Source organism: Pseudovibrio sp. Ad37, assembly GCF_001623075.1.
Taxonomy (GTDB): domain Bacteria; phylum Pseudomonadota; class Alphaproteobacteria; order Rhizobiales; family Stappiaceae; genus Pseudovibrio.
Map to the genome: position 1 here is coordinate 1 of NZ_LMCF01000087.1, position 56,616 is coordinate 56,616.

At 52.4% G+C, this 56,616-nt stretch carries 58 protein-coding genes (1 of these 58 only partly in view); 29 read left to right on the top strand and 29 right to left on the bottom strand.

All coding sequences use genetic code 11. The features are described from left to right. Nucleotides 1–174: integrase core domain-containing protein (locus PsAD37_RS14070; RefSeq protein WP_153039754.1), on the top strand; the 174-nt coding region annotated here is incomplete at its 5' end. Between the two features lie 133 nt (nt 175–307). Further along, nucleotides 308–1,966: a hypothetical protein gene (locus tag PsAD37_RS14075; protein WP_063296690.1), complete on the top strand. Its 1,659-nt coding sequence runs from the start codon at nt 308–310 to the stop codon at nt 1,964–1,966. Here PsAD37_RS14075 and PsAD37_RS14080 read toward each other — a convergent pair. Next, nucleotides 1,944–2,537 (bottom strand): TetR/AcrR family transcriptional regulator, encoded by a 594-nt coding sequence (locus PsAD37_RS14080; protein WP_057460857.1) that lies wholly within the window; start codon nt 2,535–2,537, stop codon nt 1,944–1,946. The two genes, PsAD37_RS14075 and PsAD37_RS14080, sit on opposite strands and share 23 nt — an antisense overlap. 168 nt (nt 2,538–2,705) lie before the next feature. Between PsAD37_RS14080 and PsAD37_RS14085 the strand changes: the two genes are divergently transcribed. The 4 genes from PsAD37_RS14085 (at nt 2,706) to PsAD37_RS14100 (ending at nt 4,849) form a co-directional block, all read left to right on the top strand. After that, nucleotides 2,706–3,068 (top strand): hypothetical protein, encoded by a 363-nt coding sequence (locus PsAD37_RS14085; RefSeq protein ID WP_063287485.1) that lies wholly within the window; start codon nt 2,706–2,708, stop codon nt 3,066–3,068. Beyond that, nucleotides 3,065–3,970, top strand: coding sequence for a phytanoyl-CoA dioxygenase family protein (locus PsAD37_RS14090; RefSeq protein WP_063296691.1), 906 nt, complete (start codon nt 3,065–3,067; stop codon nt 3,968–3,970). Before PsAD37_RS14085 ends, PsAD37_RS14090 begins: the two co-directional genes overlap by 4 nt. Before the next feature lie 4 nt (nt 3,971–3,974). Further along, a complete protein-coding gene (locus PsAD37_RS14095; RefSeq protein WP_063296692.1) occupies nt 3,975–4,307 on the top strand; it encodes a DUF962 domain-containing protein in 333 nt (110 codons plus the stop codon). A 167-nt stretch (nt 4,308–4,474) separates the two neighbouring features. Continuing rightward, complete coding sequence (locus tag PsAD37_RS14100; protein WP_063296693.1) at nt 4,475–4,849, top strand: hypothetical protein; 375 nt, start codon at nt 4,475–4,477, stop codon at nt 4,847–4,849. An 88-nt stretch (nt 4,850–4,937) separates the two neighbouring features. Here the strand turns inward: PsAD37_RS14100 and PsAD37_RS14105 are convergent, their stop codons facing one another. Next, nucleotides 4,938–6,446 (bottom strand): malonyl-CoA synthase, encoded by a 1,509-nt coding sequence (locus tag PsAD37_RS14105; RefSeq protein WP_063296694.1) that lies wholly within the window; start codon nt 6,444–6,446, stop codon nt 4,938–4,940. Between the two features lie 203 nt (nt 6,447–6,649). Here PsAD37_RS14105 and PsAD37_RS14110 point away from each other — a divergent pair, with 203 nt between their 5' ends. Next, complete coding sequence (locus PsAD37_RS14110) at nt 6,650–7,390, top strand: trans-aconitate 2-methyltransferase (RefSeq protein ID WP_063296695.1); 741 nt, start codon at nt 6,650–6,652, stop codon at nt 7,388–7,390. A gap of 2 nt (nt 7,391–7,392) precedes the next feature. Here PsAD37_RS14110 and PsAD37_RS14115 read toward each other — a convergent pair whose 3' ends face one another. The 4 genes from PsAD37_RS14115 to PsAD37_RS14130 all read right to left on the bottom strand — a co-directional run bounded on the left by PsAD37_RS14115 (nt 7,393) and on the right by PsAD37_RS14130 (nt 10,008). Next, on the bottom strand, nt 7,393–8,007 hold the full coding sequence (locus PsAD37_RS14115; RefSeq protein ID WP_063296696.1) for a LysE family translocator: 615 nt from the start codon (nt 8,005–8,007) through the stop codon (nt 7,393–7,395). 84 nt (nt 8,008–8,091) lie between these two features. After that, complete coding sequence (gene sigJ / locus PsAD37_RS14120) at nt 8,092–8,967, bottom strand: RNA polymerase sigma factor SigJ (protein ID WP_208991873.1); 876 nt, start codon at nt 8,965–8,967, stop codon at nt 8,092–8,094. Continuing rightward, nucleotides 8,967–9,398: a carboxymuconolactone decarboxylase family protein gene (locus tag PsAD37_RS14125; protein ID WP_063296697.1), complete on the bottom strand. Its 432-nt coding sequence runs from the start codon at nt 9,396–9,398 to the stop codon at nt 8,967–8,969. Before PsAD37_RS14125 ends, sigJ begins: the two co-directional genes overlap by 1 nt. 106 nt (nt 9,399–9,504) lie before the next feature. Further along, nucleotides 9,505–10,008 (bottom strand): GNAT family N-acetyltransferase, encoded by a 504-nt coding sequence (locus PsAD37_RS14130; protein ID WP_084407799.1) that lies wholly within the window; start codon nt 10,006–10,008, stop codon nt 9,505–9,507. Nucleotides 10,009–10,277: 269 nt separating this feature from the next. Between PsAD37_RS14130 and yghU the strand changes: the two genes are divergently transcribed. After that, nucleotides 10,278–11,144, top strand: a complete 867-nt coding sequence (yghU, locus tag PsAD37_RS14135) for a glutathione-dependent disulfide-bond oxidoreductase (protein WP_063293552.1) — start codon at nt 10,278–10,280, stop codon at nt 11,142–11,144. A 212-nt stretch (nt 11,145–11,356) separates the two neighbouring features. On the opposite strand, the gene PsAD37_RS14140 is transcribed toward yghU, so the two are convergent. Further along, on the bottom strand, nt 11,357–11,659 hold the full coding sequence (locus PsAD37_RS14140) for a hypothetical protein (RefSeq protein WP_063296699.1): 303 nt from the start codon (nt 11,657–11,659) through the stop codon (nt 11,357–11,359). 746 nt (nt 11,660–12,405) lie between these two features. Between PsAD37_RS14140 and PsAD37_RS14150 the strand changes: the two genes are divergently transcribed. Both PsAD37_RS14150 and PsAD37_RS14155 read left to right on the top strand, forming a co-directional pair. Then, entirely contained in the window at nt 12,406–13,941 is a 1,536-nt protein-coding gene (locus PsAD37_RS14150; protein ID WP_063296701.1) for a YjjI family glycine radical enzyme, read from the top strand. After that, nucleotides 13,913–14,779 carry a YjjW family glycine radical enzyme activase gene (locus tag PsAD37_RS14155; RefSeq protein ID WP_063296702.1) on the top strand — a complete coding sequence of 289 codons (867 nt, stop codon included), beginning with the start codon at nt 13,913–13,915 and terminating at the stop codon, nt 14,777–14,779. Before PsAD37_RS14150 ends, PsAD37_RS14155 begins: the two co-directional genes overlap by 29 nt. Here PsAD37_RS14155 and PsAD37_RS14160 read toward each other — a convergent pair. Further along, a complete protein-coding gene (locus PsAD37_RS14160) occupies nt 14,776–15,684 on the bottom strand; it encodes an AraC family transcriptional regulator (RefSeq protein ID WP_153039755.1) in 909 nt (302 codons plus the stop codon). The genes PsAD37_RS14155 and PsAD37_RS14160 overlap by 4 nt on opposite strands. 125 nt (nt 15,685–15,809) lie before the next feature. On the opposite strand from PsAD37_RS14160, the gene PsAD37_RS14165 reads away from it, so the two are divergent. Together PsAD37_RS14165 and PsAD37_RS14170 are read left to right on the top strand one after the other, a co-directional pair. Continuing rightward, nucleotides 15,810–16,637, top strand: a complete 828-nt coding sequence (locus PsAD37_RS14165) for a cysteine hydrolase (RefSeq protein WP_063296704.1) — start codon at nt 15,810–15,812, stop codon at nt 16,635–16,637. Between the two features lie 110 nt (nt 16,638–16,747). Next, nucleotides 16,748–17,230: a hypothetical protein gene (locus PsAD37_RS14170; protein ID WP_063296705.1), complete on the top strand. Its 483-nt coding sequence runs from the start codon at nt 16,748–16,750 to the stop codon at nt 17,228–17,230. A gap of 37 nt (nt 17,231–17,267) precedes the next feature. Here PsAD37_RS14170 and PsAD37_RS14175 read toward each other — a convergent pair whose 3' ends face one another. The 9 genes from PsAD37_RS14175 to PsAD37_RS14215 all read right to left on the bottom strand — a co-directional run bounded on the left by PsAD37_RS14175 (nt 17,268) and on the right by PsAD37_RS14215 (nt 25,705). After that, a complete protein-coding gene (locus PsAD37_RS14175; RefSeq protein ID WP_063296706.1) occupies nt 17,268–18,023 on the bottom strand; it encodes an SDR family oxidoreductase in 756 nt (251 codons plus the stop codon). A gap of 102 nt (nt 18,024–18,125) precedes the next feature. After that, nucleotides 18,126–18,605: a type III secretion system chaperone gene (locus PsAD37_RS14180; RefSeq protein ID WP_063296707.1), complete on the bottom strand. Its 480-nt coding sequence runs from the start codon at nt 18,603–18,605 to the stop codon at nt 18,126–18,128. 165 nt (nt 18,606–18,770) lie between these two features. After that, nucleotides 18,771–19,409: a hypothetical protein gene (locus PsAD37_RS14185; RefSeq protein ID WP_063296708.1), complete on the bottom strand. Its 639-nt coding sequence runs from the start codon at nt 19,407–19,409 to the stop codon at nt 18,771–18,773. Between the two features lie 96 nt (nt 19,410–19,505). Continuing rightward, complete coding sequence (locus PsAD37_RS14190) at nt 19,506–20,348, bottom strand: ABC transporter permease (protein ID WP_063296709.1); 843 nt, start codon at nt 20,346–20,348, stop codon at nt 19,506–19,508. After that, a complete protein-coding gene (locus PsAD37_RS14195; protein ID WP_208991874.1) occupies nt 20,348–21,250 on the bottom strand; it encodes an ABC transporter permease in 903 nt (300 codons plus the stop codon). Before PsAD37_RS14195 ends, PsAD37_RS14190 begins: the two co-directional genes overlap by 1 nt. A 71-nt stretch (nt 21,251–21,321) precedes the next feature. Continuing rightward, nucleotides 21,322–22,689: an ABC transporter substrate-binding protein gene (locus PsAD37_RS14200; RefSeq protein ID WP_063296710.1), complete on the bottom strand. Its 1,368-nt coding sequence runs from the start codon at nt 22,687–22,689 to the stop codon at nt 21,322–21,324. A gap of 31 nt (nt 22,690–22,720) precedes the next feature. Next, nucleotides 22,721–23,767 (bottom strand): ABC transporter ATP-binding protein, encoded by a 1,047-nt coding sequence (locus tag PsAD37_RS14205; RefSeq protein WP_063296711.1) that lies wholly within the window; start codon nt 23,765–23,767, stop codon nt 22,721–22,723. A gap of 376 nt (nt 23,768–24,143) precedes the next feature. Beyond that, nucleotides 24,144–24,959, bottom strand: a complete 816-nt coding sequence (locus PsAD37_RS14210) for a hypothetical protein (protein WP_208991875.1) — start codon at nt 24,957–24,959, stop codon at nt 24,144–24,146. A 263-nt stretch (nt 24,960–25,222) separates the two neighbouring features. Next, entirely contained in the window at nt 25,223–25,705 is a 483-nt protein-coding gene (locus PsAD37_RS14215; RefSeq protein WP_063296713.1) for a lysozyme inhibitor LprI family protein, read from the bottom strand. A gap of 742 nt (nt 25,706–26,447) precedes the next feature. Here PsAD37_RS14215 and PsAD37_RS14225 point away from each other — a divergent pair. The 3 genes from PsAD37_RS14225 to PsAD37_RS14235 all read left to right on the top strand — a co-directional run bounded on the left by PsAD37_RS14225 (nt 26,448) and on the right by PsAD37_RS14235 (nt 32,208). After that, nucleotides 26,448–28,148 (top strand): Na/Pi cotransporter family protein, encoded by a 1,701-nt coding sequence (locus PsAD37_RS14225; RefSeq protein ID WP_063296715.1) that lies wholly within the window; start codon nt 26,448–26,450, stop codon nt 28,146–28,148. A 99-nt stretch (nt 28,149–28,247) separates the two neighbouring features. Beyond that, nucleotides 28,248–30,554 carry a nitric-oxide reductase large subunit gene (locus PsAD37_RS14230; protein WP_063296716.1) on the top strand — a complete coding sequence of 769 codons (2,307 nt, stop codon included), beginning with the start codon at nt 28,248–28,250 and terminating at the stop codon, nt 30,552–30,554. 241 nt (nt 30,555–30,795) lie between these two features. Beyond that, nucleotides 30,796–32,208 carry an MATE family efflux transporter gene (locus PsAD37_RS14235; protein WP_063296717.1) on the top strand — a complete coding sequence of 471 codons (1,413 nt, stop codon included), beginning with the start codon at nt 30,796–30,798 and terminating at the stop codon, nt 32,206–32,208. Between the two features lie 9 nt (nt 32,209–32,217). Here the strand turns inward: PsAD37_RS14235 and PsAD37_RS14240 are convergent, their stop codons facing one another. Continuing rightward, nucleotides 32,218–33,057 carry a helix-turn-helix domain-containing protein gene (locus PsAD37_RS14240; RefSeq protein ID WP_063287741.1) on the bottom strand — a complete coding sequence of 280 codons (840 nt, stop codon included), beginning with the start codon at nt 33,055–33,057 and terminating at the stop codon, nt 32,218–32,220. Nucleotides 33,058–33,183: 126 nt separating this feature from the next. Between PsAD37_RS14240 and PsAD37_RS14245 the strand changes: the two genes are divergently transcribed. After that, a complete protein-coding gene (locus tag PsAD37_RS14245) occupies nt 33,184–33,420 on the top strand; it encodes a DUF2061 domain-containing protein (protein WP_063296718.1) in 237 nt (78 codons plus the stop codon). A 15-nt stretch (nt 33,421–33,435) separates the two neighbouring features. Here PsAD37_RS14245 and PsAD37_RS14250 read toward each other — a convergent pair whose 3' ends face one another. From PsAD37_RS14250 to PsAD37_RS14260, 3 genes are all read right to left on the bottom strand, one after another. Beyond that, nucleotides 33,436–33,846 (bottom strand): NUDIX domain-containing protein, encoded by a 411-nt coding sequence (locus PsAD37_RS14250; protein WP_063296719.1) that lies wholly within the window; start codon nt 33,844–33,846, stop codon nt 33,436–33,438. 130 nt (nt 33,847–33,976) lie between these two features. After that, nucleotides 33,977–34,522 carry a peptide chain release factor-like protein gene (locus PsAD37_RS14255; protein WP_206600075.1) on the bottom strand — a complete coding sequence of 182 codons (546 nt, stop codon included), beginning with the start codon at nt 34,520–34,522 and terminating at the stop codon, nt 33,977–33,979. After that, nucleotides 34,500–35,657, bottom strand: coding sequence for an RNA ligase RtcB family protein (locus PsAD37_RS14260; protein WP_084407802.1), 1,158 nt, complete (start codon nt 35,655–35,657; stop codon nt 34,500–34,502). The genes PsAD37_RS14255 and PsAD37_RS14260 overlap by 23 nt, the downstream gene beginning before the upstream one ends. A gap of 287 nt (nt 35,658–35,944) precedes the next feature. Here PsAD37_RS14260 and PsAD37_RS14270 point away from each other — a divergent pair, with 287 nt between their 5' ends. Both PsAD37_RS14270 and PsAD37_RS28760 read left to right on the top strand, forming a co-directional pair. After that, nucleotides 35,945–36,799: an NAD-dependent epimerase/dehydratase family protein gene (locus tag PsAD37_RS14270; RefSeq protein WP_208991876.1), complete on the top strand. Its 855-nt coding sequence runs from the start codon at nt 35,945–35,947 to the stop codon at nt 36,797–36,799. A gap of 9 nt (nt 36,800–36,808) precedes the next feature. Next, on the top strand, nt 36,809–36,979 hold the full coding sequence (locus PsAD37_RS28760) for a hypothetical protein (protein ID WP_208991877.1): 171 nt from the start codon (nt 36,809–36,811) through the stop codon (nt 36,977–36,979). Between the two features lie 15 nt (nt 36,980–36,994). Here the strand turns inward: PsAD37_RS28760 and PsAD37_RS14275 are convergent, their stop codons facing one another. Next, a complete protein-coding gene (locus tag PsAD37_RS14275; protein ID WP_063296721.1) occupies nt 36,995–38,110 on the bottom strand; it encodes an NAD(P)/FAD-dependent oxidoreductase in 1,116 nt (371 codons plus the stop codon). A gap of 123 nt (nt 38,111–38,233) precedes the next feature. Here PsAD37_RS14275 and PsAD37_RS14280 point away from each other — a divergent pair, with 123 nt between their 5' ends. From PsAD37_RS14280 to PsAD37_RS14315, 8 genes are all read left to right on the top strand, one after another. Next, a complete protein-coding gene (locus PsAD37_RS14280; protein WP_063296722.1) occupies nt 38,234–38,677 on the top strand; it encodes a MarR family winged helix-turn-helix transcriptional regulator in 444 nt (147 codons plus the stop codon). A gap of 92 nt (nt 38,678–38,769) precedes the next feature. Continuing rightward, on the top strand, nt 38,770–39,159 hold the full coding sequence (locus PsAD37_RS14285; protein WP_153039756.1) for a hypothetical protein: 390 nt from the start codon (nt 38,770–38,772) through the stop codon (nt 39,157–39,159). A gap of 396 nt (nt 39,160–39,555) precedes the next feature. Continuing rightward, nucleotides 39,556–41,058: an NCS1 family transporter gene (locus tag PsAD37_RS14290; protein WP_084407804.1), complete on the top strand. Its 1,503-nt coding sequence runs from the start codon at nt 39,556–39,558 to the stop codon at nt 41,056–41,058. Nucleotides 41,059–41,169: 111 nt separating this feature from the next. Next, nucleotides 41,170–41,700: a GNAT family N-acetyltransferase gene (locus tag PsAD37_RS14295; protein ID WP_063296724.1), complete on the top strand. Its 531-nt coding sequence runs from the start codon at nt 41,170–41,172 to the stop codon at nt 41,698–41,700. A 104-nt stretch (nt 41,701–41,804) separates the two neighbouring features. Beyond that, a complete protein-coding gene (locus PsAD37_RS14300) occupies nt 41,805–42,320 on the top strand; it encodes a YgjV family protein (protein WP_063296725.1) in 516 nt (171 codons plus the stop codon). 130 nt (nt 42,321–42,450) lie between these two features. Beyond that, nucleotides 42,451–43,572, top strand: a complete 1,122-nt coding sequence (locus PsAD37_RS14305; protein ID WP_084407817.1) for a type III polyketide synthase — start codon at nt 42,451–42,453, stop codon at nt 43,570–43,572. Further along, complete coding sequence (locus PsAD37_RS14310) at nt 43,565–44,065, top strand: isoprenylcysteine carboxyl methyltransferase family protein (protein WP_063296727.1); 501 nt, start codon at nt 43,565–43,567, stop codon at nt 44,063–44,065. The genes PsAD37_RS14305 and PsAD37_RS14310 overlap by 8 nt, the downstream gene beginning before the upstream one ends. A gap of 136 nt (nt 44,066–44,201) precedes the next feature. Beyond that, nucleotides 44,202–45,719: an aldehyde dehydrogenase (NADP(+)) gene (locus PsAD37_RS14315; RefSeq protein WP_063296728.1), complete on the top strand. Its 1,518-nt coding sequence runs from the start codon at nt 44,202–44,204 to the stop codon at nt 45,717–45,719. 189 nt (nt 45,720–45,908) lie between these two features. Here the strand turns inward: PsAD37_RS14315 and PsAD37_RS14320 are convergent, their stop codons facing one another. The 7 genes from PsAD37_RS14320 to PsAD37_RS14350 are packed head-to-tail and all read right to left on the bottom strand — an operon-like array spanning nt 45,909 to nt 53,968. Continuing rightward, complete coding sequence (locus PsAD37_RS14320; RefSeq protein WP_057461079.1) at nt 45,909–47,012, bottom strand: ABC transporter ATP-binding protein; 1,104 nt, start codon at nt 47,010–47,012, stop codon at nt 45,909–45,911. A 10-nt stretch (nt 47,013–47,022) separates the two neighbouring features. Then, nucleotides 47,023–47,892: an endonuclease/exonuclease/phosphatase family protein gene (locus tag PsAD37_RS14325; RefSeq protein WP_063296729.1), complete on the bottom strand. Its 870-nt coding sequence runs from the start codon at nt 47,890–47,892 to the stop codon at nt 47,023–47,025. Beyond that, entirely contained in the window at nt 47,879–48,913 is a 1,035-nt protein-coding gene (locus PsAD37_RS14330) for a LacI family DNA-binding transcriptional regulator (RefSeq protein WP_063296730.1), read from the bottom strand. Before PsAD37_RS14330 ends, PsAD37_RS14325 begins: the two co-directional genes overlap by 14 nt. An 11-nt stretch (nt 48,914–48,924) precedes the next feature. Further along, nucleotides 48,925–51,021: an alpha-amylase family protein gene (locus PsAD37_RS14335; protein WP_063296731.1), complete on the bottom strand. Its 2,097-nt coding sequence runs from the start codon at nt 51,019–51,021 to the stop codon at nt 48,925–48,927. 3 nt (nt 51,022–51,024) lie between these two features. Further along, a complete protein-coding gene (locus PsAD37_RS14340) occupies nt 51,025–51,846 on the bottom strand; it encodes a carbohydrate ABC transporter permease (protein WP_057461075.1) in 822 nt (273 codons plus the stop codon). Continuing rightward, nucleotides 51,843–52,796, bottom strand: a complete 954-nt coding sequence (locus PsAD37_RS14345) for a carbohydrate ABC transporter permease (protein ID WP_063296732.1) — start codon at nt 52,794–52,796, stop codon at nt 51,843–51,845. Before PsAD37_RS14345 ends, PsAD37_RS14340 begins: the two co-directional genes overlap by 4 nt. Continuing rightward, nucleotides 52,793–53,968, bottom strand: coding sequence for an ABC transporter substrate-binding protein (locus PsAD37_RS14350; protein ID WP_063296733.1), 1,176 nt, complete (start codon nt 53,966–53,968; stop codon nt 52,793–52,795). Before PsAD37_RS14350 ends, PsAD37_RS14345 begins: the two co-directional genes overlap by 4 nt. 404 nt (nt 53,969–54,372) lie before the next feature. Between PsAD37_RS14350 and PsAD37_RS28360 the strand changes: the two genes are divergently transcribed. From PsAD37_RS28360 to PsAD37_RS14365, 3 genes are all read left to right on the top strand, one after another. Next, nucleotides 54,373–54,621 (top strand): hypothetical protein, encoded by a 249-nt coding sequence (locus tag PsAD37_RS28360; protein WP_063296734.1) that lies wholly within the window; start codon nt 54,373–54,375, stop codon nt 54,619–54,621. 356 nt (nt 54,622–54,977) lie between these two features. Next, nucleotides 54,978–56,342 carry a homogentisate 1,2-dioxygenase gene (gene hmgA, locus PsAD37_RS14360; protein ID WP_063296735.1) on the top strand — a complete coding sequence of 455 codons (1,365 nt, stop codon included), beginning with the start codon at nt 54,978–54,980 and terminating at the stop codon, nt 56,340–56,342. Nucleotides 56,343–56,455: 113 nt separating this feature from the next. After that, nucleotides 56,456–56,616: the 5' end (the start) of a Fic family protein gene (locus tag PsAD37_RS14365; RefSeq protein ID WP_063296736.1), read on the top strand. Its footprint extends 1,366 nt past the window's final position; only the first 161 of its 1,527 coding nucleotides appear in the window; it begins with the start codon at nt 56,456–56,458; its stop codon lies beyond the right edge, outside the window.

Genomic DNA, 56,616 nt, shown 5'->3' on the forward strand with positions numbered 1-56,616 from the left:
ATGCGAGACGAATTGTTGAATGGTGAGACCTTTTACTCGTTGCGTGAAGCCCAAATAATCATCGAAAGGTGGAGGATACACTACAATACCAAACGCCCCCATAGTGCGCTGAACTTCCGCCCACCGGATCCTGAAGTAATCATTCCAGTAGACCAAAGGCCAGTCATGCACTAACTTTCAAACCGGACCACTCAAGTGGGGCTGATCAAACGACGCATTTCAGGTCATCTCCCTTAAGATTGCTCAGTATTTTGGTCTTATAGGTAAGCAAGAACCAAAAATATGTGCATTCGATTGGAGCATCTCGATGCCGAAGTCAGACCTCACCCCCGAGCAGGAAAAATGGACTGAGAAGGTCCTTAAGCACTTGAATTTAAAGAATGTGGATGAGGTGCAACTGGAGGAGATGCAGTCGGATACTACTGAACACAGCAATCGTCCCAATGAAGTGAATCCAGGACGGCCAGCAGCGCGGCGATCACGCGTGCTGGTTTCCAAAGACAGCCCGGCTGCACATCAGCAGCAGGCAGCGCAAGCGGCAGAACAGTTCAAGGCCGAGATCACTCAGCTCTCCAACAGGTATCAAACACTGGCCACGAACGCCCAGAAGCTGGATGCGCAGGCTCGCAAACAGCTCGTGACAAAAGAGCATATTGAAGCCTTCAAGGTGCAAGTCGAAAAGATCAGCAACACCTTCAAACAGTTTAACAAGAACTTTTCTGGCCAACAGCGGCCTGATGCCGGAACCATAAGCCTACTCAAAACATTGCTGGATAAAGTTCAGTATCATATCGGTGAAGGAAAGAAGGTTCTGCAGCAGGGATGCAAGCATGCGGATGCGATGATTGCCAAGGAGATGCCTGCTGTTGAGGCCTACCAAAACACCGTTGAAGACACTTACAAGCACCGCGATGAGTTAACGCAATGGGGCGTTGATACGGCTGACTTCGACAAGGCTCACCGCATCGCAAATCTGCCACTCCTGCGCATGCAAAAGGCGATTGCAGATCACAGCTATCCGGGCCTGAAGTTCATGTTGGGTAAGATTGCAGGCAAGAAGGAAGCCTTCGTCAAAGCCTATGATGACGCCAAGGAGCAGATTGATAGGAACCGGGAGGATGCACAACAGCGGTTGGACAAAACCCTTGCCGATGCCACCGCCTTAAACAAACGCTCATCAGAACTGGAACACACTCCCGATAAGCTTACACAGTTTACAGCTTCTTTTGAGAAGGTTGCTGCTGCGACGCCAAAAGGACAGCAGGCTTTAGGCCGTGATGATTATCAGGGTGCGACAGCCATTTTGCACGACAACGAAGGCGCCCTGTTTCAGATGCAACAACTATGGTTTAGCAATGCGAGTGCGGCAGATGACCAAACGGATGAGCCCATCGAAAAAGGAAAACCAATTCCAACGCACAAAAAGATACAAAACCTGCGCCGTGCATTGGAACAAGCCTATGAACGGCTTCCCTTCATCAAGGCCAGCTTGCCGAATGCCCATCAGTATGAAGCTGAATGCAAATCACTGAAGACATTGCTTACTTCAGCCCAATCAGATCTGATTTCTGGCAAGGTTGAAGATGCCGAAGAAAAGGTTCTGCCACTCCGGAAAATCCGCTTCCAGCTTTACAGCCTGACCCATAAGGCAAAAGAACAGGTTGAGTGGGTTGAAAGACAACTTGTTCAACTGCAAGGCGATGCCAAATCCTGGCTTGATCGCCACAAAGACCTTAAGCTCATAAGCCAGTCAGACGAAGACGCCAAACAAAGCTTTAATGCCTATGAAAAAGAAGCGGAGAACGTGAAAAGCCACTTCGATAACGCGGCAAGCCATATTGAAAACGGCAAAGCGATTCAGGCTCAAAAATCAGTCGATGAAGGCATGCACAGCCTTAAACGGCTGATTGCCCATGCTTCAGATATTGAACTGGATCCGCATTTTAAGGCTGCAACAGCTTTCTGATACTCTTCGCCAACGCTTGTTTCGTTTCCGCGCTGTCCGCATTGTCCGTCATCAGCCAGCGGGTCAGCAGCCTGTGCGCCATTCCCATAATCGCCTGCCCCAACAATTCGGCAGATGTCTCATCCCAGACTAAACCTTCGCTCTGGCCATGTGCTATTGTACGGGTGGTTTCATCATGCAATGCGACGTGTGTGAACTGGGTTTGCCCTAACCAATAAGCTTGCGGGATGTTCAGAAATACAATGCGCGCTATGCTTGGATTGGCGAAATAAAACTCGCACCAGATATCCAGGAAAACGAGGCATTTATCGACCGTGTTATCAGCAGCACGCGCTGCTTGCATCGCTTCTGCATAGAGGTTTTCGAGATCCCCTTTGATGCAGGCATAGAGCATCTCTTCTTTATTGCCAAAGTACTTGTAGACTGTTTGCGGACTCACCCGCGCCTGCTGGCAGATCTGCCGTATCCCCACATCCTGATACATCCCGGAGGAGAAAATCTCCAGAATGGTTCTGCGAAGTGTTTCAAGTGCTTCCGGCTTTATTGTTCTGCGGTCTACATCCACGGTCATTCCGATTGGCTCCCCCAATTTCCACCATTGTATCCGTTTTTTTAGTGTCTCCTAGCCGCCTTGTTTGAACATGTACCGAAAAACACTCCAGATTTGATCAAGATCAATTAACTTGACACACCAACAAAACTCGGTAACGCTGTGTCCATATATTCAAGAGGGAGAACTTTGGGGGAGTTTCAAACTTATCTGCCAATTTATGCAGTGGTTCTCGCCGTTATACTCATTGTCGGCGAAACACTCATTTTGATAAAAACCGATAAATATTGGCCGCTATCTATCGATGACTATCTTGCATGCGGCTTACTCATCTTTTCTGCTTTAATTTTTGAAAGCGCAGTGGGTGTCGCTCTTATGCTTTGTGCCTGGGCATTCATGTCTGGCAATCTTTACGCAATGCTGTTTACACGGCTCGACCCACAAACGGGAACACGCGAACGCATACCTGCTCTTTCAATTTTACTTGGCGCAGCCTCAATCGGTCTTGTTGCAACCTTCGCAACGCTCATTTCAAGGATGGTTTCAGCATGACACTGATAGATACCGCCAACTCAATAGATACAGGAACCTACCAGAAGGATGGCTTCCTGTGTCCAATCAAAGTGCTCGAAAAAGACGATCCCATCCGTATGCGCGCAGAACTTGAAGCTATTGAGAAGCTTCAGGGACATCCCATGGACAAAGCACAGTGCAACAAGTCGTACCTTCTGTATGACTGGGCAGATGAACTCGTCCATCATCCCGTTATTCTTGATGCAGTCGAGCAGCTGATCGGTCCGGATATCCTGTGTCTGATGACCAACCTGTTCACCAAGGAAGCAGGCAGCAAATCCTATGTTTCCATGCATCAGGACGCTGCTTACTGGGGGGTGGATGCCGATGATGTGGTCACCGCATGGGTCGCATTAAGTCCGGCCACGGCTCAATCAGGCGTCATGAAGGTGGAGCCGGGCAGTCACAAAACCATCCGCACGCAAGTCAACACCTACGCTAAAGACAACCTCCTCACCCGCGGACAGGAAATCCCGGAGGAAGAGCTGGAACCGGAAAACCAGATCTATATGGAACTGAAGCCCGGTGAAATGTCGCTACATCATTTCAAATTGGTGCATGGGTCTGATGCAAACACCACCAATGATCGCCGCATTGGCTTTGCAATCCGGTATGTGGCTGCAAAGAGCAATGTGAGTGCCGATAACCAATCCGCGCTCCTGGTGCGCGGGCAAAACCATACGAGCATCAGCATGGAGAAGCGCGCGAAGGACTTGAACCCAACACAGCGCTATCGCGAACACGCCCGCGCCATGCGCAATTTGGTCAGGTCTATGCTTCTTCCGGAAAAAGGGGCAGGATTGGGAGAACGCACAAGACTGTTCATCACGCGCCAAGCCGGCGTAATGCTAACGTACTATCGGCAAATCAAGGGGGGATAATGCAATGAGTGAAGCCAACAATAGCCATAACCACCAATTTGGCAGTTTCAAAGAATTCTATCCATTTTATCTGGCAGAACATGGGAATGTCGTCAGCCGCCGATTGCATTTTATTGGAACAGCGCTGGTGCTCACACTTCTCACTTACATCATCACGTTCGGTCTCTGGACTTTACTGCTCGCAGTTCCAGTCGTTGGCTACGGCTTTGCGTGGATTGGGCATTTCTTCTTTGAAAAGAACAAACCAGCCACGTTCAAGTTTCCATTCTACAGCCTGCTTGGTGACTTTGTGATGTTCTTCGATATTCTGCGCGGTAGGGTTTCTATTCTGAAATAGGGTGATCGAACTGACTTGCAAGGACGGGCAAGCAGGGCAGAATTTCGGAACAATAGAAGCGCAAAGATGTTCGAACGCTGAAGGTAAAGCCCACAGATCTTGGTGCTTGTATTGGTCATGGCAGCAACTCACAATGCTTATGTGACCAATACAAATCTGAGTGTCCCATGAAAAGCCTCAGCCTGGCAGTTTTACTTCTTATTGCCTCATCCAGCCTCACCTCCGCCGGGATGAACGCCAATCTTAACTCTGCCATTGCTAATATGTGCGAGAAACTAAAAACCTGCGCATTCCAGCAAATGGGCATCAACGCGTCTTCAAAACAAACCCCGACAGCAACCGCCATCAACAACAGCGTCAATCAGGCCTGTGCGCTGATCAAAGCAGATTTCACCAGTGCGGCGACAACGAACACCCAGAAAAGAAAGGCGATTGCCTGCGTATCCTCAGTCACAAAAAAGACTTGTAGCGAACTCAGCCAACCCAACGCCCCAAGCCCCTCAGCCTGCAAAGGTTTCCAAAGCTTCAAACGCGCAAAATAAGCAAGCCTAAGAGCCATTTACCGATTATCATAGAACTTACTCAGCAACCTTCGTTAAACATAGAACCCACCGCCGAGTATCCAACCACCTACACAGCTTCACCATACTTATCACGCAGGATGTTCTTTTGGACTTTGCCCATGGTGTTGCGGGGGAGTTCGTTGATGAGCAGGAGTTTTTGAAGGTGTTTGAAGCGGGCAAGGTGTTTTTTGACTGTGGCCATGATCTGCTCAAGATCAGGCGTCTCACCCTTTTCTGCAACGATTAGTCCGAGAGGCGCTTCACCAAAGTCAGCGTGGGGGATGCCGATCACAGCACTTTCATGAACACCGGGTTGTTCATCCAACAGGAGTTCGATCTCTTTTGGGTAGATGTTGTATCCACCTGAAATTATGAGATCTTTGTTACGTCCAACAATGTGGACGTAACCATCCGTATCCACCTTCCCCATATCACCGGTGATAAAGAAGCCGTCCGCACGCAGTTCCGCAGCTGTCTTCTCCGGCATCTGCCAGTAGCCTTTGAACACGTTACGGCCACGAACTTCAATGACGCCGATGCTGTCCTGGGACAGTTCAGCACCCGTCTCAGGATTGGTGATCTTGAGTTCAACGCCGGGAAGCGGAAAGCCAACAGTGCCTGCGCGTCGCTCTCCATCGTACGGGTTCGACGTGCTCATGTTGGTCTCAGTCATGCCGTAACGTTCCAAAATGCGGTGTCCTGTACGCTCTTCAAACTGGCGATGAGTTTCAGCTAGCAACGGTGCACTACCGGAGGTGAACAGGCGCATATGCTCTGTTAGCTCCTTGGTAAAACGTTCATCACCCAACAGCCGGGTGTAAAATGTTGGCACCCCCATCATGGAAGTGGCCTGCGGCAGAAACTGTACGATGGCATCCTGATTGAACTTTGGCAGGAAGATCATGGAGCCACCAACCGCAAGGATGACATTGGTTGCTACAAACAGACCATGCGTATGAAAGATCGGCAGCGCATGCAGCAGAACATCGTCTTTTGTGAAGCGCCAGTAATCAACCAGCACATCTGCATTGGACAGCAAATTGTCCTGTGTCAGCATCGCGCCTTTGGAGCGGCCTGTTGTGCCTGATGTGTAAAGAAACGCTGCCAGATCCTGCAGATCTCGTTCTACAGTCTCAAAAGCAGTTGGGTGAGTTTTGGCTTCTGCCATCAAAGACCCGGAACCGTCTCCATTCAAGGTTTTGAGGAGGACACCTAGCTGATCAGCTAAGGGCTGCAATGACTCTGCCTTTGCGCCATCACAGGCAAGAAGAGATGCTCCGCTATTGTCGAGAAAGTAAGAGAGTTCATCACTGGTGTAGGCCGTATTCAGAGGCAGGAAGATGAGGCCTGCCTGCACACAGGCGGCATAAAGCGCCAAAGCCTCCGGTGATTTTTTAACCTGTGCAGCAACACGATCGCCCGGGTTCAACCCATTTGCGACCAGCGTGTGCGCCAACTGTGCGGTTGTTGCCAAGAACTGGGCATAAGTAAGAGTAGTGCCATCTTGAAGGAACAGGAACGGCTCTGTTTTGGACGCGTGGATCCCAAACAAACGATCATAAAGCGGGTTTGCCATGGGACTGCCTTTCACTATTGCAACAGACGTTCACCCGCATCTCAATGTGAGCCTGCCGGGACTGATTCATCCAGACAAGACTAATGCGAACCCGAGGCTCTGAACAGCCACGTCTTCCTCGGTTTTAACGAGCAAAGCACGGAATTGTCCAAAAAGCTCTGACGTTCTATGCTGCAAGAATTGACCAAGGAAGCAATTTTCAAATGACTCATCGCACAATTTTTACTGATCCCGATCTGGCACAATTTTATGAGCTGACACCACGAGATCGCGCGGATCACACATATTGCAAAGTGCTTGCACGCGAGGCACGCTCTGTCCTCGACCTGGGGTGCGGTACGGGAGAGCTCACCGTTCAGCTGGCTGAGGGTCGCCGTGTGGTTGGTCTGGACCCGGCTGAAGCGATGCTGGAAATTGCACGCAAGCGCCCCAATGGAGAACAAGTTCGCTGGGTACAAGCGGATGCCCGTTCATTCGATCTGGGAGAGACGTTTGACCTGATCTGTCTGACCGGACATTCCTTTCAATTTTTCCTGACGGAAGAGGACCAGCTTGCAGCTCTTAAAATGATCGCAACGCATCTAAGCCCCAAAGGGCAGTTTATCTTTGATACCCGCAACCCAAGTTTTCCGGGCAAGAAGACGCGCCGCAAAGAGGAAACACTGAGCCGGACGCAACACCCTGCCCTCGGTGCAATTGAGAGCTGGAACATTTCAGAATATGACGAGACCACTCAAACGCTGAGTTTCATCAATGCTTACAGACAGCTTGAGACTGGTGAGATTTTCAACGCCCCTTCTGAGATTAAATACACGGCACAACACAAAGTCGACCAACTCCTCGAAGAAGCTGGCTTATGTGCTCAAACATGGCTGGGTGAATGGACAGGTGAACCTTACCACGCAACCTCACGCGAGATCATTCCCATAGGCAGAAGAGCCTGAAGCTATCGCTCAATACGCGCCAGAGCGAGACCAATGCCAGAACCAATGAAGAGCGTACCGGTGAGTTTATGTCGCAAATGACCTATGCTCTTGAAGAACGGTGTTACAAAACGAGCAAGAGCCGCCCAACACAGATCTCCACCTAGAATAACGAGAAGGTAGATCAACGCTGGCTGGGCAAGAGCGTAACTCGTGCATTGATCTCCAACGAACTGAGGTAGGAAAGCCGCGCTGAACACCAGCGTTTTCGGGTTGATCATCGCAAGCAACATGCCCTGCCAGAACAGCTTGCGCAAAGGGATGTTACTGGCTTCAGTGTTTTCCAACATATCCGCCCGCTCTCGCCAGGATTTGATGCCGAGATAGATCAGATAGGCCGCACCAATCCATTTCACCCACAGGAAGGTATCGGCAACGAGTGCCAGCAGGGCTGAAAATCCAAGCACCACAATGCTGAGCTGGATGGCAACGCCAAGTGTTGTTCCCAGTACCGTAGCGGCTCCAAAGCGGAAGCCATGGCTGATGGTATTGGCTGCGATGAGCGCAACGTTGGGGCCTGGAATAGCCACCAGAGCCGTCGTCGCAATCACAAGCGCTAATATCATATCAACAGACATGAGTTCCCCTCCCAAACATCAGCGGATAGTTTGGAAGGTTCTTTGTCGTATTACAAGCTATGCCTTTGATTGGACTGCAAGTGCCTAATGGAAGGCAGCGAGCTTGTCCGGGTTTCGCTGCGCATAAATCGCGTCGACTTTCATGTTATCATCATAGCCAAAGGTGAAAGTCGTCGTGATCCCGCTTCCGTCAACTGTGACGAGAGACAGGCAGGAGTTAAGTTCTTCAATCCAAGCTTTGCCACTGTTCGCGGCTGGGGAGATCGCCTTTTCGATAAAGCCAAGCACTTGCTCCAGACCAACAAGTGGTTTTGGGACAGCATTGACCTTGCCGCCACCGTCGGAAATAAGCGCAACATCAGCCGCCAAAAGTTTAGAGAGTTCAGCTGTTTCTCCGGTTTCCAGTGCGCTTTGGAATACACTCACCATCGCCCGTTGTTTTTCTGGCGGAGCGACAAAGCGTTGAGATTTCTGCTGAATATTGGCCTTTGCCCTTGAGACCAGCTTGCGGCAACTGGCCGGAGTGACCTCCAATATATCTGCAACGTCTTCATAACTGGAGGAAAACACCTCGTGCAGCAAAAACGCAGCCCGCTCTTTTGGAGCAAGGCGTTCCATCACCAAAAGGAATGCCATTGTGAGGCTTTCGGAAAGCTCCACTCTGTCTTCCGGTGTGTCTTGTGTGGTGGTGTGAAGCGGCTCAGGCAACCACATACCAACGTAATTTTCGCGTTTTTTGCGTGCTGATTTGAGCTGATCGAGTGCTTTGCGGGTGCAAACCGTCGTCAGCCAGGCATCAGGGTTGGCAATGTCGTCTTGTGCGGCAGTTGACCAGCTGAGATAGGTTTCCTGCACCACATCTTCAGCTTCTGCTGTTGTGCCCAGCAAACGATAAGCCAGCCCCATCAACATGGGTCTGGCCTGTTCAAATACACGAAGTGATTTGTCTGAGTTCATCATCAATGGTTCGATATCGCAATCCGGTTCCAAAGGTTGATCATACCAACCATTACCGTCAGGGTGGAAATTTCCTGATCACTGTAGTGCTTTTTCAACTCCTGGCGAAGACGTGACAACTGATCTTCCTTGTTGAGTTCTGTCAGTGCTTCGGTCCATTCAAATGCCAGCTTCTCTTTTTCCGAGAAGTCATCGCAATGGCGCCAGATGATGAGGTGGTCCAGACGCTCGTTGGTTTCACCAGCTTTGCGAGCGTCGCGGGTATGCATCTTCACACAAAACCCGCAGCCGTTAATCTGGGATGCCCGCAGCAAAATAAGGTGATGCAGCTTTTCGTCAAACTCAGTCGCAGCAATAGTTGCTTCCACGCCCTGAAGGGCTGCCATGATCTGCGCACCGCTCTCGTAGTGATTGATGGTGGTGTGAACGTTCATCGTTATCTCCAGTGATTGTTTTGTTGCGTTCACTGGGTCGACGAGACAGCTCTCTCAGATGTGACGTGGTACCGATGAAAAACTAAAAACGCGCCCTCATCTTGGTTCAGGAGGCTGGATGACGATAGACAAGATCAACCGGATCATGGCGCGGTGCATTCGTGTCGATCTCAGCTCCCATTCGTTCAGCAAGAACACGAGACCGTTCGTTGTTCGGGTCGATATAGCTGACGAGTGTTCTTAAACCCAGCTCCTCAAAGGCCCATTTACGCATCCTCAATGCCGCTTCCAAAGCATAGCCATGCCCTTCAAAACCGTCATAAAGAAACCAGCCCAGTTCATGCTCCGGAAAAAGTGGCCCGTGATTAAGCCCCACCTGCCCAACAGTTTTGCCCGTGGTCTTATCGTCAATCATCAAAGCACCGTGACCAAACAAGACCCAATGGGCGATATCATGACTGAAGATACCCCAGGTCACATGCTTGGGTGTCGGGCCGCCCATAAACTGCGAACGCTCGGACTTCATCAACTGCTCATAAGCAGGCCAATCTTCAATTGTCATCGGCCTTAAGCGTAATCTTTCCGTTTCAAGTGTCGGTATCACAGTCATTTGATCAGTCCAGCAATGAAAAAAGGAATCTCTGAGCGTAATGTCAGCGGCGAACATTATTCCGGCAGATGCTTTGTAAAAAGCAATTTTTAGTCTGGCGCACAGGGAACTTTCAATATCGACTAAGCACTCAGGAGTGACATCCAAGATCTTGTTTTTGATTGCACACTTGATTTTGTTAAGGATTCACCCATCTGTTGAAATGAAAAAGGCAGCCCGAAAAACTGCTCGTTCCCATTTGCACATAATCAATACGGAGCCACAATTTTATGAGTGATAAACAAGAATATACCCCACCAAAGGTTTGGGTGTGGGAACAGGAAAACGGCGGCCAGTTCGCGAACATCAACCGTCCTATTGCTGGTTCAACCCATGACAAAGACCTGCAGGTGGGCAAGCATCCGCTGCAGCTTTACTCGCTGGCAACGCCAAATGGTGTGAAAGTCACCATTATGCTGGAAGAGCTTCTGGCAGCAGGTTTCAGCGAAGCAGAGTATGACGCATGGTTGATCAAGATTGGTGAAGGCGACCAGTTCTCCAGCGGTTTTGTTGGCGCAAACCCTAACTCCAAAATCCCGGCACTGGTTGATCACAGCACCGAAACACCAACCCGTGTATTCGAATCTGGTTCTATTCTGCTCTATCTGGCAGAAAAGTTCGGCGCCTTCCTTCCGAAAGATCCGGCAGCACGCACAGAAGCCATGAATTGGCTGTTCTGGCAAATGGGGTCTGCCCCATATCTGGGTGGTGGTTTCGGTCACTTCTACGCTTATGCGCCAGAGAAGTTTGAATACCCGATCAACCGTTTTGCCATGGAAGCAAAACGCCAGCTCGACGTTTTGGACCGCAATCTGGCCGAGCGCCGCTTTATGGCTGGTGATGAGTACTCCATCGCAGACATCGCGATCTTCCCTTGGTACGGCGCGCTGGTGCTTGGTTCGCTCTACAGCGCAGCCGAGTTCCTCTCCGTTGACGATTACAAAAACGTCAAGCGTTGGGCAGAAGAAATCGCAGAGCGCCCTGCCGTGAAACGTGGCAAACGCGTAAACCGCACATGGGGTGATGAGGACCAGCAAGTCCCAGAACGCCACGACGCAAGCGACCTGGACCCAAAGCCAGCCTCTGAAACCGCATAATACGCGCTATCAGAACGTAAAAATACAAAACCCGGCTTCGATGAGGCCGGGTTTTGCTGCTAGGCATATTGACCTGAAAATATCAGGTCGAACCCATAATTTGAGAAATTATGAATCGCGCATATTTTCAGTGTGTTCCAAGCGTTCTCTTTCTCGTATCTCAGATACTGTCTAAACACCATTAATCGAACACTATACTGAGAAAAGCTTGATTAGTAGTCTCGAATTTGGATCTTTGACTTTTGAGGTTCTCCGCCAATTTCATGGTCTCGAAGCAGTGCTTTAGCTATGATCAGATTAGCAGTTGAGTTGGCTGGCCCGGTAAGAATTTCAATGTTTTTGAATGCCTCTTCCTTCAAACCAACATCAATATAATCACCATCAACCTTTAAAGTTTGCTGTGGTTTCTGAGTGACCAAGCTACCAGCTGGAATACGGAACCTCACCTCTTGTTCAAATGCCCAGTCAGCATGTTTCTTTAGCCCGACTTTATGAAACTCATCACTCTTCAGCACAGTATAATGGACGTGACGGAGATCATCAGGTTGGTAATTTATGTCATCAGGACCATAAAGTATGGCTTTTTGATATTTAGGTCCGTAGTGGATGGGTGCCGCAGTTTCAAAGTTTTTCTTTATATGTGGCCCACGTAGTATGTCCGTTATAACACGCTGCTTAATCTGCTTTTTTTTGTCCGTCTACTTCAATTTCATGATTTGGTAGCTTTGTAGGATGGGTCGTAAACATATCTTCCGGTAGACCAATCCGCACACCATCTAGCCCTGCATAAAGCTTCCACATTGGGATTGAATCTTTTGATCTTCGTATCCAGCAAGAAACGAATATTTGCTCATTCATTTCCTGATTAAGCGGGCAGCCGTCACGAGGATCATTGACTTTGGATAGCTTATTGAACCGTATGGCTTTGGTTTTCAAAATTAGTGCGAGCGTCTGGACAGATGTGTAGTGATAAAGCAAGTCTTAAAACCTTTGCTCGGAGATTTTGAGGGTAAAGTAACTTAGCATGATGACATTCGCGACAAAAAACTGAAAAGCTATCCGATTGCTTCTACGACAAGCAAAGACCAGCCATGCAATATCGCATCACTGGAAATCGCACTCTCCAACTCGAGTGCTTTTCCATAAGAAGCTCCAGCCCTGTGCACCATCCTTCTTTTCCAATCGGAAATTGCGGTAGTTCAATTCCTCGCCTGTCTCCCGGGTTTAAGATTTGTTCCAAAGAGCAAAAAGGAACGAACCCATGTCGGAGCTTCTCAAACGGTTTAAGGGCATTACGGAAGACCCAGGCCTCTCCTTTACGCAAAAGGCGCGTTATCTCTCGCTGGAGGCAGAAAACTCTCTGCCCTACCCTGAGCTTGATGAGGAAACCGCCAAGGCGCTGGAAGAGCGTGTTATCTGCGACATGTATGAGGGGCATGTGCCGTTCAAACCGCGCTATGTGATGCCCGACTATTCTGTGGTTCTGGAAAAGGGGAGTGCCTTCCTTGAGTTGGAACCGGCAACCACCTTGGATGAAGCTATCAACTCCCTGATGATTGCTTATCATCACGTGCCGTCTGTCACCAACATGCCGGTGTTCATTGGTCGCCTCGACAATCTGTTGCTGCCGTATTGCGATGAGGTCAGCGATGAAGATCTTTACAAGAAGCTGAAGCTGTTCTGGCGCTATCTAGACCGTGTCCTGCCGGATGCCTTCATGCATGCCAATGTGGGGCCAACCGATAACCGTGTTGCTCGCACCATCATGCGCATTGATGCAGAGCTGAAGCAGATTGCACCGAACCTGACCTTCATCTGGGACCCTGATGTCAGCTCTGATGCGATCTTCTCACAGGCTTGCGAAAGCATCATTGAATGCTCCAAACCGCACATCGCCAACAATCCGCTGCATCAGCCTCTGTTTGATGACTACGGCTATGGTGTCGCCAGTTGTTACAACGTGCTGCCTCTATGCGGCGGTGCTTCCACTCTGACCCGCATCAACCTGCGTGAAGTGGCACGGCGATCCAAAGATACGGCAGACTTCTTCGAGAACGTTCTGCCGAAATACATTGACCTCAACTTCCGTCTGACAGAAGCTCGAATTGACCATCTCTTCAACAAGTCTGGCTTCTTTGAAAGCTTCCTTGTGAAGGAAGACTGGATCAGCCGAGACCGCTTCACGGCCATGTATGGCATCTTTGCCATGGCGCAGTGCGTGGATGAGTTGCAGGCCAAGGAAGGCCGCGCTGGCAAGTACGGACACGATGAGACCGCCAACCAGCTTGGTCACCGCATCTCCAAAGTGCTGTATGAGGTTGTTGAAATGCGTCCAATGGAAAACTGTTGGCGCGGCAAGGCTATGCTGCATTCACAAGCAGGCCTCAGCGATGATGATGGCTGTACGCCAGGTGTTCGTATCCCTTACGGCAGTGAACCCGATCCAGTCACGCACGTTCAGGCGTTGGCAGAGCACCATGCGTTCTATCCATCTGGTGTCTCGGAGATCCTGACACTGGATGAAACCATCGAGAACAATCCAGCCGCGCTGGAGCAGCTCGTGAAAGGTGCTTTCCAACTGGGCTTCCGAGAGTTTTCCGCCAACGTCTCCAACAATGATCTGGTGCGCATCACCGGTTACATGGTGCGCTTGTCAGACATTGCGAAGTTCAAGGAGTGTGGTGGGTCTCGCATCAACACAACTGTGCTGGGTGCAGAAGCTGCTGAGACTGGTAAAATACTGGAGCGTGCACCTCGGGTGATGAGCCATGAACTTGCCCCTCGCTACAGTCAGTAAGGTTTTAAAGTTCTCTTGTGTGGATGGGCCGGGCAACCGGCTTGTCCTGTTTCTGCAAGGCTGCAACTTCGCTTGCCCGACCTGCCACAACCCGCACACCATGAAGCTGTGCAACGATTGCGGCGATTGCGTGCCAGAGTGCCCAACCGGTTCTTTGACTATCGTGCAGGGCAAAGTGGTGCACGATGCGAGCATCTGCGACCAATGCGATAAGTGTCTGGACGTCTGCCCCATCAACGCCAACCCTAAGGTGACTCAGTACAGTGTTGATGATGTTCTGGCGCTGCTTTACCAGAACAAACCGTTCCTGAATGGCATTACAATTTCAGGTGGGGAAGCTACGACGCAGCTGAAGTTCATCATCGCTTTGTTCACAGCGATCAAAACGGATGAAAAGCTGAAGGATCTCACCTGCTTCATCGATAGCAACGGCTACCTGCCCGAAGCTGCATGGAAGACCGTTCTGCCCGTGACCGACGGTGTGATGCTGGACATCAAAGCCTTCAACAACACCTTGCACCACCTACTCACCACCCGCAGCAATCAACGCGTTCTGGCCACCGCTAAGCTGCTCTTTGAGGCAGGCAAGCTGCATGAACTGCGCTATCTGCTCATCCCGGGCCGCACAGACAGCGATGAGGAAATCGAAGACCTCGCTAACTTCGTTCGTGCACTGGATACGGATACGCCCCTGCGCCTCAACGCCTTCCAACACCACGGCGTCAAAGGCGAAGCCCTCACCTGGCCCACTATGAAAGAACCAGACGTGGAACGCATCGCGGCAGAGTTGAGGTCAGCAGGGCTGACAAACGTGGTGGTGCCAGCGGTTTACATTTAGCCCTTCCGCTCCATACGGAACTTCTGCGGTGAAACGCCTATGGCGGCTTCGAAGGCGCGGGAGAAGGCGCTGCGGCTGCGGAAGCCGATGAGGTGGGAGACGCGCTCAATTGGGTGGTCTGTTTCCAGCAGCATAGTGGCTGCACGGCGCATGCGCACGTCTCGCAGAAGTTCCATCGGGCCACTGCCGTACGCTTCCTGAAAGCGTTTGGCGAAGCCGCTGCGGCTCATGCCCGCGAGGGAGGCGAGGCTCTCGACGGAATGCGGTTCACCCGGCGCATCAAGGAGGTGCCTGAGCACTGGCCACATGCGCGGATCACGAAGCGCTGCCATCCATTCCAACCCACCGTGCTGGTCGTTGAAGCGGCGGCGGATGAGTTCGATCATGCATTGCATCAGCAGCGCACGCACCATGGCGAGGCTTCCGGGCGCAGGGTTGGCAAGCTCCAACAGCAATCGCCGGATTGGCGCTTCGCAGGCATCTTCTCCAGCCTGGTTCTCAACAATTGGTTCTTGCACCAGATCAATCAAGTTCTCCATCTGCCGCAGGCTAAGCGAGATACGGGAGCAGATGGCGATAAGCTGGCCCTTGTCCTGCTTGTCACTGTTATGGATCAGGTGTGCCATGTTCAACTTGTCTGGGTTGCAACTGGGGATTGGATCGTGAACCCGTCCAAAGCTCCGCAAGACGTGCTTTTTGAGCGCAGGCACAAGGATCAGTGAGCCTTTGCTGACCGGAATGGCAGGACGCCCGGGCAACACAAGCTCCCCTTCCCCGGCCAGCACATAGTGCAGCGTCGCCAAAGGGTCTTTGTCCAGATCAAGATCGCAAGCGCCATTGAGTTCACACAAAGCAAACGGGTGCGCCTGTATCTCCATTTCATCGAGAATAAAATGAATATCCATGCCTGTACCTATACGGCACCAATCGATGAAATGATACATATAAGGACGAAGAGGTACCAATTTTAGACCATAAGGCACATAGCCTGATCCATCTTCTCATCACCAAACAAGAGAAGGAACAGACGATGTGTAATGATCATGATCACAAGAAACCACTCAGCCGCCGCGATGCTCTGCGCGGCGGTCTGATCGCTGCAGCAGCTGTTGGCGGCGCAGCAATTGCGGGTACAGCACATGCCAAGGCGCAGGATAAAGTGAAGGATCCATATGCTCCACCAGCAAAGTCCGTTCTGCCTCCAAGCAATATGAAGCTGGATCTGAGCCGTGCCGCTCTTGTGGTAACAGATCCGCAGAATGACTTCTTGTCTCCTGATGGTGTAACCTGGGGCGTGGTGGGCGAAAGCGTGACCCGCAACAACACTGTCAGCAACATTGAGCGTCTGTTCAAAGCCGCGAAAGCAGCAGATATCACCGTGGCTGTTTCTCCTCACTACTACTATCCAACCGATCACGGCTGGAAGTTTGAAGGTGCACTCGAAAAGCTGATGCATAACATCGGCATGTTCGACCGCAAAGGTGCGCTCAACGTTGACGGTTTTGAAGGCTCCGGTGCAGACTGGCTGGACGTTTACAAGCCGTACATCAACGACGGCAAAACCATCGTCACCTCCCCGCACAAGGTTTACGGCAACGACACCAACGATTTGTCCCTTCAGCTGCGCAAACAGGGTGTTGATCAGGTTATTCTGGCGGGTATGTCTGCCAACCTGTGTACTGAGAGCCATATGCGCGAGCTGATCGAGCAGGGCTTTGAGGTAGCTGTGGTAAGCGATGGCACAGCTGCTGCAATTATTCCAGATGGTGACGGCTATCTGGCTGCGCTGACCAACTTCCGCTTCATCGCAAACGCGGTCTGGACAACAGACGAAGCTGTTAAGCTGCTTCAGGCTTAACCACCTAGCGCACCGCCTTACTACTTAAGGTGGTGCGTTTTTTATCTCTCCGTTTCGCTAACACCTCAATTTGAACTGCATGTGCAACCAGTTTCGGTTAGAGAAGAGCTATGGCTCAAAAGACGAGAATTGGCCGCCGTGTTGGTGGTTGGCTCTATCTGCATCGCTCTGGCGTAGAATTACTCCCAGCAGAGGAGGCTGAACGGCTGGCTCAGGTCGTTTCACAGCATCCGAACACCGCTTGGAATCTATGCAAGATCAGCAAGGACAAAGTCTCGCTGCTGCATTACGAGGACTTTGAGGCCTCCGGCTTTCCCGCTTTGCTCCATTCCATCACGATTGATCTTGCAACTCAGACAAGCAAGGCCATCGACTATTCCAAGCGCGAGAACCCGCCAATCCTGCATCGCAAAGAGTTGCTATTGCCGGAAGACGATCCCAACATCCCACAGTATGCTGCTCTAACGAAAGCAGCAGAAGAAGCCGGTCTGTTCGAAAAGCCCGCAGGCATTGGAACGCGCAAGGCATGGGCAAAACGCATTGCTGATGCTGGGTTAAGGCTGGAAGGTCACCATCTACTGGTAAGCAAGTAAAAGGGAGGCAGCGCCTCCCTTTTGAGTTCGCAAAGCTTTAAATCAGCCGGATTGAGACACCGCCATCAGCGGTCATCGCGCTTCCCGTCACGAAACTAGACCGATCCGAGAGCAGAAACAGTGCGGCTTGGGCGATCTCTTTCGGGCTTGCCATGCGCTTGAGTGGATGCAAGCCAGAGATGAAGGCATGCCCCTCTGGATCATCACCCGCCATTGCTGTCTTGGTTCCACCGGGGAGCAGCGCGTTGACCCGTATGCCATCTGGTCCATGGTCTGCAGCCAGCGATTTCACCAACCCAACCAGCCCAGCCTTGCTGGCAGCGTAAGCCCCCATGCCCGGCATGCCGCTGTTGCAGTGCCCTACAAAGGAGGATGTGAACACAATCGCTCCCTTTGTGCGTTTCTTCAAAGCCGGAATCTGTGTTTTGGCCGCGTAAAATGCGCTGGTGAGATTGGTATGCAGCACATTTTCCCAGTTGGTACTGTCCATCTCTGGGACCGGCTCCATATTCCCCACAGTGCCGGCGTTGTTGAAGGCCCCATGCAGCACGCCGTAGGTGTTGAGCGCATGCTCCACCAGTGCGGAGGCATAGGCCTCTTCAGTCACATCCCCTGCAAGATAAGTCGCTGAGCTTCCTTGTTTCGTGATTTTGTCTGCAAGTGTTGCCAGCTCTGCTTCGCGTCTGGCCCCAAGCACCACATTTGCGCCTTCAGCAGCAAACAACTCGGCTGCTGCAGCGCCAATTCCGCTGCTCGCACCCGTGATGATGATCGTTTGTCCGTGTAGTTCCATGTTTTCCTCCACCGGTTGACTGGAGGCACTATTGGCGGCAATGCGGACAAAACCCACCCGATTTGCGAGATCCCAGATTTATCAGAAGCTCGCAGTGATCGCTTAAGGCATCAGATACTGCATTTGAGAGTTCAGGCTATCAACTGGCATGTTCTGCGCAGGAACAGGCTCATCAGAAGGGAACTTTGCCAATTCCACCAGCTCATGTACCCAGAAACTGGTGTACTTCACGAACAGTTTGACGACTTCTGCAAACTCTTCAGCTGAAAGTTTGTCGACCTGAATAGCTTGGGTCAAAAGCACTTCGGAGCTGCGCTGGTTGATTGATAGCGCTGCGTGCCCCGTTCCCATGCCGTTGTAGTTGGCTTCCAGAAGATGCAGGTAAAGCGACTTCGGGACGTTGTTCAAACTTGCCAAACGGCTGTTGAGCCGAACCACGTTTGCTTTGAAGTCCAGAACCTGAAAAAACACCTCAATCTCACCATCAACAGTCAAAGAGCACATATTCTCTGAGTCTAGTTTCAGGTCAGGCAATCCTATCGTCTCACCAAACTGCCTGAGTGTGTTTTCTACCATTTCCATTAGACGCCCCTTGATGTGTAAGTGGTCTGCTGGCCCTACCCGCAGACTGCGCAATACCCGGCACTTCCAAAGCCTTTACGAAAAAGGCTGCAAAATGCCATGCCTGCAAAATGTGAGAGGGTGCCCCAGCAATCTGCGCTGCCTTTCCTCTCACGTATGATCAGATTACAGAGTGAGTTCTGTCTTAACGCCCCTCAGCGCAGATGGAATTTCACTCATGATGTCATCGATAAAGTGGATTTCTGAACTCAGATCCCCGACGGACATGAGGCCGCCTTTCACAAGCCCTTCAAAGACATGAAGAGCGCGCTCTGCATGGGCAGAATGACCGCGTACCAGCCGATCACCATCACCTTTGAAATCATGCAGGCGAATTGCATCGCGCTCTTGTGTCGAAAATTGAGAGGCCGCATTTTGCAGTTGTTTTGAAACAAACCCACGTGGGTTGTTGGGTTCCAGCTTTTCTGCAGCATGGTGCAACTTCGTAAAGCTTTGATAAGCCTCAGCTAGTCTGCCATCTTTCAAATTAGAGAAAACGGCGGAAACAGCCGAACTTGCAGCTTCTTGGCGGCGGTCTACCGCTGCATCTGCATCGGTTTGGCTCCACACAATCTGCTTGGTTGCCATGCCCTCAAAAAATTCTGAAATCTTGCTCGTGGTGCTGTTCGAGCCTTCGCTAATATGCGTTTCGTTGGATTTAGAAACAGTGTGACCACCCAGCTCTGCCGCCTGTAGAGCTGCCGGTGCATTCACTTCCAGCGGGGCATGGTACGAGGACGCTCCGCCAACTGAAATACCCGTCATAATCTAATGCCTAAAGTTCTTCCCATGGCTTCAACCTAACCAACAGCCCTCACTTCAGGTGTGTTGAACGAGACAGTTCTCCAATTATTTAAGGGATTACTCAGCTAGCGGATAACTGCGAATAAAGCGGTCTGTGAAGATCAGTAGGATGATACCCGGAACCGAAGCGATGAGAGCAATGCCAGCTCCTGTTGCATCCAGTGCACCGCCAGATATTTTTGCGAACAGCAGCGTTGGCAGAGTGATGATTTGCCCCTGCCCAATGAAAAACGTGAGCAGAAACAAGTTGGTTGAGACCAGGAAGGTGAACAAACAGCCTGCAATCACGCCAGGCAGGATCATCGGCAAGGTCACGCGGAAGAAGATCTGTCGTCGATTGGCACCAAGAACGCGTGCATGATCCTCTGCTTCCGTTCCATGCCCCTGATAAACCGCCGTCAGCATGCGCACCATGTAGGGAATGGTGGGGATCAGATGCACCACAATAACGCCTGCATAAGTGCCGGAAAGTCCGAGCGCGATAAAGATCATCAGCAGAGCAATACCAATCGCAGCTTCAGGGATCAGAAGCGGCAGGGCGATCAAAAACTCAAGCTGATTTTTGCCACGGAAGTTGCGCTGTGCCAGCACGCGCGCCGCAGGTAAGCAAATGAGCAGGCATAACAGCGTCACAGCAATGCCGATACCAAGCGTGTTGATCGTGGCTTCTGCTACGCGAGAACTTGGCGAGAACACATAGTCCCATGCCAATGGAAACGGAGATCTCTCCCGTTGCTCATGCCACCAGACGGTTGGTAGAATATTCGGCCATGCCCAACGGAAGGCCAAAGATTGGATGATCAGTGGCGCAAACGGTGCAATGGTGAAAGTCGCCATGGCCAACACGAGCAGGCGTTGCCATGGGCTGATGGACTTGATGTCCCGGGGGCTGGAGATCATCACACACGCCCCCTTGCCCGTTCATATCTGCGGTAACCCAACAGATATGCTGCGAGGAAGATGCCTGAGACCAATGCCAGTGAAACAACAACAGCCATGCCCTGCAACTGGAACGCATAGTTGGCATCCTGAAAATACCGCCAAGCCAGCACAGGCAGGGTATCCGGATACCCCCCACCCAGAATAAGCGGCGCTTCAAAAGCACCGATGTTGAACGCAAAGCAAATCAGCGAGGCAGAGACAATGCCCGGCATGATTTGTGGAAGCGTGACACGCCAGAAGATCTGTCTGGAATTGGCACCCAGCACCATAGCTGCTTCAACCGTATCTTCGCCTTTCCGAGCCAATACGGCAGATAGTGTCAGCGTCATAAACGGCACCTGCTTCCAAACATAAACAGCGATAATCCCGCAGCCCCAATGGGTTTTGAGGATCTGGACAAACTGTGCCGGATCATCAATCAGCCCAAGACCTGCAGAGATGCGCGAGAGCAGTCCGCCGTTACCCAGCATTACCAATGCCAGTGCAATGCCAACGGTATACGGCACCATCAGCGGCAAGCGGATGAGTGCCGCAAAAGTGCGGGAGGCTCTGAACTTCTTGGACAGAGCGATGCTGAGCGGAATTGAAATGACAAAGCCAATCAGCGTTGCAGCGAACCCGTAATAGAGCGTCAGACCCAGTGAAGCCCAAAAATCGGAGGAGAACCAGAGGCGTTCAAAATACCGGGTTGTCGGAAACTCATTGATACCAAACCACGGCGCATAGCCGAAGCTTTGCAGGATGCCCAGCACAACAGCTCCGCCAAACAGCCCCAGCAAAACCACAAGCAAAGGCATCACCTCCGCAACATCACGCAGATTCTGCATGAGCGCTAGAGATGCGGTCCTGTTGGTTTTCACGGGAAGTGCCTTTGGCATCAGTTTTCGTTTCATAAAAGGCGGATGGCAGAAAGCCGCCATCCGCAAAAGTGTTAGTTGTTCAGTTCACCAGAGACCTGCGCAACGATATCTGCCAAAGGCTTGTCTTCCTTGCGTTCAATGACAGCCAGCCAGGTGGCTTCGATCACATCAACAAGGCTTGCGTTGGTGTCTGGTGCGATGTTGTCATCCAGCTGCTGCTGGGTCACGCCGTAATGTGGAGGTGCGGAAGCTGCAACTTCTGCCGTTTCTTCCTCACTCAGGCGCCACAGATCCAAACCAACAGGCATGCCTGCGGTTTTCAGTTTGGAAGCCTGCGCTTCTGCCGAGGAGAAGTAGTTGATTGCAACAAGAGCGGCTGCCGGGTGCGGACTGTTCAGCGGCAGAGCAAGGTAGTTCTTGTTCTTGATCATGTTCCCAGCCGGGAAGATCATTTCCTCCGCCTGTTCTGGGTACGCGCCGGTGATCAGGCCGTTATGATTGCCAAACGCACCAAATTTACAATTGAAGTGCACTTCGGAGTTGAGGAAGAGATTGTCCAACTCTCCAGAATTTTCAGCATAACGTGGTTTGCCGGAAGCACCGCCTAAAAGCAGTGGTTCAATGCTCTTCAGGTACTCAATACCCGGCTTCATCAGGCGCGCCAGCTCTTCTCCGCCCAGCTCTTCAAAGCTCTGCTGGTATGGAGCTGCACCAGTCCCATCCGGGTTGTGCGCATAAAGGACCGATTGAACGAAGGTGTTGCCCAGATAATGCGGAGGTTTCACGTAAGTGAACTTGCCCGGATTGGCTTCTAAATAGGTCTTCAACTGCGCAAAGGTGACTGGTGTATTTTCTGCAGAGACATGAGCGCGGTTGACGGAGCATACATACTGCTCACCAGACCACGGCATCTCCTGAAACCCAGTTTCAACGCCAAAATCACGCAGGTTGAGAAGTGAACGCGGATCGCTTTCATCCCACTCAAAGTTCACTGAGTTCGGCAGGCGGTTGGCAAAAGCCCCCCACAGCGCATTCTGCTGCTTGAGAGAGTAGAAGTTTTCGCCATTGACCCAGACCAGATCCACACTGCCCTGTTCTTCGCCGCGGCCTGCTGCCAGCTCAGCAATCACCACATCAACCGTGTCTTTGGTTGCCGTAATCCGCACAGGGTTCAGCTTCAACCCTTCGGCGGCCAATGCTGGTGTTGCCACCTGATCAACCCACAGGTTGATGATGTCGGACCCGCCCCAGTAGTAAAAGTTGACGGTGCCTTCATCACGCGCTTTGGCGGTGACATCTTCCCACCCCAGATTGCCCTTCAGAAACTCACTGCGGAACATGCCCGGAGCGTCTTCTGCCTGCACAGCGCTGCTCCAGCTGACAACAGCGAGCGTGCTTGCAAGTAGCATCTGTTTGGTGCGTGACTTTGTGTTCTTCATAAATTGCCCCCAACCGGTTCTTCAGCCGCTTTTACTGCAGCAGCCAAATTTGCTCTGGCGGTAAGGTCACGGTGACCGCATCGCCTGTTTTTCTTTTGATTGTAGATGCTTCCTCAACGGTCAGAGATCCCTCTCCCACCTGAAGCGTGTAGCGCATCATCGCGCCAAGAAACTCTGCTCGTGTGATTGTGCCGGAGAACTCATTTTTCTGCGGTGCTTCGCGGCACTCTTCAATCTGTATGCTTTCAAACCGCAGCATAGCCTTTGATGGCTGTTTAGTGCCAAAGCCTGATCCAGCTCCCAGCATGAGCTGGCCATAAGGGCTCTCGATATGCCCATCAGATGTTGGTGTGCATGCAAAGATATTGGAATGCCCCATAAAACGGGCAGTCTGTTCATTAGCTGGACGCTGATAGATCTCATCGGGTGCTGCAAGATGCGCTATTTTACCGTCAAACATCACCGCAATCCGGTCCGCCAGATCCATCGCCTCAATCTGGTCATGGGTCACCAGCAGCGTCGTCATGCCGTACTCATCATGCAGATCGCGGATAAACTGGCGCATCTCAGTACGCAGCAGCGTATCAAGGCTCGCCATTGGCTCATCCAGCAACAGCACTTCAGGCTTAGTCACCAACGTACGCGCAATCGCAACGCGCTGCATTTGTCCACCGGACAACTGAGCAGGAAAGCGCTTAGCAAACGCCGAGAGACGGACGATCTCCAGCATCTCGCCCACCTGCCGCATCTGCTCATCTGCTGAAAGGCCGCGCACAGACAGACCAAACGCCACGTTCTGTTCAACCGTCATATGTGGGAACAGGCCGAAGCGCTGAGAAACAAGGCCGACTTTTCGCTTCTGAACAGGCAGAGTGGTCACATCCCGCCCATTGAACCAGATGGAGCCGGAGGTCGGCTGCTCCAAACCACAGACCATACGCAGGCTCGTGGTTTTGCCGCAACCAGACGGGCCCAGCAGCACCAGAAACTCGCCGCACGCCACATCAAGATCAATGGCATCAACCGCTGGTGCTCCTGAGAACACTTTTGAGAGGTTTTTCAGCTGAACCTGCGTCACACGGCGCCTCTTCACTCATCTTGATCAGGACGTTTGCGTCCAACTGTTATTATTGTTGCTTTCAAGCTGCAGCGAAACCTGCGCAATGGCACAAGCCTACCCCATTTATCGGAGTAGGTCAGGTTTCTCCTGTCAGTTGAGTGATTTGCACACTATGCCAGTGCGTTACTGACGGTACAGTAAAACCGGCGTGAGTTTAACGTTATGAGGGCTGCCATACAGGATATCAGCGCCTTGCCGTCATCCAAAGTTGCTCATCTCACTCGGAATTGCAGTCAGCGAGCACGCTGACTACCGCAGCTGCTCCTACTCAACTCTTTGTAGGGACGCTGGAATTTACAAGATTGACGGTTTGAAGGTTGCACTAAGATTCTACTCAGGCATCAGCCTTTGCGAAGGCAAACCAGAACTGTTCTGCCACCGGTTTCGTCTGTGAATAGATTTTTCGGAACGGCGCAGGAAAGTTTGCTTTAGCAAAAGCAATGTCTCCTTCCAGAAAATGCTTGCGATAAATCCCCTCAACATCTTTGGAAAGCACCACTGCTCGTTTGCCCTGCTTGCAATAATCAAGCGCACTTTTGAGCAACACCCCCCGAAGCCCTGCATCCTCAATCGTAGAAAGCTGCGGAATGATTGATAGTCCCAGTTCATTTAGACCCGAGTTCGCCCAGTGACTGAGATCATCCGGTTCCAGCAGCTTTTTCTCGTAAAACTTATTTATCAAATCAACATACTCGGCCGGATGCTTCTCCATCGCCTCCTGAGGCAGGTACGTGACAGAAATCCGCTCTAGTTGCTGTGCAACACTTTGCCATGCAAACGAGGGAGTGACTGCCTTATTTGCAAATTCATGAAAGGTTTTGGGAGTGCCTTGCCACGACAGGCAATGGAGAAAGAACGAGACCAGGAAGTCGGTACGGTTTCGCACGGTGACCAGCGTGTTAACTTGCACACCTCGTCGCTGCAGTTCTTTCACGAGCTGAGAGTAACGTTTGACGTTGGGATAGAACTGTTTATGGACGAACGCCTTACCCATGAGCCTTTCGTGAGAAATTCTATAAGTGTCTGTCTCTGGCTTAGTAATTGCTTCCTGAAAAAGGTCCGCTAGTTCCTCTGCTTTGGGCTTGATCATACGGTTTTCATAGAGTCGCATAAATGAGCTTGCTTTAAAGCTTGTGCGATCATCAAACAAATCAGGGTGTTTGGAGTAGAGCTGCTTTTGCAGGGCAGTTGTACCGGTTTTATGCGCACCGATATGGATCAGAACCTTCTTCATCAGCACAGACCTTAAGGCGTATCCCTGAAACGCGGGGTCGGATTTCAAAATGGATTACGCGACAGATTTTGAAACGAGCATCCGTTCAGCCTAACCACATTGGCCTGTACTGCTATTCCCGAATATTGGCCCCTTTAAAGGGAGAGGCCATGTTCATCAGTGAGCACTCTCAATCCTGATTAGTGCGGGCCAGCTTCGACAAGAAATTGCTGGAGCTGCAGGCTGCGCACCGCAGCCTGGTCTCCCATGCAAACGGACATGGCGAGCGGCGCGTTGCTGCCTCCCTCATAAATCAGCGCATTCGCGGAGCACGTATCATCACGAAACTTGATCCAGTTGCGTTGCGCATTCTTCAGGCTGGCTTTCACATTGGTGCTGGCATGCTTCATGATCTCAGCATACGCAGTGTTGAGGCGCTGGTCCCAGACCATATATTCCTGCACTGCGCAGAAAATCATATGGCTGTTTTGATAGTGGCTGCCGATACACTGTTCCATCACCTCCCCAAAACAAGCCATAGCTGGATAGCCACCGCCCTTCTCATCTACGCATTTGGCGATGATGACAGCCTGCTCCTCAGTTGGCTCTTCAGCCGCCTGAGAGGGAGAGTTGAGTGCGAAAGCCAACGAAAGCGAGAGCAGAGACGTGCGAATAAAACTCATAGAAACCTCAAAGTAATTTTCTCTATAAACTGTGATAGGTGATCCGCGATGAGAAATTGCTAACCCAAGTCACTGAGAAAAACCTAGTCATTATCTACGGAGCCTTACAGATTTCCTGTTTCTTTTACATGACAAACTGGTTTGGTTTGAAACACGACACAAGAGAGCAGCAGGTCATTCAACTTGATGCGCCTTTGCATCAGCTAGTCAAACCTAGGCGAAACCGAGTCATATACGGGAAATACGGAGCAAAAGACGCCATATTACGATTTTGTGACGGGCTGGGGAAAACGCACGCTGTGCGCATTTTACCTGTTATACTTCCCGTTGGTTTGCCAGCTAATAATTATTCATATATTTCAAATACTTGCGCGATTTCATACACTTCAACTTCATTGGTCTGCTTTCATCACGCGACGCCACGAAAAACGCAATACTTGCGCAAAATTCTCGCCATAATTGAGCTAAGCATATTGAGTTATTGGCATAAGTGTCTTAAGTTATTTATTAAATCATTGAGGTGGCTAATTTAGTTGCCGGATCGATTTCAAGAATCCGCTAAAGCTCCCAAAGCACGCGAGCGATCCCTTGCTTCCCTTCTCGTCAAAACGGGGAAGCGAGAGATCTCGCATATTCTGATAGTCCGACAACTCCAGCTTAAAGACCTTTGCCGTGTATCACGACAACTGCGTTTAAGTGAGCCTCCTATTAATAACCGAGAGAGCTGAATCCGGAGGCTGTGATGAGCAGTTTTGAAATACTTCTACACCTTGCCGCCGGTATTTCCCTATTGTTCTGGGCAACCAGAATGATCCGAACAGGTGTTGAGCGAGCGGTTGGACAGAAATTCCAAGGCTGGATGCAGCAGGCTTCTAAGAACCGCTACACCAGCTTCGCAACCGGCTTTCTGGTCTCCATCATCTTGCAGAGTGCAACAGCTACAGCCATTCTTGCGCGCGGGTTCATCAGCAAAGGATCCATTACGCTGGCAGCTGGCCTTGCCATCATGCTTGGCGCAGACCTTGGCTCCACCATGGTAGTTCAGGTGCTCTCATTGGACCTCAGTTGGCTTCTCCCGGTTTGTCTTGTTGTTGGTGGCGCTCTCTTCTCCCGCGGCAGCACGCGCACCATGCGCCAGACGGGACGCATCATCATTGGTGTTGGCCAGATGCTGATCGCACTTTCTTTCATCGGCATGGCCTCCGAGCCTCTGCGTGAAAGTGGAGCTCTGCCTGTCATCCTGAACCTGCTGATTGGTGACCCATTCGTTGCGATCATCACTGCAGCTGCTTTGACCTGGCTGTTGCATTCATCCGTTGCAGTGGTTCTCATGATCATGACACTGGCAAGCACAGGCGTGCTGCCAATGGAAGGTGCTCTGCTCTTCATTTTAGGCGCAAACATCGGTTCCAGTATTATCCCTCTGGTCCTTACCATGAGCGATAGTGCAGATGTACGCCGTGTACCGCTTGGCAATATGATCTTCCGCGTGGCCGGTGTATTGATCACTTTGCTGCTGATGCGCTTTGATGTGTTTACCATCGACATGCTGGGCGATGATCCGGCACGTGCAATCGCTAACTTCCACAGTGGGTTCAACCTTGCTGTTGTTCTGCTGGGCATTCCAACCATTGGCATTGTCGCTCGCCTGACCAAACTCATTATCTCTGATAGCGCAGGCCAGTCTGACGAAGATGCTGTTATGGAGCGCCTCAGCCTGCTTGACCGCAAGTTGCTGGAAACCCCCGACCTCGCCTTTAACGCCGCTACCCGTGAAATGCTGCATATGAGCGAAAAGGTGGAAGCCATGCTGCGCGGTGTGATGGTGGTGTTCCGTGGTGATGATGCAAACACAGCCAGACGGTTGATGAAGATGGATGACGAGATCGACGATCTGCACCGCTCCATCAAAGAGTATCTGACTGATGTGACCACCAAATCCATGAGCGATGAGGACTATCAGAAGTATACGGAATTGATGAACTACTGCGTTTGTCTGGAACAGATGGGCGATGTCGTTCAGCGCAACCTGCTTGTTCTGGCAGAGAAGAAATCCGGCCTCAACAAGGAGTTCTCACAGGAAGGTTGGAAGGAAATCAAAGACCTCCACGCCGCAGTGCTGCAAAACCTGCAACTCTCTCTGCGTGTGCTCATCACTCGCGATGCTGAGCTTGCGCGGGATCTGGTTGCTCGCAAGGTTCTTGTACGTGAGTTGGAATACAAGAGCCGCGATGCGCACCTGCGCCGCCTGAGCCAGAACCGTCAATCCAGCCGGACAACAAGCTCCATTCATCTGGAAACCATCAGTGATCTGAAGTACCTGAATGCGCTTTTGACCACTGTTGCCTACCCGATTGTTGAAGGGGAAGGCGAACTACTACGCAGCAGGCTCACCAACGAGCCACAGAAAAACCCGGTTAGCGCCGTACCAGTGGGCACATAAGCGCCTCTCCTAACTTTGAGGGAGGCACGGCCGAAGTCAGATTGATACTCTGATTTGAAACGCAAGCCAGTGTTTCCCCCAAGGTCAGGAGCTAAAAGCATGTTTGACAAGGACTATGATGTAACCTTTTCACTCAAACGGCTTTGGATATTCCTCGCCGTTGGCATGGTCCTCTCCTTTGGTGTTCTGCTCTTTTTTGGCGCCGAAATTTACCGCTTGAAACCGCCGATCCCGGACATGGTGGTCTCGGACAATGGCGATATCATCTACACAAAGGATGACATCGAAGAAGGCCAGAATGTCTGGCAGTCTTTAGGTGGCATGCAACAGGGCAGCGTCTGGGGTCATGGCAGCTATGTAGCGCCGGACTGGTCCACCGACTGGCTGCACCGTGAAGCACTGGCTCTTCTGGATGTTTACCACCGCGATCGGGTTGGTTCCGGTTACACCCCACCAAGCGATGAGCAACGGGCCTTCCTTCAGGTCCTCATAGAAGACGAAATGCGGCGCAACCGCTACAACCCTGCCAACGAAACCATCACAATTTCAGATGACAGGGCAATTGCCGTCAGACAGGTGGAAGATCACTTCACAAGGTTGTTTTCATCCTATGACAACTTCGACGGGCAAAACCTTCGAGACGATTACGCCTTCCCTCCCAACATCCTGATCACACCCGACCAAGCTCAAAAACTCTCCGCCTTTTTCTTCTGGACCTCCTGGAGCTCCGTCACCAACCGGCCAGATGATACAATCTCCTACACCAGCAACTGGCCTCATGAGCCACTGGTCGGCAATCAGCCCACCGGAGCCGCTTTCATCTGGACCATTGTCAGTATCCTTCTGCTGCTCGGCTGTGCAGGAGCCCTGTGCTTCTATTACGTGCGCCAGTATGATTTATGGCGCGAGCGCATTGTGCCGGAAGGCGGTGCAGCAACAAAGAACCCGCTGGCGAATGCCAAACTGACACCATCCATGCGCGCGACAGCCAAATACTTCTGGGTGGTTGTAGCCTTGATGGTTGCTCAGGTGGCTCTGGGAATTCTCACCGCTCACTATGCCGTTGAAGGGCAGGATCTCTATGGCATCCCACTGGCAGAGTTTATTCCTTATTCCATCTCACGCACCTGGCACACGCAGCTGGCAGTGTTCTGGATCGCAACGGCCTGGCTGGGCACAGGCCTGTTCATGGCGCCGTTACTTTCCGGCAAGGACCCAGCCTATCAGACGCTTGGCGTCAACTTCCTTTGGCTCTGTCTCATCATTATCGTCGTAGGTTCATTTGCTGGCGAATGGCTCGGGGTCAATCAATTCTTCTCCCGCACGATGAACTTCTGGTTCGGTCATCAGGGCTACGAATATGTTGATCTGGGGCGCTTCTGGCAAATCTTCCTCTTCATCGGCCTGTTGCTGTGGACTGGTCTGGTCCTGCGTGCTCTCTATCCAGCGTTGAAGGGTGGTCATAACCGCAGTCTCATTGCCCTCACATTGTTGTCCGCGGTCGCCATTGGTTTGCTTTACGGCGCAGGCCTGCTTTGGGGCCAGAACACTCATATCAGCGTCATGGAATATTGGCGCTGGTGGGTGGTTCATTTGTGGGTTGAAGGCGTCTTTGAGGTGTTCGCGACAGCCATCATTGCACTCATTTTTGTGAATCTGAAACTGCTACGCGCCTCAACCGCAGCTGTCGCCGTCATTTTCGCCACCATCATCTTTATGGCCGGCGGTGTGCTGGGCACATTCCACCACCTGTACTGGAGCGGTACTCCAATCGGGGTGCTGGCGCTTGGGGCAGTGTTCTCAGCGCTGGAGGTTGTTCCACTATTGGTTATCGGCTTTGAGGCCTACCAGACCCACAAGCTGGAACAGAATACTCAATGGATCAACCACTACAAGTGGCCGCTTAACTTCTTCGCCTCGGTTCTGTTCTGGAATCTGGTTGGCGCTGGCCTGCTCGGCTTCTTTATCAATCCACCACTGGCGCTCTATTACATGCAAGGTCTCAATTCCACACCAGCCCACGGTCACGCCGCCATGTTTGGCGTGTATGGCCTGCTGGGTATTGGCCTCATGTTGTTCTGCCTGCGCTCGCTTATTCCAGACAATCGCTGGAGTGACAAGTGGCTGCAGCAAGCGTTCTGGGGGCTCAATATCGGCCTTGCCATGATGCTCGGGCTCTCGCTGATCCCGCAAGGGATTTACCAGGCCTACATCAGCTTTACTGAGAGTTACTGGCTCGCTCGTGCACCAGAAACGATCCATGGCCCGGTTATGACTGCATTGGTCTGGGCCCGCGTGCCCGGAGACATTGTCTTTAGCTGGGGTATCTTTTCACTCGTCATATTCATGTATCGCGCTTACTTTGGCCAACCAGTAAATGAAAAAGAACAGACGGCAAAGGCTTAAGACCTCAAACATACTCTCATGCTGAGCAAGTGCTTATAAAGCCATAAAAAACAGGCCTCGTCTCATTAGCCGGCGAGGCCTGAAAACGTAGCGGCCTACGCCGTTTGTGGCGGAGCAGCAACACATACTCTCATTCATGTGTATAGTCATGTGCATTGCGTAAAAGTGTATCTACAACTAGAAAGAGCTATATATACTGGCTACGATTTTTAGTTTTATTTCCGTAAGGTACATTTCTTAGTTGCTTAGATTTCCGCTGTTCCATCATGAACTGACGCGGGTTCTGCGCATTTCAGGTCCTTTGATGCTGGCCATGTCCGGCAGAACTCTGATGATGATCGTAGACCGACTGTGTCTCGCCGCCTATTCCGAACAGACCCTCACGGCCTCTGGCCCGGCGGTCTTCATGGGCATGTCCGCAATCTCCTTCTTCTCCGGCGTCACCCAGATTGGCCGATCAGTCATTGCAGAAGCTTATGCCCGCAGCGGAATAGAAGCGGCACACAAGATGGGTGGCAGACTGTTCGCCGTCGCAATCCTGTGCGTATTAGGCCTCATCCTCACACTGCCTTTACTGATGAACCTGTCGCAGTTCAGCTCCCGACCGGGAGAAATCATTGCACTGGAGAATATTTATCTCAGTTGGGCCATGCTGTTCGGGTCCATCATGATCCTTGACGGCGCAGCGAGTTGCTATTTTGGCGCTGTTGGAAACACACACCTCATTTTTAAGGCCAGCATTGCAGGCCAGTTGGTGTCCATGCCCATGACCTATGTTCTGGTGTTCGGGCTCTATGGATTTCCCGAGCTTGGCATGGCGGGCTCAGCTATCGGAACGGTGCTTGGGTCCCTTGCTGTGTTGGTTGTCTATCTCACTCAAACACCTCGCGCTTTGCGGGTTGCAGCGTTGAATGAGGCGAAGGCGTTGATCAGTAAATCACGGCGGGCTTTTGAGGTGATTGCGCTCTTCAAACGCGGTGTTCCTCTGGGCGCACATGACAGTACGGATGAGATTGGCAACACCGCCATCATCTGGGCTGTGTCCATGGTGGGGGCCACCGCACTGGCGGCCAACAACTTCAACGTCATTCTCAATTATGTCGGCATCATTCCGGTGATCGGCATTGCCAATGGCGCGACGATCCTGTCTTCCCAAGCCATTGGCCGCAATCAGTTTGAGCGAATTCCCAAAATTGCCAGCGCCTCCCTGTTCGTGGCGTTTTCCTATGTGGCAGTCGTGACGGTGCTGTTGCAGAGCTTTGATCGGGAAATCACCTCTCTGTTCTCGCTTGGCAATTATGGGCAGGACATTTTCGAGCTGTCAGTCTCCGTCACCTCACACATCTGGTATTATGCGGTGGCTTTTGCTGTTTCCTTCATCGCCAGCGGCATGTTGCAGAGCTTTCACCAAAACACATATGTTTTCAAAACCCGCATCCTCACTATGTGGTTTGGCAGCGTCCCGGCCTCCTATCTGATTGCTTACAACTGGAGCATTGAGGAGGGTGCGCTTCAACTCATCTGGATCTCCCTGAGCACATTCGAGCTGGGGCTCGGCCTGCTGTTCACAGTCAAGATCTTTTCTTGCCTGAAAGAGCACAACCTACCCGAGCCTGCATGGGAGACCGAAATTGAGAGAACCGAAGTGACTTAAGCTGCAGATCTACGCGATCAGAGTCTCCACATAATCTGCGACGTCTCTGGCATCCACAGAGGCCTCGCGGACAAGCCAGTCGAAATGATCAGTGAGCGAGCTGACTCTTTCCGCTTCACGAAATGCCAGATAGCACTGCCCCACATAGACCACCGCCAGATTTGGCCCGAAGATGGTGATCGGCGCGCTGAAGACTTTGTGCGCATCAAAGAGAAACAGGCGCAAGCGAGGGAACATTTGGCGGCAGGTATCTGCCACAAATTTCAACTGCTCAACCCGCGTTTCCTTATTCAGATGCGCATAATAGCCAATGCCTTGCGCGCAGGCTTGTATCTCATGAAGCGGGATGGCGATTTCATAATCAGACTGACGCGAGCGCAACCAGTCCAGCTGTCCGCTGATAGACCCAACCACCTCTTCAGGGTCCAACCCGCGAAATGAGGCATACTCCCACGCCAGCATACGGTCTGTCTTTAAAATGTCAGGCAGTGTGGCTGGCACATGGCGCACTTTCAGCCCGGTTGCTTCCTTGTGCCAGTTGAGGATTTGCTCATCAACAGAAGATCGCTCCGCCGGGCTCAAGGCCATTGCAGCTGCAATGATATCACCCGGACGCTCTGGCCTGTTGGTGAGCCCTAGCAACCAATCCGCACTCACCCTGAGCGAGGCTGCCAGATCGGCCAGCAACTGGCTGTTGGGCAACCGCGGGTTTTCGTTGTTCAGCAACTGGCCAACGGTAGAGCGATCAACACCGGCATTGCGAGCCAGCTGGCTGCGCGTCACATCGGCCTCTGCCATCGCTTCGAATAACCGGTTTCGAAACAAAGTAGCTCTGTCGCGCTTGTCCATCAAATTCACCATTGTAGATTACAATCAACAAAATGAATTTATTGCAGCTAATATACCAAATGTCCAATCCGCATTTTTTCCGGTAGCAACGAGAGGAGGAATTACATTCTTACCTGGACATCTTATATGGACTCTGCATCACGCATTTTTACAAAATCAGTTACCTGGCAAGTCATGGGACTTTTCACTATGACGTTGATCGGATTTATTTTTACGGGCTCCGTCACGCTCGGTGGCGGCATTGCCATCGTCAGCTCAACCCTTGGCTTCATCTTCTACTTTCTGCATGAGATGGTTTGGTCCAACATCAAGTGGGGCCGCAAAATTGCCGGTGCAGACACACAGCAGAAAACGCAGAGTTAATCTATTGGAGCTGTCTCACAGCTCCCCTCGTCCTCTTAGCACGCCAAAGATCACACGATACTCAGGAAACGCAAGGTCGGGCAGGCTGACAGCCCCCTGAAAATTCACCCATCGCAGTTCAGTATGCTCATCACCAAGGTTCTTTGTGTCACCTTGCCATTGGGTCACAGTGAACAGATGAAAGACGGTTGCATTGTGCTGATCGTTAACTTGAGTTCTGAACTCAGTGACCTTGGCAAAGGCTTCTGCCTTAATGTCCACTTCCTCTTTCAGTTCCCGCAAAAGAGCCGCTTCCAGCTCCTCCCCAGCTTCAACATGACCACCGGGGAAGCTCCAAACGCCCGGGAAATTCCGCCGGGCCGGGGACCGAAGCCCCATAAGGACATGGTTGTTTCGCAGCAGCAGCCCATTCACAATATCAGTCATCCAAGAGCCTCCCTTAAACCCGAATCTGAACCACGAGTGCTATCTTAAAGAGCCACTTCGTGGCTGTTCACATTAGATCTCCTTAAATCGTGCACCTTTAAAGCAGCGCACAGGATTTCCACGTTCTAGTTCATGATGAAGCTGTCGCTGTGTTTTCCGCAGGCGGTCCTTTTCTGTCACAGAAAGACCTGCAATTTTTTCCTGTAAGCGCTGCACAGCGAGTTGCTTGTTGCGAGCGTTCATCTCTGGCCACCACAGCGAGACCTGTCGGCACGTGAGTCACACGCACCGCGCTTTCAGTCTTGTTCTGGTGTTGGCCACCCGGGCCACCAACGCGCAAAGTCTCAAACCGAAGCTCTTCCGGTTTCGGCTCTCCGCGGTCCTCCGTCAGGGCTGGCAACTCAAACACGCCAATGAACCAGTTCTGCCGTTTGTGGTTGGGGCGAAACGGACTCTGGCATGTCCACTTGATGGTGCCATACCATGATCTGGCAAAAGCCTCCTTGCCGCTGCCTGAGAGTGTGACCTCAACAGACGCCACATCAACAGACGGCCCGTTCTGTTCAGGATCACACACGATTGAAAGTCCGAGCTTTTGGGCTGCTTTTTCCATCGTGCTGAGGGTATGGCGGAGCGCAAAGATGCGTTCTGCGTCATCGTTTGCCCCTCCGCTCATCCGCGCCACGCGCTGTCTTGAACGTAACAACAGGTGTCATCACCCCAAAGCACGTGGCAAGCTCTGCCTCAACCAGTTGGCTTAAAACATCCTCTGAGTTTTTGTAGGCCTGCGGAGCTTCTTCCACCAGGAGCTGTTTATCCTCACACACAACGCGCCCGCCGTAAGACGTACGCGCCAAAGCATTGCGAACGGACTTCTGCTTCGCGATACGCCCATGCATGGACGCACGGTCGTATTTGCGCCCTGCTCCATGCGCTAATGAGGACAATGCCTCCGGTTTGTTGCCGGTTGGTTTCAGCAAAAAGCTCTTTGCATCTCTGGAGCCTGCTAGCGGCACCAGATCTACATCCGCTTTGGCCGCGCCTTTGCGGTGAAGGAACGCATCGCCATAGCGCTCAATGAGGTTATGGCTGCAGTCCACCACCAGCTCCACATCGCAGCGCAACGACGCAGCTGCTCGCTCTGCAATCACTTTGCGGTTCAAGCTGGCCCATCGCACAGCAAGGTCGTGCATTTTGAGGTAGTCGTGAGCGCGCTCATCCTGAGCTGCCATCCCTTCCGGACCAAGCGCTGCATAATCATTAAAGATGCCAGCTCCGAAGGAACGGGAGCCGGAATGCACGAAGAGCAATACGTCGCCTTTCGCAATACCGGCTTTAGCAGCAAGGTCCGGATCCGGCGTTTCTACCAGAACCTGCACCTCACAAAAGTGGTTGCCACCGCCAATCGTACCGATGGCATGGGGATCCAGATCCTCTGGCAAACCGGCAGCCCGCAGATGCGCCTGCCCTTCTTCCAGATCAGAATGATCCTGAAGCGCACGCAAGCGATCCGCCAGTTTCTGCGGCTTTAGTTTGTGAGCACTGAGCGAGGTGCGGAACACAGTCATGCCGCAGCCAATATCATTGCCGATCATGTGCGGATGCACACGGTCGGACAGAATTGCGACACCGACCGGGCCGGGATGCAAATCAGGAAATGCCGCGATCTGTTTGACCGCCTCAAGCTCAGCAAGTTTGTTAAGTTGGACCTCTGCATCCCCTAGGATCCAGGCAGAAGTCCCATAGAATTTATGGATTGGCGCAGGCGCACTAGCAGCGCGGGTCGCGCAATCCAAGCGTAAATTGCCCATGAAAATGGCCTATAGTTCTTGAAAGTATCTTCGAGCGCTGCTCGAAAGAAGATCCTAAAGGCCGCTAGCGCTGGCTCTGAGAAGGATCAGTGCCCTTTGAAGGGCGAAACGCGGAAAGGCATGGTTCGCTCCAAACTGTGCTGCGCACCAATTGCTGCAGCTGAGGGCTGGGGAGATAACAGACAGACGCCGCAACGTCAATGTAACTGTCCTTATCAAACCAATCACCGTGGCTGGACAACAACACCAAGATGTCTAGGGTACTCTGCAAGTAAGGGGAGACAGTCATGCGGGCTTTGGTCGTTGGTGGAACTGGGTTTCTGGGTGGAGCCATAACGGATGCACTCGTCGGTGCAGGGCATCAGGTTGCTGTGCTGGTGCGTGGAACGACCAAACGATCTTTACCAGATGGCGTAGAGGCCATTGCAGCAGACCGATATGGTGATCTGAGTGTTTTGAAGCAGCACAAGTTTGATTGGGTCTTTGACACATGCGCCTTTTCACCGGACGCAGTGCGCAGCCTGCTGGAACCACTGGGAGACCAATTGCAGCGCTATGTGTTCATCTCCTCAATTTCAGCCTACGGCACATTTGCGAAATCGCGCCTGAATGAACAAGACTCGGTCCCGAATGCCACTGAAGATGATCTGGCAATCTCTCAAAGTCTCTCCCCAGCAGAACGCAGTTCAGCAACCTCCTATGGTGCTTCGTATGGTGCGCTCAAACGGGCATGTGAGCTTGCCGCGGAAGAGGTTCTTGGCGAGCGGGCCACGTCCTTGCGGGTCGGCTTGCTGGTTGGTGCTGGCGACTACACGGACCGGCTGACCTGGTGGGTCCGCCGCATCGACCAAGCCACATCGCAAAACCCAGCTGTCCCAGCTCCTGCTCCTGCATCAAGGCAGGTGCAGATGATTGACGTCCGGGATGTGGCTGATTTCGCACTGGCCTGTGCTGAGGCCAAACGCGGAGGCATCTGGAATGTCACCAGCTCTCCGTTTCAACTGGGTGATCTGCTACAGAAAATCATTTCAGAAACTGGCTCCCCTGCCCGACTGCACTGGGTGGAAGAAGAGCACATCATTGACGCAGGTATTCAGCCATGGACCGATCTGCCCGTCATGATGCCCTCACTTCCAGACTAGGCGCACTTCATGAACGTGGACACCACCCGTGCAGAGGCAGCCGGTTTAACCTGTCGCCCACTGAACGAAACGCTCAGTCCGTTGCTGACGTGGGACCGCACCCGGCGCGATACAGCTCTCAAATGCGGTTTGACAGCTGATCAGGAAGCAGCTCTGCTTCAGCAACACGCCACAAGCTGAGTGTTCAAGTACAGTCTATGCCTTAGCAGCAGCACCGAGCGCTTTGCGGTACATGGGCACCAGCATGGTCTTTGCCTTTGCCATGCGTGTAAACCAGCTGGCTTTCACTGTACCGATTGGTGGCACATCAGAAACGCCTGTTTGACTACCAAGGGTCACGACCATCATGTTATCGTTGGTTTTCGGCTTATAGCTCTTCAGCTTGGCCTGCGGGTTCTTCAGAAGTTGCAACACGTTATGGGTCACAGTTTTCACATGACCGCGCACATATAGTGCCTTCTTCACTTCATCAATCCCAGCGATGTCACCAAGCACAAAGACGTTACTCTGGTCCTTCATCTGGAACGTGTCTTCAACCGCAATATAGCCGCGTGTGTCGAGCAGATGAGCAAGATCATGCTGCATATAATCCGTGTTCGGCTTGCCGCCTACACACCAGATGATCAGGTCGTAATCTACCACCACACCGCTGGAGAGTTTGGCTTGCCCGGCCTCAGCTTTCTGTGAGCTGGATGGTGCAGGTGAAAGCACGCGTTCGCCCAGCATGAACGTCACACCGCGCTGCTGCAGCACTTTCACGGCGTGGTTTGCTGTCTTGCGGGAGGTGCCTTTGAGGACTTCACCGCTGGATTCCACCAGAACAACAGATTTTTGCGGGAACCGCTCGGTAATCTCACCCGCCATCTCAACGCCAACAGGGCCACCGCCAACAAGTAAGATTTTCTGCGCAGCTTCAATCGCACTATGGGTCGACTTGAACGCGGCGTGTCGCTCCTTCGTTGAGCCAGAGGTCGGGCGGATCAGCTCTGAGGGAAACCGGCTACCAGTTGCTAGAATGGAGATATCAGCCTCCAATGTATGTTCAGCACCATCAGCACCAACGACGTGCCCTGTCTCTCCGGTAAACCGCTCCAGCTTGCCGTGAATGAAGTCTACGCCCTTCAAAAAAGACTGAAATGGCATGACTGCCTGATGAGCATAATCTGGTTGAACGGCAACGCGCGGCATAGCCATGGGCACTTCGAAATAGTCAAGCGAGCTGACAAGCTTCACATTAGCGTGCTTTGCAAGCTGGGTTGCAAGGGCCGCCCCGGCAATTCCACCGCCATAAATTACAACTGACTTGGACATGTCTTTACTCCATTCTGTTGCGCCTTATATACTACAATAATTTAATAGTTCAATATTATAAATATTACTTTTTTAAAGCAAACCTGATATGACGCCACCTGCAGACTTGAGGACGTGAATGAAATGAAAGACTTACCGGCAAGCATGCTTGTGCTTTTCCAGTTTCAGGAAATTTTGGGACGTATCCATAAATCCTACTCGGAATATGCTGATAAGCTCACACCGACAGAAACCAATATGCTGCTGCATCTGGGCGAACCCGTGCGCATGGGCAAACTCGCAGACCTGCTGTTCTGCCTGCCCTCCAACGTGACTGTGCTGGTTGATAAATTCGAGAAACTCGATTTGCTGCAGCGTCAACGTTCCGCAGAAGATCGCCGCGCTATTGAGGTCGCACTGACGAGCAAAGGTCAGACGCTACGCACTCAGACAATTAAACACATTTCAAGGGTCATTGAAGAGCAATCCGGTCTTGAGCAGGAAGATTTTGAGACGATCTTTGACGTACTGAAGCAGAAGTCTATCATTGACGGTACTTGTGGAGCATGTCCTTCAGCGGAGAGTTAAGATTTAGCCCGCCATCTAGTCCGCTTCACAAAACCATTCTGACTGCGTCTCCTGAATGCCCACAGTTGGGCCAATAAGAACAGGAGAACTACATGAAGCTTTCACGAATGATTCTGAGCGCGTTTCTCATCTCAACAGTCGCACTTTCTGGCTCGCAAGCCGCTGTCTTTGTTGGAGACTTACCAGCGACAGATCAGCAACTGAGCGCTAAATCCTCGGATGGCGAAAAAGCCACCATCGCCGACACGCTTTCCAACTCTATTCAAGAGTCAATCACAAACGGCTACAACTCTGTCGGAAACACCGATCTCGTGATCACCAAGAGCTGGCACAAAGGCGGCAGCTTGCCATATGATGACACGTTTGAGCATGTCACAGTTGAAGTTTACAAAAATGACGTCTACGTCAAAACCTGCCACGCATACTCTTTTCAAACTAAACTGGATGGCCCGTATCAGGCCAGTTGCGTAAAATCAAAGTAAGTTATCCATCTGACAGCGTGTCTCTATTCCGGCCTAGGTTTAGAGGCACGCATCACAAGAAATACATCACAAAATACTTTTACCAATTGATCAAAAAACTTAGCTCTAAAGTTTTATTCGCACTCAATAAATATTTTCACTCTAATACTTTTGCTAAAATCTAGTAAAATTTGCTCTGACCTACTTGCGCAATACATATTTTCAGGTTAGTTAGCCGACTTTAGCAGAACAATCTCATCAGGCTGTATTCAGCCTCGCAGTGCATGTAGTGCAACTACCGGCAAACGGTAATGTTATTTCTACGTCTTGCTGTGAGCGCTGTTTTTGCACGCGCCTACTTGCGCTCTGCTAAGATTTACTGTCTCAAAAAAGTTAATATACATCAGGATCTAGAACATGGCACAAACCCAAGTTATGGATGAGACTTCACGCGGCCAATCCCGCCTCATGGAGCCAGCCATCCTTCCCGTCTGGCTTAATCAACGTGCCATCTCCAACCGTGGTTACATTGGGCTTTGGATCTCGATGGCGGTGATCATCGCAACCTTCCAGCTGGGTGCTGGCGGTGTGACGGGTCTCCCTCTCCCAATCGTTATTGCAACAATCTTCTTCGCCAACCTGCTGCTTGGCATCGTCATGGCGATGACAGCAGACATCGGCACCGAGCATGGCATCTCCTTTGCCGTTTATCTCCGCGCACCGTTTGGCACCGTGGGCACGCACATTCCCTCCATCACTCGCGGTGTAGTCGCGGCCATCTGGTTCGGCATTCAAACCTACCTCGGAGCGCTGGCGCTAAACGGTATCTTCTCTTACCTCACCGGGTTCGATAACTGGGTGGTCTGGTACATCGGGTTTGCCGTGCTGCAGGTGGCCAACACCGCCATGGGCATTCGCGCTGTTGAGCGTCTTGCGAAAATCGCCGCTCCAGCCATCATGGCAATCTCTGTGTGGATGTACTTCACGCTTGATAACCTTGCCACAGCAAGCGGAAAAGACATCTGGTCCTTTGCTGGCGATGCAGAAATCTCCATCGTTGCCCTCTTCGTTGCCAACATGGCCTTCTGGTCCTCATTGGCAGTGGACATTCCAAACATCACCCGCTTCCTGCATGTTGAAGCTGGCACCAAGAGCTTCTTCAAGCGCAACAAGAATGTGTTTCTGGCGCAGTTCGTTGCCCTGCCAGTCGTACAGAGCTGGATCGCGCTGATCGGCGCAGTGTCCTTCATCGCAGCTGGTGACTGGAACCCGATCACCGTTATTCAGGGCCAGGGTACTGGTATCACGCTCGTGGTTCTGCTGGTCATGGTGGTGCTGGCACAATGGTCCACCAACACAAGCGCCAACCTCATCCCGGCAGCACTGACCTTCGTGAATGCAGGCGCTCCGTGGATCACTTACGCTATGGGTCTGGTTCTGGCGGCCATCGTGGGCACGCTGGCGATGCCTTGGCTGATCCTTGATCACCTCTTCACATACCTTGGCCTTTACGGCGCCATGCTGGCAGCGCTGGGTGGCATCATGATCTGCGATTACTTCGTGATCCGCAAACGCCGCCTCAATGTACCTGAGCTTTATGAGGAAGACGGCCAGTTCAAGTACATCGCAGGCTGCAACCCGGCTGGTCTGATTGCATGGGTTGTCGGTGGTGCGCTGGCGATCTACGTGATCGACCTCTCCTACTTCGTTGGTTTCTTCTCCGCCTTTGCGCTCTACTGGGTGCTGATGAAGGTCTGGATCCTGCCGAAGTTTAAGCAAGATGAACTGGTGCATGCAGATGATGAGAAGTATCTGGCAACAAGTGTCAACCGCAACTGGGTGTATCTGGATGGTCAGGGCATGGTGAAAATGGATTGCGCCAGCATTCCGGACCATGCACTTTCTCGCGAAGATCTTTAGAACCTGCTGAAGCTTACAAATGAGAACCCCTTGCGCCTACCCGCGTGAGGGGTTTTCTCTTTTGAGATTACCCGTTAATGTTCAGGGGTCATTTTCAAAAGTGCATGTTTTATGAATACACCCACACAGCTTGCCACCCCACCCGTTTCCCTTCATGAAATCTGTGAGGCCGATGCGCTCGAAGTCCTGGAGTTTGAGAGCAGCAGCAGCACTTTCTTTGAAAAGTGGGTACCCGCCCGCGGGCGCGAGCATTTTGAGGAAATGTCGCTCCGACAGGTTATCAAAGACCTGATGGCTGATCCTGACCGGTTTTATCTGGTCCGCTCTGGCTATGGCGAGCTGGTGGGCCGCATCAACCTGCGCAGATTGGACAAAGAGCCTCTGGACACTGTTGAGCTGGGCTACAGAGTTGGCGAAAATCATCTGGGCAAAGGCTACGCCAAAGCGGCTGTTCTTGCCGTTGTGGAGCAAATGCGAGCTGATGGCGGGATGAAGCATCTGGAGGCCTTTGCAGCAGACAACAACCCAGCCTCCTCCAACGTACTATTGGCCTGTGGCTTCCGTTGGGACAAAACGGGCACCAAGACCGTGCAGTTGAACGGCAACCCATTGACGTTGCACCTCTTTGCTCTGACGCTCTGAGATTAGACTTATCCAGCCCGTAGTATCTCTGACCCGCGCAATTACAGACGATCTGAGCGCCAATCACGCCTACACTCCTCTTCCAATAAGAAAGAAAATGGAAGATGGATCCACTCGTCATACAGGGTTTTGGGCTGGCGGCCTATGCCGTCAACATGGTTGGCTTTTCCACCAAGCGTGATCAGCTGTTTCGCAGCCTGCTTTTTGTCAGCTGCTCCCTGTTTTGCATCCATTATGTGCTCATGGGCGCGTATGTGGCGGGCACCAACCTTGGCATCAACGGGGTGCGGTCCTTCGTTTCCCTGCGCTTTAAGGGCTATACGTGGTTCGCTCTCTTTGCCGTCATCCAAACTGGTATGAGTGTGATGGTGTATGAAGGGCTCATCGACCTCCTGCCATGGTCTGCCTCGCTCATGAGCGGCTTTGCACTGTTTTGCCTGAGTGACATCCAGATGCGCATCGCCATGCTCATTTGCGCTCTTACATGGATGGTCAACGCCCTGATCGTGGGCTCCTGGGGCGGATCTCTGAACGATATCACTAACGCCACCCTGCTTGCTTTCACGATTTACCGTATGAAAACCGCAAATGAACGGGAGGCTCAAACCACTTCCCTCTGACATTCCGTAGCACTCAATCTCACCCCACCAAAACAACCCCAAAAAACGCCGGATTTTCAGCGGCTTGGTCAAGGCCTATAAAGTTGATGATGCATTATCTGGCAACAATGAAAGCAGGGTTGGAGAGCCGATGCCCGTTTACCTGACCGGCCTTGCGACAGCGGTGCCGCCCTATGAATTGCCCCAGACGCTGGTGTTGGACTACGCCCGCCGGATCCTCGGGCCTAAGTTCGCGCAGTTTGAGCGCATGGCAGGCACCTTCCTGTCCGCTGGCGTGAAGAGACGTTATTCTTTCGCCCCGTTGGAGTGGTTTTTGGAGCCCCAAGACTGGAAAACCCGAAATGAGACCTATCTGCGTGGCGCAACAGATCTGTTTGTTACCGCCGCTCGCAAAGCACTGATTAAAGCAGGTTTGCGCGCAGATGAGATTGACTGTGTGGTGACGGTATCCTCCACCGGCATTACAACACCAACGCTGGAAGCGCAAGCCTGGAAGCAGATGGGCTTTCGCACAGACATTCTACGCGTACCGGTGTTCGGCCTTGGGTGTGCAGGCGGCGTCTCCGGCCTTTCCATCGCGCAGCAACTGGCGCAGACGAAACCGGGCAGCAACGTGCTCGTGGTCGCGTTGGAGGGCTGCACACTTTCCTTCCGCAGTGACCGGCTCACGAAGGCGGATATCATCGCCACAGTTCTGTTTGGTGACGGCGCAGCAGCAGCCTGCCTTTCCACCAGCAAGCCCGAGAGTTCAAAACAGTTGTTTGTACTGGGCACGGGTCATCAGGAGATGTGGCCGGACACACTCAACATTATGGGCTGGAACGTGGAAGAGCATGGCCTTGGCGTTGTGTTTGACCGGTCTATTCCTGATTTCGCAACCGAGCATTTTCGTGATGTCACCGAGCGCAGTTTGAATGCACTTGCCATGGACGTGGATAGTATTGATCGTTTCGTTTGCCATCCGGGCGGCGCGAAAGTGGTTCAGGCGCTGGAAGGTGCGCTGGATCTGCCTGCCAATACACTGGATGTGGAGCGTGAAATCCTGCAGGAATTCGGCAACATGTCCGCCCCAACCGCCCTGTTCGTGCTGGAGCGGGTTCTGGAGCGCTCTCCACAAGGCAACATGGTCCTGTGCGCACTTGGCCCCGGCTTCACAGCTTCTTTCCAGCCAGTGTCCGTTGTTGCCAATGAGGCAAGTGGGCGCTGGGAGACCACCGGTTTCCAAAGACCAGAAGGGGTGATCAATGCCTGAGGCGTCCCTGCCTGCCGTAATCTTTCTGGCGTTCATTGTCATCCAGCGCCTGTCTGAGCTCGTTATTGCCCGCAGCAATACAAGACGCTTGCTGGCTGATGGGGCCTATGAGGTTGGCGCCTCGCATTATCCACTGATCGTCAGCGTGCATGTGGCGTGGATCATCGCACTCGTTGTACTGGGCTACGACAAACCAGTCTCCATGCCGTGGTTGCTCGTCTTTGTGGTCCTGCAGATGTTCCGCCTCTGGATATTGCTGAGCATGGGTCGTCGCTGGACCACCCGCATTATTGTGGCCAAAACCCCGCTGGTGACGAAGGGACCGTTTGCGTTTGTGCGCCATCCCAACTACTTGCTGGTGGCTCTGGAGATCTTCACTGCCCCTATGGTCCTCGGCCTGTTTCCAATCGCCTTCCTGTTCTCAGGCTTTAACGGCGCTCTTCTTGCCCTGCGAATTCGCGTGGAAGATGAGGCCCTTACGGAGTTGCGATAGAAAAGACCTTTGCACAATATCAAGTTATTGGCTTGAACCTGATAGCGGATAGTGATATATCACTGTCAAATTTAAGCTGTGGGCTGCACAACAGGATTGCAGCGCCTGCCGAATAACTTCATGTGCCGAGGAAACGATGCTAACAGGTTGCCATCTCATTGCCGGAGAATGGGTCGATAACGCCCAGAAATTCCAGTCATCCCCGTTCTCGGGCCCCGCAAAAAGCTATGCATGCGGCACTAGCGAACTGGTTGATCGCGCCGTAAAGGCCGGCGAAGACGCCTTCATGTCCTTCGGCTGGACCACCCGCGCAGAACGCGCCAAATTCCTGCGCTCGGTCGCGGACGAGATTGACGCGCGCGGAGCAGAAATCACGGAAGTTGGCTGCGCAGAAACCGGCCTGCCGGAAATGCGCCTCAACGGTGAGCGTGGCCGGACTGTTGGTCAGTTGCGCCTGTTCGCCGATCATATTGAGAAAGGCGAGTATCTGGACCTCACCCACGATGAAGCTCTGCCAGACCGTGCTCCTCTGCCACGCTCTGACCTGCGTTTGAGCCAGCGTCCGGTTGGTCCGATTGCTGTGTTTGGCGCCTCCAACTTCCCGTTGGCGTTCTCCACAGCAGGCGGCGACACCGCCTCTGCGCTGGCTGCTGGGTGTCCGGTGGTTGTGAAGGGGCATGAAGCTCACCCGGGTACTGCTGAGATCGTGGCACAAGCCATTGATGCGGCGATCAAATCCTGCGGCATGCATCCAGGCGTGTTCTCACTGGTGCAGGGCGGCAGTCGTGAGGTTGGTACGGCGCTGGTGCAGCACCCACTCATCAAAGCCGTTGGCTTCACCGGTTCCCTTGGTGGTGGTCGTGCACTGTTTGATCTGTGTGCTTCCCGCCCTGAGCCGATCCCGTTCTTCGGCGAGCTGGGCTCCATCAATCCAAACTTCATCTTCCCAAATGCGCTGGCCAACCGCGGCGACGCGATTGCGGCGGGTTGGGCTGGCTCCCTGTGCATGGGCGCAGGTCAGTTCTGCACCAATCCGGGCGTGGTTCTGCTGGTGGAAGGTGCTGAGACGGATGCCTTTATCGCCAAAGCTCAGGAGGCTTTGGGCGCTGCCGGGGAGCAGCCAATGCTGACAGATGGCATTGCAGTGGCTTACCGTTCCGGCGCTGAGAAAATCGCTGGCGAAGCGGGTGTTGACGAGCTGGTGGGCACCGCCTGCGCAACCCGTGGTGCCAAGCCGTATATGTTTGTGACAGACGCTGAAAACTGGCTTGCAAACAAAGAGCTGCAGGAAGAAGTGTTTGGTCCGCTCGGTATCATCGTTAAGCTGAAGAGCATCGAGCAGATGCAGGATGTGGCGCGCACCATTGAAGGCCAACTGACCTGCACCATCCACATTGATGCAGCAGACCATGCTGAGGCTCGCAAGCTGATGCCATTGCTGGAGCGCAAGGCAGGCCGTGTACTGGCCAATGGGTTCCCAACTGGCGTGGAAGTGTGTGATGCCATGGTTCACGGTGGACCTTACCCAGCCTCCACAAACTTCGGCGCAACTTCAGTTGGCACCATGGCGATCCGCCGCTTCCTGCGTCCGGTTTGTTATCAGGATATGCCGCTTGAGCTGGTTCCCGGTTTTGAAATGGAAGAAATGGCGTAAGCCAGCCTCCAACAGGCTAAAGAAGCGCGTATTCTTATCTGAAGACCGGAGCCACTTTTCGGGAATACGCGATAACAGCAAAAGCCCTGAGCACATCCGCTCAGGGCTTTTCTTTGTTTACGTCAATCTGATCGATCAAGCGCGTCTCCCAAGGAGGTATCAAGTCCTCGGGGAACACCCCAAAAGTTCTTAAGCGGCCAGATTGCGCAGGCTTTCACCATCAAACACATGGCATTTATCAAGCGCCATGTTGAAGCTCAGCGTTTCCCCAGCATGCACTGTGCGCGGATTATACATGATGGACTGAACCGGAGAGCCTGCCAGCTCCGTAAACAAAGTTGCCTCTGAGCCCAGATCTTCTGAAAGCAACACAGGCAGCTGCAATTGCGCGATTTCGCCCGCTGTAGGCAACGCATTGCCTTCTGGCGAAATATCCTCTGGCCGCACACCCAGCTTCACCGCTTTGCCTGCTTCCAATGTGTTACGCAGGCGCGCCGGAGCGCTCAGCTCGCTGCCATCGCCTAATTTCAGCACAGGGTCACCATTGCTGCTGGCGACATGCGCGTCGATCAGGTTCATCGGCGGAGAGCCAATGAATGTCGCCACAAAAGTGTTGTTCGGCTTTTCAAAGACCTCGCGCGGGCTGCCCACTTGTTCAATGATGCCATCACGCATGATCACGATGCGGTCCGCCAATGTCATGGCTTCCACCTGATCGTGGGTCACGTAAATGATGGTGTTGCCCACGCGCTGGTGCAGTTTCTTGATCTCAATGCGCATCTGGGTGCGCAGCTTGGCATCCAGATTGGAGAGCGGTTCATCAAACAGATACACATCCGGGTGGCGCACGATCGCACGGCCCATGGCAACACGCTGGCGCTGACCGCCAGAAAGTTGACCCGGCTTTCGCTTCAGGTAGGGTTCCAGCCCCAGAATAGCTGCCGCATCTGCCACACGCGTTTCGATCTCACTTGGAGATACGCCTGCAATCTTGAGCGAGAACCCAAGGTTTTTGGCAACAGTCATATGCGGGTAAAGCGCATAGTCCTGAAACACCATGGAGATGTTGCGCTGGCGCGGTGGCATGTCATTTACCACACGATCACCAATCACCAACTCCCCGCCGGAAATCGTTTCAAGGCCAGCGATCATCCGCAGTGTGGTGGATTTTCCGCAGCCGGATGGGCCAACGAAAACAACAAATTCCTTGTCTTTGATCTCCAGATCAATGCCATGAATGACCTTGGTTGGACCATAAGACTTCTCGAGATTCTTCAGAGTAACTTGTGCCATGCTTTCCCCCTCAGGCGTCTTTCAGTTCCAGCCAGACCGGCAGATGGTCAGAGCCCTTCGCCTCTTCATCAACCCGCATGCCCGCAATGCGATGCCGCAGAGAGGCACTCACAAACAGGTGGTCGATGCGGCGCGTGTCGAAGTGAGCGGTCTTACCGCTTGTCTCTTCATTGCCCAGCCACACCCACGGGTCGACAAAACCATCGAGCGTTTGCACACGGCCACCTTCTTCTGATGGCGGACCGGTAAACACCTCGTAGACGGGCGTGCCCGGCCCGTTGTTCATGTCACCCAGCAAAATGCAGTCGGTTGGCATGGTTGGCTGAGGTTCGTCATTGAGCCAATGAGCGTCGATACCCGGCCCACCGCACCATGCCCCGCCCTCGGCTGGAGCTGTCCTGATGCGATCTCTCACAAACCGTGCCTGCACCAGCGCGAAATCTGGCGACCAGTAAAACAGGTGGGTGTTGTAGACACGAAGCGGTCCACCCGGCGCGTCAATGACGGCCTCCAGTAAAGCAGCCTGAATGGCATGGCGGGTGATGGAACCCATCTTAGGCAACGGATAAGTGCGGTTGGAAATGATCGGGTATTTGGAAAGGATCATTTCCCCATGCTGACGGCGGCGGTTGACCAGCTTGCCGTTTTCATCGTGAAACGAGGCATCCATATCAAGGCCCGGGCCATAGACCCAGCGATATCCGCCAAGCAGATCTGCCAGTTCAGCGGCTTGATCTACATTGCCATTTCGTTTCCAGAAGCGGTCAACTTCCTGCAGGCCGATGATGTCGGCTCCTTCAAGTTCTCCTGCAATTCTTGCCAGATCGACTTTTCCGTCGATACCGGTTCCGTATTGAATGTTGTAGCTAACTATCTTCATGGGTTTTTCCGGAGGCTTTCCGAGCAACTCCTAAGGAGCCGCGCAGCTTGAGCGCGCAATTGACGCGAATATTGCGGGGGTGGTCAGGTGCCGTTCCATCCAGCCGGCTCAGCACGATTTCCGTCAGATGACGGGCAATCTGCTCAATGGGCTGTTCAATGGCAGTGATGCCCGGAGGGATCAGCCGGAACATGTCCGGGTCATCAAAGGTGACAAGATCAATGTCTTTGCCCACCTGTTTGCCGTTGCTGGACAAGCAATCCAGACCACCAATGGTCATCTGGTAATTGGAGAAGAACACAGCACTTGGCGGATTTTCCATGCCAAGGAACCTGTCCATGGCGGTGTATCCATCCAGCTGGCCCCAATTGCCAACGTAAACCAACTCCTCATCAACACTCAGGCCAGCTTGCTCATGGGCTTTTCTGTAGCCCTGCAACCGGTTTTGCCCTGTACTTGCATTCAGGTCCCCTGTCACCACACCAATGCGGGTGTGGCCAAAGTCAATCATGCGGCTCACTGCGTCTTGCGCAGCCGCCTCATCATTCACCAGCACCTTATCCGTTTCCACGCCTGGCACATCGTTGTTGAAGATGATGACCGGTTGTTCTCCGGTCAACAGCTCCTGCACCTTCTCCGTCACCTCGTGGGTGCCGGACAGGATGATGGCATCGATGCGCCGCGAGGAGGCTGATTCCAACGCCTCGTTGATGGCGTCCGCTTCATCAGAATGGTGAAAGGTTACAATGGAATACCCACGGGCACGCAGAGAACGCACCAGTTGGGTCAAAATCCCCGAGTTGAACTCGTCAAACTTGGGAACCAGATACCCGACTGTGTTTGTGCGCTCTGTTTTCATGGCGCGGGCAAGTGTGTTGGCCCGGTATCCCAGATCGGCAATCGCTTGTTCGATCCGGGTCTGGTTGTCCTTCCTGATGCGTTGATCGTTCAGATAACGCGAGACTGTGCCGACAGCGACGCCTGCGGAATCTGCTACATCGAGGATGGTTGGTTTTTTCACTGCACTGCCCTTTATTCCGCAGCCACTGCGTCATCTGCCTGTGAGATGACGGCGGCCCCATGGATATGAAGGCTAGGAAAGACGATGTGCAGCTTTTTGTCGAGGCTGTCATACTGCCATGGCAGTGTTTTACCCGAATAAGCGCAGGTTACATCGGCAGGCTCTTCGTCCATACGCACCCACGCTTTGGCTTCTTTCAACTCCGGTGCATCCTCGATGATCTCAACCGCACGGGTCTGACCGTCATTATACGGCACACCGCTGCCACGCAGCTGAGTTGGCGCATAAAGCACGTGCAGCACCTGACGCTGCTCGTCCGCCTGCTTCATCAGCGACATGCGTGTGGCTGATGGCAACTCTGTGCCAATCAGCTGGCTTGGCATAACGCGGTTGATGAGCCCGCGCACAAGGTACTTGTAAAGCGTCTGGCCCGTTGCGCCATAAAGGCGGAACAGTGGATACGCCACATAAGCCACATTGCCTTTTTGCACGATCGCCGCGCCAATTGGCTCGGCATCCGGATCTTCCGGTGTGTGAAGGTGTGAGCAGAACTTGTCCCATGTGCGGTTGAAATAGGATGGACGAACATCAGCCAGCACATCACCATCAGTTGCCCGCAGAGATGCCCCCTTCTCGTACATAACAACAGAAGAATCGACCAGATCATCGTCCAGCTTTCCCCGACAGGACAGATAGCTCGGGTCATAATCCATTGGTGTGTCAGACAGTTCTGCTCCGATGTCGAGGAGGTATCGCTTGCCCTCAACATCAAGACCGGACTCGCCAGTCGCCAGAATGGCGCCGCCAGCGTCTGTAAACGCTTTGAGGCGAACCGCAAGATCATCACTCAGGCGAATGCTGTCCGGCAAAATAATCAGTTTGTAGTCATCAAAGCTGCTGGATGAGGAGATGAGATCAAACGGGATCTGCATTTCCAGCAGCATACGGGCAGAGGCGGAATCGCTCGGCTCACTGCGGTGCCCAAGGTGGCTACCAAGCTGGGAGACTTGCGCCTCGACAGAAAGGATCGCCACTTCCCGCTGATAGGTCGCGTTGCTGGCATAAGGCTCCAGCGCTTTGACACGGGAATATGCCGGGCGGATCAGGTCATACGTAGCAAAATCCATATGTCCATTCGGGTGTAGCTGATCGCCGATGGAACAACGCGCACCCAGAGACACCATCAGACAGCACTCATAGGACAATGCATCAGCCCGCTTGAAGCCGCCGAACTCACCCCAATGCGTGTGGAAGCGTCCCATCATACCAAGGAACGGCAGGTTCAGTGTATCAGCGTACCGTGCTGAGACGGGGAAGTGGTCATAGCCCCAACCGCCGGTCGGCAAGCTCTCCAGCTCCAGATGACCGTAATACTGGTAGCGCTCATCCTGCCCTTTGTAGATGTGGCCAGAGTTGAAGAAAATTCGTGTATCCGGGAACTCGCCGTTGACGGCTTGCGAAAACCTTTCAAAAAAACGCAAAAGAACGCGTTTATCGTTGCTCTTACGATCGTCCGCCTTCAGCGGGTCCAAACCCTCTGATTTCATTGAGGAAAGGCAGGCGTTGCAGGTGCATTCCCAGGAGGCGAGGATGTCCATAAACAACGCAGGCGGATTATAACGAGCGCAAACTTCCAGAGCGATGTCGATCTGTCGCTGGATTGCACCTTCGTGGTTCAGGCAGATGGTGTGCCAGGTGGGCGTAAGTTGGTTCATCGCGGACGGCTCTGTGCCCGGATAATTGGCTGCCGTGTTTTGCGACTGCATCACACGCCATTCCGGATGCTCCCGAGCTGTCAGCTCATCCCATTGAACTGTCAGGTAAATCGGGGTTGCAATGTCGGCCTCATGACAGGCTGAAATCATATCCCCCAGCAGGTCCGGGTTTTGCAGTTCCGGGTGCGGTTTGCCCACGTTGGTGGGGTAATAACTCCAGCCGTGATGACAACGGGCGAACAGCGTGACGGAGTCTACCTCGCCATGCTTCAGCGTTTCAACAAACTGCTTCGGATCAAACTTGGACCCGATCCCCGGAATATGTTCGGAACTATGAAAATCCAGATGAATCTGGCGGTATCGGAAGTCTTTTACTTCTTTTTTATGGCACATGATTTAGCCCTTGGAACCGCTGTTATTTTTGCCGTCAGCGGAGAAATACTTCTGGAAGAACAAGAAGATAACGAGTGGAAGGATGGAGGTAATAATGGTCGCAACAGCGCGCTGATCCCAGTTGGGTTCATAGGCGCCAGAGATCGTGGAGAGCATCACCGGCAGGGTTGCATTTTCCCGCAGGAACAACATTGGCAGCAGAAGGGAATTCCAGGTCCACATAAACTGCAGAATACCAACTGCTGCCATCGCCGTAATCGTGTTTGGTAGCACGATAAAAAAGTAGGTCCGCAAATGTCCGCACCCATCCACCTGCGCCGCATCAATCAGCGACCGCGGGAAGTTGGAGAGGAAGTTTTTGACCAGCAAAACAGCCCAGGCAAACGACAGCCCAACGAACGGAATGACCACAGACCAGTAGGTATCAATGAGCCCAGTCTCTCGCCACAGCTTAAAGAGCGGGATGATAACCACCTGATTTGGAACAACAAATGCATTCACAAGGATGAGCAGCAAGATCCGGCGAAATGGGAACTTGAGATAGTGAAACGCATAGGCCGCCGCTGGTGCAAACAAAACTGGAAGGACGGTTGCAAAGCTGGCAACGGCCAGAGAGTTGAGAAACGCACGGCCAATCGGGTAGTTGACCCAGACTTCACGCCAGGCATCCAGCGTGAACGTAAACGGCTCGATCGTCCACCACCCGCTGGTGATTTCCCCTTCGGGGCGAATGGACATGGCGATGATGCCAACCAGCGGAATGATCCAGACAAGCGCCACGGACCCCAGCACATACACAGGCCATTTGGGAGTTTGAGTGATCATTTGCTCTCCGATGCCTTGTCCAGAATAAGTGGGATGGAACAGACGATAACCGCGAGCAGAAGCACCACCGTACTTGCAGCGCCATAGCCCTGCTTAAAGTAGATGACAGACTCCTGATACATAAAGTAACCCACTGTTTCCGTTGCCCTAATCGGACCTCCAGATGTTAGAATATGGATCATATCAAACGCTTTGAGGCTGTTGAGCAGGTTGATGAAAATCGCAATGCGCACACCGGGAAGGCTAAGAGGCGCCATGATGTATCGCAGGATCTGGAAGTGAGAGGCACCATCCATATGAGCCGCTTCAAGCTGGCTTTTCGGGATCGCCTGAATAGCCGCATAGCAGGTGAGCAAAGGCAGACCAGCTTGCGTCCAGACATAGGCAGCAACAACGCCCCAGATTGCGGTGGATGGTTCACCCAGCCATGGCGAGGCCCAGCCTTCCAGCCCAACGAGGCGCAGAATGCCGTTGAGGAGACCAAAGTCCGGCTGCAAAATACCCAGCCACATCAAACCACTAGCGGTCTCTGAAATGCCATAGGCTGCGAAAATTGCCACACGGAACGGCGCGGTCTGCTTGGGAGCCAGACCGGAAATCAACGCGACACTCCAGCCGATAGCAACGGAGATGCCCGTACACGCCAACGTCCAGGTGAGTGTCACACGCAAGGCATTCCAAAAGTTCGCATCACTGAGCAGCTTGGTATAGTTAGAGAAACCCGCAGGTTTCGGCTGGCTCAATCCGGTCCAGTCCAGAAAACTCACACGGATCGTCTCGAAAAGCGGATAGAGCACGCCGATGCTAAAGAAGATCAATGTCGGCGCCAACAGAGCAAATGCAATCCAGTCAGCGCGGCGCAGGTTACCTCCGAAGAGCCGTGTGGCGAGGCCCGCAAAGGGCCCCGCCTGGGTCTGGGAGGTTAAAATAGACCCATATTGTACACTCATTGATAAAGCTCACTCGCTTTTGCTTCGAGTGCTGCTGTGACACTGTCAATGCTCGCATCGCCTGGGTCGCGAAGGAACTTTTGCAAGCCAATACGGAATTCACTGCTCAACTCAGCTGGCAAAAGGTCATCAAGAACAAAGAAAACATCGACGAGCGGCAAAATCTGAGCGTATTTGCGCACAATCGGATCATAGGACGAGGGATCCACATTTGCACTCGGGGTTGCAAGGTTCTTCGCCGCGATAATTGCGGAGCCTTCCTTGCTCAGAACGAAGTCGATAAACAGTTCTGCCCCTTCCGGGTTCTTCGCTTGCTTCATCACAAGGAAGTTCTTGCCATCAACACTCATCGCATTGCCGTATTCCGGCTTGATCACCGGGAACTGCATGTATGAGTAGTCTTTGATCGGCGTCAGCCCATACTCATTCCTAGCACGCTGGTTTGCCCAGGAGCCAATCAGCATGAAGCCGGCCTTTTTGTTTTTCAGCACGGCATCCGCAGCATCTGTCCAGGACACCTTGTGCTCAGACAGCTCCTTCGCAAATGCTGTACCAGCCGTTCGCAAAAGCGCGTTTTCAAACCATTCCGTTTGCGCCCAACTTCTCGCACCGATGGAAACAGGCAGCATGCCGATTTCTTTCAAAGCACTGAAGGAACTGAGGAAGTCTTTCCACTGAATAGGTTCACCCGCGATACCAGCTTTTGCCAGCGTATCTGGACGATACCAGACGCCTGAACGGTTGCCCGCGATGAAGTAAGCACCATAGGTTTTGCCGTCATGCTTCGCTAGATTACGCCAGCTGTCATTCAGCGCTTGAGACCAGCCATACTGCTCCCATGCAGAATCAATTGGGCTGATCAGGTCGGCGGCAACCAGTTCCTTCTCAAAAGAAGGCCATGTGTTGAGCAGCAGATCAAACTCTGCTCCAGACAACATCGCGGAACGAATGCCAGACCGCGGATCATCCCCACCTGCTGCCGGGTTAATGTCCTTGATCTCATAATCCGGATATTTGGCTGTGAAGCCCTCTTCGAGTGCGATGATCAGATCACGCTCTGAACCACCCAACCAGTTGAAGATCACCAACTCTTTTTCAGCTGCAAATGCGGTCCCCCCCGCAAATGTCATAGCGGCAATCGCAAGAGCGGATGCCGAATTCAATATTTTCATAACAAGCCCCCAAATATGAAACGTTGTCAACTTAGTTAGATTTCATGAGAGATGTCTAGAAAAATTTACGTATTTTTAATGAGGAACTAATTCTTGCTACGTCGAATTAGTAAATTTCATAAGGCATTATATCTGTTTTCAGCAGTCTAAATTTCTCATGCATAAATTTTAGATAAATGTACATTCCGGCTAACTGGCGACAGAATCTGGCTCGTATTTTTGATGATATTAGCTACTCAGCTTAACTATAATTAGAAAGGTTTCAACTTTTCATTTTGCCGCGTAAGCACCATCTTCGACTAAAACAGGCTGCCTCAATTGTCAGTTTTTTGGACCGAGGGTCAGTTCAGGAATAATGAAAAGAAGATTGAATATAGTCAGGCCTGAAGCAGCGTCATTTTCACATGAGCCGCTGCAATTTACTTTGGCAAGAAGTACCGCTACTGCCTGAAAGCTATGAAGGGTGGAAGGTCCGCTTTCAGGCTGACAACCGCGATGACAAGCCCGCACTCACCATCGCTTTTACGCGCCCAACTCAATCTGAAAACGGACCTAAACGGAAGCATGACCTCCTTTATCTGAAACAACCGGGAAACCCTGATCTCCAAAAAGCCGAAGCCAATCCAGCTGCAAGAGACACACACTCCGCATAGAAGCAGGCGATAAAAGGCGCACCTGCTCCTTACGCGGTAAATGACATCTTGCGGTCAACTCCATCAGACAAGCCGCCCGGTTGCTGGCTATGACCCTACTGCCACTGAAGATTTAGCCAATCCACGGATCATGGGTGCCGCAGTTTGAAGGGTCAGGATTGTTAGCAGGTAAATCAGTAAAGGCTCATGGTCCTGCCATTATCATCACGTATTTTTCATGAGATGAATTACCTCCCTCAGATCGCGTTGATTGCGCCGATCCGGTTCTATGGTCTGATGCCTTCACCCAACTGGATCTGGAGATATAGCGGCATCAGCCTTCGTTAAAACTCGCTGGTGATGTCTTGGAGTGAAACATGGAAAATCCGACGGATCAAAACCCGGCGAACACCCACGACAGTCGCTATGGAACTCTGCCGGGATATATGGCTGGGTACGGAAATGATTTTGAAACCGAGGCCCTAAAAGGCGCGCTACCTCAAGGGCGCAACTCCCCCCAGCGCGTTGAATACGGACTGTATGCTGAACAGCTGTCTGGCTCTCCCTTCACAGCACCTCACACAACGCTCGAACGATCCTGGCTCTACCGCATTCGCCCGTCAGTTAAGCATCTGGCGCGCCTGCAGAAAGTCAACCATCCCTATTGGAAAACCGCACCCAACAAAATCCCGGATATCGTTTCACTCGGCCAATATCGCTGGGATCCAGCACCTTTCCCTAAGGACCAAAACCTCACCTTCATTGAAGGCATCCGCACCATGACAACAGCTGGCGATGTGGCCCTGCAAATGGGCATGGCCGCGCATGTGTTTCTGGCCAATGCAGATATGGAGGACGAGTACTTCTACAGCGCCGACGGGGAGCTGCTGATTGTGCCTCAGGTCGGGCGATTAAAGATCACAAGCGAGTTTGGCGTGATTGATCTTGAACCGCTGGAAATCTGTATTTTGCCACGTGGTATGGTGTTTAAGGTGAGCTTGCTTGATGGCAAAGCGAGAGGCTTCATTTGCGAAAATTATGGCGCAAAGTTCACACTGCCCAACCGTGGACCAATCGGCGCTAACTGCCTTGCAAACCCAAGAGATTTCAAGACACCGATTGCACAATTTGAAGATATTGAACAGCCTTGCCATGTGACGATAAAATGGTGTGGTGAGTTCCACCGAACGACTATTGATCATTCACCGCTGGACGTGGTCGCATGGCACGGCAACTACGCCCCCTATAAATATGACTTACGCCACTTCGCCCCCGTAGGCGCTATTAGTTTCGACCACCCGGATCCATCAATCTTCACCGTCCTCACAGCTCCCACAGCAGAAGAAGGCACGGCCAACATCGACTTCGTGATTTTCCCACCTCGCTGGCTGCCGCAGGAAGACACCTTTCGCCCGCCCTGGTACCACAAGAACATTATGTCAGAGCTGATGGGCAATATTTACGGGCAGTACGACGCTAAACCACATGGCTTTGTTCCCGGGGGCATCAGCCTTCACAATTGCATGCTGCCCCATGGTCCAGATCAGGAAGCTTTTGAGAAAGCCTCCCATAACAGCTGGGACCCTGTGAAACTGAAAGACACCATGAGTTTTATGTTCGAAACTCGCTTTCCACAGCAACTCACTGAGTTTGCAGGCAAGGAAGCTCCGCTACAGGACGATTATGTGGACTGCTGGTCAGGCTTAGAGCGTAAGTTTGATGGCACAGCTGGCCTGAAATAACGCTTTTTCAGGGTTCCTGTCAGCTTTTCAGGATTCACGCTAAATAATGACAGGTATTCACAGAACCGGCTTACTGCGCTATATTTCGTGACAGTTTTTCATGGAGGGAGCGCATGGGTAAGTCTTTTTCACAGGCTGTAACAGTTTTTCACGAACGCTGGCTTCCTGTGCCCGCAACTCCAGCAGGCTATTCAGCACTTATTGATGCATATGACCTGAGAGTGCCGATCCCGCATATTCTATGTGCCATTGGAGATCGCCACAAGATCATAGA

Bases quoted from the DNA above. Each gene is read 5' to 3' on its own strand.
- PsAD37_RS14075 (WP_063296690.1), top strand. From the start codon at position 308: ATGCCGAAGTCAGACCTCACCCCCGAGCAGGAAAAATGGACTGAGAAG.
- PsAD37_RS14080 (WP_057460857.1), bottom strand. From the start codon at position 2,537: ATGACCGTGGATGTAGACCGCAGAACAATAAAGCCGGAAGCACTTGAA.
- PsAD37_RS14090 (WP_063296691.1), top strand. From the start codon at position 3,065: ATGACACTGATAGATACCGCCAACTCAATAGATACAGGAACCTACCAG.
- PsAD37_RS14095 (WP_063296692.1), top strand. From the start codon at position 3,975: ATGAGTGAAGCCAACAATAGCCATAACCACCAATTTGGCAGTTTCAAA.
- PsAD37_RS14100 (WP_063296693.1), top strand. From the start codon at position 4,475: ATGAAAAGCCTCAGCCTGGCAGTTTTACTTCTTATTGCCTCATCCAGC.
- PsAD37_RS14105 (WP_063296694.1), bottom strand. From the start codon at position 6,446: ATGGCAAACCCGCTTTATGATCGTTTGTTTGGGATCCACGCGTCCAAA.
- PsAD37_RS14110 (WP_063296695.1), top strand. From the start codon at position 6,650: ATGACTCATCGCACAATTTTTACTGATCCCGATCTGGCACAATTTTAT.
- PsAD37_RS14115 (WP_063296696.1), bottom strand. From the start codon at position 8,007: ATGTCTGTTGATATGATATTAGCGCTTGTGATTGCGACGACGGCTCTG.
- sigJ (WP_208991873.1), bottom strand. From the start codon at position 8,967: ATGATGAACTCAGACAAATCACTTCGTGTATTTGAACAGGCCAGACCC.
- PsAD37_RS14125 (WP_063296697.1), bottom strand. From the start codon at position 9,398: ATGAACGTTCACACCACCATCAATCACTACGAGAGCGGTGCGCAGATC.
- PsAD37_RS14130 (WP_084407799.1), bottom strand. From the start codon at position 10,008: ATGACTGTGATACCGACACTTGAAACGGAAAGATTACGCTTAAGGCCG.
- yghU (WP_063293552.1), top strand. From the start codon at position 10,278: ATGAGTGATAAACAAGAATATACCCCACCAAAGGTTTGGGTGTGGGAA.
- PsAD37_RS14150 (WP_063296701.1), top strand. From the start codon at position 12,406: ATGTCGGAGCTTCTCAAACGGTTTAAGGGCATTACGGAAGACCCAGGC.
- PsAD37_RS14155 (WP_063296702.1), top strand. From the start codon at position 13,913: ATGAACTTGCCCCTCGCTACAGTCAGTAAGGTTTTAAAGTTCTCTTGT.
- PsAD37_RS14160 (WP_153039755.1), bottom strand. From the start codon at position 15,684: ATGGATATTCATTTTATTCTCGATGAAATGGAGATACAGGCGCACCCG.
- PsAD37_RS14165 (WP_063296704.1), top strand. From the start codon at position 15,810: ATGTGTAATGATCATGATCACAAGAAACCACTCAGCCGCCGCGATGCT.
- PsAD37_RS14170 (WP_063296705.1), top strand. From the start codon at position 16,748: ATGGCTCAAAAGACGAGAATTGGCCGCCGTGTTGGTGGTTGGCTCTAT.
- PsAD37_RS14175 (WP_063296706.1), bottom strand. From the start codon at position 18,023: ATGGAACTACACGGACAAACGATCATCATCACGGGTGCGAGCAGCGGA.
- PsAD37_RS14180 (WP_063296707.1), bottom strand. From the start codon at position 18,605: ATGGAAATGGTAGAAAACACACTCAGGCAGTTTGGTGAGACGATAGGA.
- PsAD37_RS14185 (WP_063296708.1), bottom strand. From the start codon at position 19,409: ATGACGGGTATTTCAGTTGGCGGAGCGTCCTCGTACCATGCCCCGCTG.
- PsAD37_RS14190 (WP_063296709.1), bottom strand. From the start codon at position 20,348: ATGATCTCCAGCCCCCGGGACATCAAGTCCATCAGCCCATGGCAACGC.
- PsAD37_RS14200 (WP_063296710.1), bottom strand. From the start codon at position 22,689: ATGAAGAACACAAAGTCACGCACCAAACAGATGCTACTTGCAAGCACG.
- PsAD37_RS14215 (WP_063296713.1), bottom strand. From the start codon at position 25,705: ATGAGTTTTATTCGCACGTCTCTGCTCTCGCTTTCGTTGGCTTTCGCA.
- PsAD37_RS14225 (WP_063296715.1), top strand. From the start codon at position 26,448: ATGAGCAGTTTTGAAATACTTCTACACCTTGCCGCCGGTATTTCCCTA.
- PsAD37_RS14230 (WP_063296716.1), top strand. From the start codon at position 28,248: ATGTTTGACAAGGACTATGATGTAACCTTTTCACTCAAACGGCTTTGG.
- PsAD37_RS14240 (WP_063287741.1), bottom strand. From the start codon at position 33,057: ATGGACAAGCGCGACAGAGCTACTTTGTTTCGAAACCGGTTATTCGAA.
- PsAD37_RS14245 (WP_063296718.1), top strand. From the start codon at position 33,184: ATGGACTCTGCATCACGCATTTTTACAAAATCAGTTACCTGGCAAGTC.
- PsAD37_RS14250 (WP_063296719.1), bottom strand. From the start codon at position 33,846: ATGACTGATATTGTGAATGGGCTGCTGCTGCGAAACAACCATGTCCTT.
- PsAD37_RS14255 (WP_206600075.1), bottom strand. From the start codon at position 34,522: ATGAGCGGAGGGGCAAACGATGACGCAGAACGCATCTTTGCGCTCCGC.
- PsAD37_RS14260 (WP_084407802.1), bottom strand. From the start codon at position 35,657: ATGGGCAATTTACGCTTGGATTGCGCGACCCGCGCTGCTAGTGCGCCT.
- PsAD37_RS14270 (WP_208991876.1), top strand. From the start codon at position 35,945: ATGCGGGCTTTGGTCGTTGGTGGAACTGGGTTTCTGGGTGGAGCCATA.
- PsAD37_RS28760 (WP_208991877.1), top strand. From the start codon at position 36,809: ATGAACGTGGACACCACCCGTGCAGAGGCAGCCGGTTTAACCTGTCGC.
- PsAD37_RS14275 (WP_063296721.1), bottom strand. From the start codon at position 38,110: ATGTCCAAGTCAGTTGTAATTTATGGCGGTGGAATTGCCGGGGCGGCC.
- PsAD37_RS14280 (WP_063296722.1), top strand. From the start codon at position 38,234: ATGAAAGACTTACCGGCAAGCATGCTTGTGCTTTTCCAGTTTCAGGAA.
- PsAD37_RS14285 (WP_153039756.1), top strand. From the start codon at position 38,770: ATGAAGCTTTCACGAATGATTCTGAGCGCGTTTCTCATCTCAACAGTC.
- PsAD37_RS14290 (WP_084407804.1), top strand. From the start codon at position 39,556: ATGGCACAAACCCAAGTTATGGATGAGACTTCACGCGGCCAATCCCGC.
- PsAD37_RS14295 (WP_063296724.1), top strand. From the start codon at position 41,170: ATGAATACACCCACACAGCTTGCCACCCCACCCGTTTCCCTTCATGAA.
- PsAD37_RS14300 (WP_063296725.1), top strand. From the start codon at position 41,805: ATGGATCCACTCGTCATACAGGGTTTTGGGCTGGCGGCCTATGCCGTC.
- PsAD37_RS14305 (WP_084407817.1), top strand. From the start codon at position 42,451: ATGCCCGTTTACCTGACCGGCCTTGCGACAGCGGTGCCGCCCTATGAA.
- PsAD37_RS14310 (WP_063296727.1), top strand. From the start codon at position 43,565: ATGCCTGAGGCGTCCCTGCCTGCCGTAATCTTTCTGGCGTTCATTGTC.
- PsAD37_RS14315 (WP_063296728.1), top strand. From the start codon at position 44,202: ATGCTAACAGGTTGCCATCTCATTGCCGGAGAATGGGTCGATAACGCC.
- PsAD37_RS14320 (WP_057461079.1), bottom strand. From the start codon at position 47,012: ATGGCACAAGTTACTCTGAAGAATCTCGAGAAGTCTTATGGTCCAACC.
- PsAD37_RS14325 (WP_063296729.1), bottom strand. From the start codon at position 47,892: ATGAAGATAGTTAGCTACAACATTCAATACGGAACCGGTATCGACGGA.
- PsAD37_RS14335 (WP_063296731.1), bottom strand. From the start codon at position 51,021: ATGTGCCATAAAAAAGAAGTAAAAGACTTCCGATACCGCCAGATTCAT.
- PsAD37_RS14340 (WP_057461075.1), bottom strand. From the start codon at position 51,846: ATGATCACTCAAACTCCCAAATGGCCTGTGTATGTGCTGGGGTCCGTG.
- PsAD37_RS14345 (WP_063296732.1), bottom strand. From the start codon at position 52,796: ATGAGTGTACAATATGGGTCTATTTTAACCTCCCAGACCCAGGCGGGG.
- PsAD37_RS14350 (WP_063296733.1), bottom strand. From the start codon at position 53,968: ATGAAAATATTGAATTCGGCATCCGCTCTTGCGATTGCCGCTATGACA.
- PsAD37_RS28360 (WP_063296734.1), top strand. From the start codon at position 54,373: ATGAGCCGCTGCAATTTACTTTGGCAAGAAGTACCGCTACTGCCTGAA.
- hmgA (WP_063296735.1), top strand. From the start codon at position 54,978: ATGGAAAATCCGACGGATCAAAACCCGGCGAACACCCACGACAGTCGC.